We start from the raw sequence: 57,671 nt of genomic DNA, 5'->3' as shown, positions 1-57,671 counted from the left end.
TTCTGCCATTAAGTTTAAGTTCTCTGCTGATGCACCAGTTGTCTGAGTTCTGGAGTTCACACCAAACTCATTGCTGTATCCCTCTGCAAGCGTCGTCGCAATAATATTGTAAGGCCCTGAAGAACCTCCGGTCGCAATAGTAACGATATTCGTCTCAAGTGAAGCAGCATCGCCGGAACTCTCCTCACTATCTGTCGCCTCTTCCGATTCTGCTGCAGGTTCATCCGCGGAGTCATCGCCGCAGGCTGAAAGAACTAAAGTTGCACCAAGTAACATTGCTAAATACTTATTAAATTTCATAATAAACCCCCTTCTTATGTAATTAACTAGAAGTATAGCAGAGATTCCCTTTTATGAAAACGCTATCTTTTATAATTTTCTAATATTTCAGTTTATATTGTCCCAATGTAAGCGGTCAGCAGACAATGTCAATTCAACAAAGGACATACACGCCAAAACAAAGAAAGCGGAGCCCAGGCTCCGCTTTCTTAATCTTTCTGTCTAGCTATCATATTCAAGCAGTATATCTCTAATCTGCTTTCTTGCCTCGATGCCTTCTTTAATCGGGTACAGCGGAAATACATGATTCTGCATTGCATATTCGTAATATTCGTAATCCGCTCCTGCTTCTGCAAGCAGCTGAATGTACTTCCGTGCATCGGGCAGAATGATTTCTTGTCCCTACTATAAGATAGAGCTTCGGCAGCCCGCTCAAGTCACCAAACATCGGTGAGACTTTATAGTCATCCGGCTCTGTATCTCCGGACCATATTTTACCGATAATTTTCAGGTTATCGGGTTTCAGCATCGGTTCGACCGTTTCATACGCTTCAATATCAGGATTGGAAAGTGTAATATCGAGCCATGGTGAAATGACAATTTGTGCTTTCGGCATTGGCAGCTGCTCTTTTTTCATCCACTGTACAAGACCTAGTGTCAGACCGCCGCCTGCGGAGTCGCCCATGATGACAATATTGTTGTCGTCCCGGATAAGACCCTTATATAATTCCTGCACCGCTTCATATGCTTCATTATACGTATATTCCGGTGCTTTAGGATAGATCGGCACGATAAATTCCATCTCTGTTTCTTTAACGAGTTTACTTAAAAATCTCCAGTGGAATACCGACGGCTGGTGAATGTATCCGCCGCCGTGCAGGTACAGTACACGCTGCTTGCGTTTTTCTGTTTTCGGAGACATCCTGAATACTTTCATGCCTGATACTTTATAACTTTCGATTTCTGACGTAACGATGCTTCGGGGAATTTCATACTCCTCCCGGTTTTCTTCGGCATTACGTTCCAGCATTTCATCATTTACATCCTGAATATCAAAGTTCGCCACCCTGATTAAATCTTCAGCTAGCTCGCTCCCGATACTTCTTTTATGTACAAACAGTGCACGGTAGACATACATAATGACACCGGAGACTGCAGTAAAAAGCGCCATACCTCTAAATAATATTTTCATCTCATCCGTCCCTCTTATCATTTACTTATATTAAAAATGAAATCTTCTGCCGAGCTGTGTCATAAATGATTCGTTCGCAATAAGCAGCATTGCAATGAATGTTGCCGCACCGAATGATGCTGCCGAAACGCTTGGCCACAAGACATCTGCAACGCCTGACAGATACAGTATAAGCGGCAGAAATCCAAATCCAATCATCATCAAAAGAAAACTGATGTAGCCGGTCCAATTCATGCGGACTTTCAGCATAATGATTGAAATCAGCATAATCCCCGCAATAATAACGAACGGTACGACATAGTTAACCGACCACTTCACTGAACCGGACATACCGTCGATAACGAGCAGCAGTATCGTCAGACTGATGACCTGGGCGGTTATTTTACCGCCGAGATGCGATGCTGACAGTATCGTATGGTTCAGCGATACAAGCAGATAAAATATTGCCACTGCCACGTAGAACACCCACAGAAAATGCGGCATAACGATAACATTGATTAAAAAGCAGATCAGCGTTGCGAGAATGCCCCCGATAATTGCGAGTTTCGATATACGCGCACGTGTTTTATATTCCTGCTGGTCGTAGACGGGATAGGCCTTGTCGTCCTCAGCCTGTTCAACTTCCGATAATACTTTATGGCACAGCGGGCATGTCTGTTCTTCCGTGACTATTTCACACTCCCCGCATCTGTTCATCATTACTCCCCCCATCCATTAGAAGATACCTTCACTTCAAGCCCTGTTAACCTTGTGATTTCTTTAAAAAATGTCCTTATGATTTCATTTTCTTCTATTGAACGTGAAAATGTAATCGTTAATTTATTGTTTACCGTGGCAGTTCCGCAGTTAACCGGACTTTTATTCGTCGGATAAAGAACGACATCCATCGAATCGGCATACGGTCTCATGGAATCAGGCAGCTGAATATTGCCAAGATTCGACACCGTGATTGTCTTCGCCCGTTCTCCAAACTGATTAAACGCGAAGCGCATCACCGGATATTTAATGAACACCGGGACGATTCTAAGCAGCAGATTGCTTTGAAATGCGACGAAACGGTTAATGCTTTCTTGTAAAAAACTTTTATCCGTTTTTTCAATAAGCTGTTTCGTTACTTCTGTTATTACATCTTCGAACAAGACATCGTCACTCATTCTGACACCGATATTCGACACCGAGAAAAAGTTCCGGATTGAAACCGACGGGAAATGTCTTCTGAGGCTGACCGGCATCGCTACAGTAATCAGCGATGCTTTTGATTTCTCACGGTTTTTTTCCATATGAATGACCTTTATCAGCAGACTCGTTAAAAATCCTGTCAGTGATGTGCCCTGTGCTTTTGCGTAAGTATTCAATGCGCCTGCATCGACCACACCTTGAATTACATTAATGCCGGGCGGGTTAAGCTGCGTTCCTTTTAGCTGATATGCCTTTTTGTCGCTCGACGCCGGGTTTTTAACTTCCCGCGACGTTGCATACTTTTCAAAACTGTCTTCAACTTCTTCACGCTTCGGCGCCTCGTCAGGCAGCATAATTTTCTCGTCAGCTTCCACCGGTTCACCTTTCAGCGTTAAATATTGGTACGCGAGCGTTTTTAAAAACTCAGCCGCACCGCCGCCGTCCGTCAGCGAGTGAAACACTTCCACCGAGATACGCTTGCCGAAATACAGCACACGGATTAAAAATGCATTATTTTCTTTTCTATCTATCGGTGCACATGGATAATCCGCTTCTTTTTTCACCTGCAGCACCTGATCGTTCTGCTCTAAGAAATCCCAGAACAGTCCTTTACGTACTCTGACTGTCAGTGTCGGGAATCTCATTACAACGATATCGAGCGCCTCCTGCAGAATTTTCGGATCAATCGTTTCGTGCAGCGTCATCGATACACGGAATACTGCAGAGTTCGATGCATTCGATACTGCATGAAAAATTTTCCCTGTATTATCTATTTTATACCACTGATCCATTTTACTACCTCCGCCGTGCAATTTTCATATTATTTAAATTGTATATGCTGGAGAAAAAAAACAGAAAAAACCTACTATTAATAGCTAGCAGTTTTTGCTTCTGTTTAAATTTTTATTACTCTGGCTGTTCTTCCAGTGTTACCGTTCTGAAATCAGGTTTCCCAAGAGCTCCTGGATCAAAGTTTTTAACTTCTGTACGGTGAGCTTGCGGTCCCTGAGCTTGTCTGATGAATATAGAAGGCTGTTCTTCGACGAGAATTTCATCGACCTGCTTATAAATTTCTGCACGTTTTTCTGTATCTGACTCCTTGCGCCCGGCTTCAAGCAGTTTATCGACTTCTTCGTTATCAAAGAATGCACGGTTTCCGCCCGAACCTTTCATCGAGGAGTGGAACAGCGGCCATAAGCCCTGATCCGGGTCTCCTACTGCGTTCGGCCAGCCGAGAATAAATAAATCATGCTCGCCGTTCGATATTGCTTCGAGATACGTCCCCCACTCAAGCTGTTCTACTTCCAGGTTAATGCCGATGTCTTTCAGCTCTTCCTGCATCAGTATCGCGATATCGACACGTTCCGGGACGTCGTTCGTCATTATTTTTAAATCGAGACCGTCTTCATATCCCGCTTCCTTCATTAACTCTTTTGCACGCTCAGGATTATGTTCAAGGTCTTCCAAGTCCTCGTTATAGCCGAGTACTTCTTCCTGCAGCGCACCTTTCATCGTGCGCCCCTGCCCGTAATAGACACCTTCCATAATCGCTTCTTTATCGACCATATGACCAATTGCCTGACGCACTCTTTTATCTTTAAGTGCACCTTTTTCTGTATTCATGCCGATGTATTCATTTGAAATGTTATAAATGCCTTCTTCAGTTATTAATTCCGGATTGCTTGCCAATCTGTCCCACTGCGAGTTTTCAATACCGTAAATAAAGTGAGACTGTCCTGTTTCAAGCTCCGCAATACGCGCGGTCGCTTCTGTGACTACTTTAAATGTCAGCGTATCGATTTTTGCCGGTTCCTGCCAGTAGTCATCATATCGTTCAACGACAACTGATTCACCCGGTGTTCTCGACTGGAACTTCATGTAGCCCGTTTCCAACGGTTTCTGTTCGATTACTGCCCCTGTATCCGCGCCGATTGCATTGGCAGTCTCCTCAAATTCTTCGCCGCCTGCAGCGCGGAGTTCGTAATATTCATCTACAGTCATATCAAGTCCTGCCTGGTCGATAGCATTTTGATAGTCTTCGTCAATTACCGCTTTAGAGACAATACCGCCGGCATCATGCGCCAGATAGTTCGGCAGCGCTGCGAACGGATACTCAGTCACAATCTCTACTGTGTAGTCGTCAATCACATTAATTTCAGCAATCATTTCAAAAATATTCGCGCGCGATGACGCAACAGCGGGGTCAACGATACGTTCGATGCTCGCCTTAAATGCTTCTCCATTAAAATCCGTGCCATCATGGAACTTTACGTCATCTCTCAGACTGAATTCCCAGGTTGTGTCATTGACCTGCTCAAAGTCTGTTGCCAGTGTCATTTCCGGCTCCATATTTTCGTCTATATCAAATAACCCTTCATATAATACGTCTCTGCGCTGATCTGACGGCAGATCATTTTGTCCTGCCGGATCAAGCGAGGAGGTATCACTCGCATATGATGCAATGAAATCTCCCCCTGAAGTATTCGTTTCGCCGTCTTCACCTGCAACTTCCACATTTGCATCACTCGTACATGCCGCAAGCCCCAGTGCCATTGCAGCGATTGTTAAACGTTTGAAATACTTCATATTATATATCCCCCTGGATTATCTCTATTTTTTTATGAAAAACCCCTACTGCTCATTAATAGTGACATTTCTAAAATCAGGTTTATTGAAGTGGCTGATGTAGAGCCCTTCGACTTCAGTACGTGCAGCATTCGCACTTTGTGACTGTCTGATAAAGACTGCCGGCTGTTCTTCTACGAGAATTTTATCGATTTCCTGATAAATTTCTTCCCGTTTAGCGTCGTCCAATTCTCTGCGTCCCTGTTCAAGCAGTTCATCGACTTCAGCATTATCAAAGAACGAACGGTTGCCTGCCGTGCCCTGCATGGATGAATGGAACAGCGGCCAAATGCCCTGATCCGGATCACCGACAGGATTCGGCCATCCTAAGATGAAGAGATCGTGTTCACCGTTTGAGACTGCTTCTAAGTACGCGCCCCACTCAAGCTGTTCGATATTTAAATTAATACCGACTGTCTTCAGTTCTTCCTGCAGAAAAATTGCAAGATCGACACGTTCAGGTGTGTCATTTGTCATAATCGTCAAGTCAAAGCCGTCGTCGTAGCCTGCTTCTTCAAGCAGTTCTTTCGCACGTTCCGGGTTGTACTCCAGATCTTCAAGATCTTCGTTATAGCCTAAAATTTCTTCCTGCAGTGCGCCTTTCATCGTCCGGCCGACACCGTAATAGATACCTTCCATAATCGTATCTTTGTCGACCATATGGCCGATTGCCTGACGCACTCTCTTATCTTCCAGCGGTCCTTTTTGTGTATTCATACCGACGTATTCATTAGACAGGTTATACACCGGATGTGTTTCCATCTCCGGATGGTTTTCTATCCGTTCCCACTGCGCATTATCAAACCCTTGTATGAAGTGAGACTGTCCGCTTTCAAGCTCAGCGATTCTTGAGGCATCTTCTGCAACGACTTTAAAAGTAATCGTGTCGAGTTTCGCAGGCTCATCCCAGTAGTCGTCAAATCGTTCAACGACTACATTTTCTCCCGGTGAGCGTGACTGGAATTGCATATAGCCTGTACCGACAGGTTTCTGTTCAACAATCGTTCCTGTCGCTCTTCCGACCTCGTTAGCTGTTTCTTCATATTCTGCGCCGCCAGCTGCACGCTGTTCGTAGAACTCATCGAGTGTCATATCGAGCGCCGCTTCGTCGAGTGCATTCTGGTAGTCTTCATCGATTACCGCTTTGGAGACCATGCCGCCGGCATCATGTGCCAGATAGTTCGGCAGTGCCGCAAATGGATATTCAGTAATAATTTCAACTGTATAATCATCAACGACATTAATTTCTTCAATCATTTCAAAAATATTCGCCCGTGATGATGCTACTGCCGGGTCAACAATTCTTTCGATGTTCGCTTTGACCGCTTCTGCATTAAATTCAGTTCCGTCATGGAACTGAACACCTTCACGCAGATTAAAGACCCACGTTGTCTCATTCGTCTGCTCGTAATCTGTCGCAAGACGGGGTTCCGGCTCCAGTCATCATTTAAATAAAGCAGTCCTTCATAAATGACGTTTCTGCGCTGATCGGACGGCAAATCATTTGCCCTGCCGGATCAAGTGATGAAACATCTGCGTATGAAGCAACCAGATCTCCGCGGGTTCGTTTCTTCTGTATTTCCTTCTTCATCAGTGACCTCGACATCCGAGTCACTCGTACAAGCTGCCATTATTATCATAAGTACAGCCATCAATAGGTATAATAGTAATTTTTCTTCAATTTGCATCCTCCATAATTGTGATACACTCAATTCATAGGAATCTTGTATGTATATAATCCAGATTATAGCACTAGGAATTAAAAAGATGCAACCGTTAATTTTTACTCAAACCCTTGATATATAAGGAAACGCTTTCAATATGTTGAGTTTTGCGAATATTGGCAGTAAAAAGTATAGACGAATGGGATTCATTCTTGTTATAGTCTATACATCGATGTATTATCAATAAATATGTCTGAAATTTTTAGATTTATCTTAATATTCAGTTTCAAGAGGGGGTTAAGTTGTATGTCCAATATACAACCAAGTCAGGTTCCAGTAACAAAACCTGCCAATCGTAGACTCGACAATTTCAAAGACTTCTATAAGAAGCTTCGAAAGAACAAAGCAGCACTCGTCGGTCTTTACGTATTGGTATTTTTATTTTTCGTTTCAATCTTTGGTGCGCTGGACGCCAACTATAATATACTAGGCGTCAATTCAAACGCGACCAACCTTACCGATAAACTGCTGGGTCCTTCAGCGCAATACTGGTTTGGTACAGATCACCTGGGCCGCGATATCTTTTATCGTATTCTTCACGGAATGTACATAACACTGGGTGTAGGTTTTGCAGCAACCTTTATGGCTGCTATAGTCGGGGTGCCAATCGGTCTCCTCGCAGGATACTTCGGCGGATGGCTTGATACAGTCATCATGCGCCTGATGGACGTTCTTCTTGCGTTCCCCGGTATCTTACTTGCACTTGCAATTGTAAGTGTACTTGGCGGAAGCACATTCAACGTAACTGTGGCCATCGCAATCGGGGCGCTGCCGCAGTTCGCACGTATCGTCCGCGGTTCAACGCTGACAACGCGCAAACTCGAATACATTGATGCAATCAGAGCACTTGGTGCACGTGACGGAAAAATTATATTCCAGCATATTCTGCCGAATATAATGTCTCCGATTATCGTTAACACAACTTTATTTGTCGCAACAGCGATTCTTTCAGCAGCTGGTCTGTCGTTCCTAGGATTAGGAGTACAGCCGCCGACGCCTGAGTGGGGAGCTATGCTTAACGACGGACGTAACTACATGTATCAGGCAGCACACATTACGTTCTTCCCTGGTATGATGATCGTTATCGTAGTACTCGCATTTAACTTGTTTGGGGACGGTTTGAGAGACGCTCTCGATCCGAAGGCCAAAAAATAGGAGGAGGATATCATGACTAAATTTATAGTTCGCAGATTATTTCAGCTTATTCCCGTGCTCCTTGGAGTTACGGTACTCGTGTTCAGTCTGATGCACCTCACTCCAGGTAACCCAGCTGTTATTATGGCAGGGGAAAGTGCGCCGGAAGCTACTGTAAAAGCGATTGAGGCAAGACTCGGGTTAAATGACCCGCTTTACGAGCAATATTTCAGATTCTTAGGGAATGCGGCACAGCTGGACTTCGGTTCATCTATCCGTGACAACATTCCCGTCTTTGACCATATAAGTGCACGTTTTGCTATTACTCTTGAATTATCTGTAATGGCTATGATCTTCAGTGTTTTCTGGGGACTGTTAGCTGGGATTATTTCTGCAGTAAGAAGATATACTTTTGAAGACGTTGCAATGATGGTTGTTGCACTGTTCGGTCTGTCAATGCCAAACTTCTGGCTCGGACTCATGTTAATTCAATGGTTTGCAATTGAATTCCAGATCTTTAAACCTACGGGCTGGGGCAGTCTTGAACAAAACGTCCTGCCGGTTATTACGCTCGGTACAGCCGGTGCCGCTATAATCGCACGTATGACACGAAGCAGCATGCTCGATGTAATTGATCAGGATTACATACGTACTGCACGCGCCAAAGGTGTAAAAGAAGGTACAGTTATTTTACGCCACGCACTTAAAAATGCGATGATTCCTGTAATTACTGTAATCGGTATTCAATTCGGTTCATTCTTAGCAGGTTCTGTACTGACGGAAAGTGTATTCGCAATTAACGGTCTCGGAAGATTGATCATCGATTCAATCCTTCAGCGTGACTTCCCTGTCGTCCAGGGCGCAATACTGGTTATTGCGGTAGTATTCGTTATTGTTAACCTGGTCGTTGATATAACCTACAGACTGCTTAACAAACGAGTGGACTTAAACTAAGAAGGAGTGAAAATCATGTCAGAAGAAATGATTCTCGATATACAAGATCTCCGTACTTCCTTCTTCGTTGATTCCAACGAAGTAAAGGCTGTCGATGGAGTGACATTCCAGGTACCTAAAGGTAAAACTTTAGGTATCGTTGGAGAGAGTGGTTCAGGAAAAAGTATTTCTGCCCTCTCAGTACTAAGACTAATTGAAAGCCCCGGCGAAATTATCGGAGGCAGTATTAAATATAAAGGTGAAGATTTAACGAAAGTTAAAAACTCACGCATGCGCCAAATTCGCGGTAATGAAATCTCAATGATTTTCCAGGAACCGATGACATCGCTTAACCCGACATTTACAATCGGTCAGCAGCTCCGTGAGTCTTATAAAATTCACGAAGGTCTTGGTAAGAAAGCCGGTACAAAACGCGCGATTGAAATGCTTGAACTCGTTGGTATTCCTTCACCGGAAAAACGCGTTGATCAGTACCCGTTCGAACTGTCAGGCGGTATGAGACAGCGTGTCATGATCGCAATGGCTTTAGCATGTAAGCCTGAGCTTTTAATCGCTGATGAGCCGACTACAGCACTTGACGTAACAATACAGGCACAGATTCTTGAACTGATTAAAGAACTTCAGGAAGAAATCGGCATGAGTGTTGTAATGATCACACATGACCTTGGTGTCGTTGCTGAAACTTGTGACTACGTTGCTGTAATGTACGCTGGTAAAGTTGTTGAATTCGCTGACGTTTATACATTATTTGAAAATCCGAAACACCCTTATACAGTTGGATATTAAATTCACTGCCTCGTCACGATAAAGCGCAGGATGAGCTTATTCCAATCAAAGGTAACGTACCTGCACCAAATGAAATGCCGTCAGGCTGCCGTTTTGCACCCCGCTGTCCTTTCGCATCGGATATTTGCAACACGCTGCCTGAGCTCGAAGTTCAGGAAGACGGCAACGAAGTCAGATGCTGGATTCATACTGAGCAGTGGGACGGAGATAAGGAGGTACAATTAAATGCCAAGTAAACCATTATTAAATGTTGAAAACCTGGAGCAGCACTTCCCGATTAAAGGTGGATTTTTAGGACGTACAGTCAATCACGTCAAAGCTGTTGACGGAATTACTTTCTCAATCGATAAAGGTGAAACTGTTGCAGTTGTTGGTGAGTCAGGCTGCGGTAAATCAACTACAGGACGTGCCATTCTTCGTCTTGATGAGCCGACTGCCGGTAAAGTTGAATTCGAAGGACAGGACGTTCTTGCAATGTCGAAAGACGAAATGCGCAAGATGAGAAAAGATATGCAGATTATTTTCCAGGATCCTTACGCATCATTAAACCCTCGTAAAACTGTCAGACAGACGTTATGGGAAGCGATGGATATTCAAAAAGTTGTGCCTCGTAAAGAGCGTAATAACCGTATTATTGAATTAATGGAAACTGTAGGACTGCAGAAGCACCAGATCGACCGCTATCCTCATGAATTCTCAGGCGGACAGCGTCAGCGTATCGGTATTGCACGTGCACTGTCAGTTAACCCTAAGCTCATCATTTGTGATGAAGCAGTATCTGCTCTGGACGTATCAATCCAGGCTCAGGTCCTTAACCTGCTAAAGAGATTACAGCGCGAGCTCGGTTTAACTTATCTCTTTATCTCGCATGACCTTGGTGTTGTCCGCCATATCGCTGACCGCATCATCGTTATGTACTTAGGTAAAATTGTTGAGGTTGGAGATACAGAATCGATCTTCGAAAACCCTCAGCACCCGTACACGAAAGCATTATTATCAGCAATACCTGTACCGGATCCACGTAAAAAAGCGCAGCGTATTTTCCTGCGCGGCGACGTTCCGTCACCAATTGATCCGCCGACAGGCTGCCGCTTCCATACAAGATGTCCATTCGCGACAGATTACTGCCGTACGGAACAACCTGTACTGGAGCAAAAAGATACAGAAACTGAAGGCTTCCACAATGTTGCATGTCATTACGCATTAGACATTCAAAGAGGAAAACACGATCCGCAGTACGAAATGTACAACGTTCGTGAAATACTCGATGAAGAAGGCGAAGACGCAGCAACAGAAGACAAAGCTGAATATACAAAAACTGAGAAGTAATCGAAGAGAACCCCGCTTGTGCGGGGTTCTTTTTTTGATTGGAAATGCATGCAGTATAGCATCCGAAGCCCGTCTCCAGTCCCGTGAAGGGTTCCGGCAGTATCCGAAGCCCGTCTCCAATCCCGTGAAGGGTTCCGGCAGTATCCGAAGCCCGTCTCCAGTCCCGTGAAGGGTTCCGGCAACATCCGAAGCCCGTCTCCAGTCCCGTGAAGGGTTCCGGCACTCATAAAACACAAAAACACCCGCACCTCAACCGAGGTACGGGTGTAATCATTTAATATAAAAATACATCCAGCAGGAAGAAGATAATCAGGAAGATGTAAATAATTACATCGAAGATTGCACTCGAGATAAATGCCAGAAACGAGCCTATTGATGCTTTCAGTGCTTTGTTCATATCTTTTATCTGCACAAATTCGACTGCGAATACGAAGTAAATGGTACGAAGAGGACACCGAACGGCGGGTAGACAAACATCCCGATAATGGCACCGATTATCGCTGCCCATTCGCCTCTTTTGCTGCCTCCGAATTTTTTCACGAAGTAGCTGTTTGCTGCAACGTCACTGATGAGTGCTACGAGAGTCAGCGCTGCTGCGATGACCCAGAACATCCATGACAGTTCGTCGCCGATGAAAAAGTTATATACTAAAAATCCGACCCAGAACATGAGTACTGAAGGGACTACCGGATATATTATTCCGGCGAAACCCAGTATAAATGTAACAAAAACAATGAGCCATAAAATAATGTCCATCAAATTTCTCCTTTTGTAACTTCTTAGTAAAGAAGAACAGTATAAATGCTATAAATAAAAATGCGCCGCTGATATAGAATGAGTTCTCTACACCCAGTGTATCATTTGCGATACCGCCGAGCAGGTTACCGACCAGCTGGCCGACGATCATTGCGTTCGCAAATAGTGTCGAAGCGTATCCCGGGAACTGCGGCAGCAGGTCCTGGAAATAACTGATTCCGAGGCCGAGCAGTATTGCCAGGAATAGTGCCAATGGCAGCTGGCCAATCAGCAGCATCGTGTAGCTTTCAAATATTCCAATCGATAAAAAGTACATGCTGCCGATAAATCCGGCAATAATTAAGAGTGTCTTCGATGAAACGCGTGATGCGACATAGCCCATAAAAATCATGAGCGGCACTTCGAGTCCTGCACACAGACTGGCGAGTATTCCGACAGCACTGTCCGCTTCTCCGAGATAGCCTGTGACAAACAACGGCATATTCAATAGATACATCCATTGTCCCACGTGAAGAAAGACAAAAGCAACGAATGGCAGTAATAACGTCATATTGGTTAACAGATTCGGACTTTTAGGTTCTTCGTAGTTCGTAATTTCTACCGTATTTTCAACTGCCGGTGCACTTGAATTTTTAATTAGAAAACTCGACATAAAGACGACAGCGAACATAATTACGGTACCAAAAAATAAACCGGTAAAATCGTAGCGTGCAAGCAGAATTGAGCCGACAAGAGGACCGAACAGAAAGCCGAAGCTGAACATCGAACGCAGTATCATGTTTGCCATAACTGCGATACCGGAACGATACTGGTTAATCGATTCGCGGGCAGATGCGTAGAGGCGGCATAGCCGGAGCACCAAGTGAAAAGAATATAATGTAAGAAATGATAAGTATCCATGTGTTTGGAATGATTAAAAAACTTAAAAATGCCATAATCTGCATAAATAATGCAGCGATAATTAAATATTTCCGGTCGAACTTTAGCCTGTCACTGTAGCGTCCCATAATCGTATTGACAAAGAAACTGCCGACAGCGGCCGAAGCCATGAATATTCCGTAGCCTGTAGAGGATAACCCGTGGGTTTCAGTCATAAAAATAACGAGGAACGGCGCTGTAATTGCTACCGCCATTCCAAGCATAGTCATATTCGTTAAAAATAATTTGTAGTTTTGTATTTGGAACAGGTCTTTTATCATCTTCGTCCCCCGATTTTAGTTTCCGCCGGAAACTGAATCTTTTTTAATTAAATCAATAAAAGATTCCACCTGCGGCAGCATGAGTACGCTCTGTCATATGAAATACGTATCACGTGTCAGCGGCTTGTCGCCTACTAAAACTTCTTCAATATGATAGTTATCGAGGTCGAGTCCCTCGAGCACCAGTTCAGGCAGTACCGTAATACCGACTTTTTTGCGCAGCAGCTCGCGGCACGTCGTAATCTGATCCACGAAAATCTGTGGTTCATACTTAATATTGAAGCGGCCTTCAAAGTAATTTTTAATATGCGTAATATAATCGGGATCCGCCTGGAATTCTATAACGGCGAGATCTTCGAGTTCGACATCTTTCGGAGTAACGAGGTAGTGTTTATCGCTGTAGAGAAGTTCATTCTCCTTATTTAATACACGGGAACCGCGTATGATTGATAGGTGATAATCTCCCTGGTTCGCAATAATTTCTTTCGTCGAACCTACGTCAATTTTAACGTTTACATTCGGGAAATCACTTAAATATTTAGCGAGAATATCCGGCAGAATCGTATAGCCGATTAACGACGATACCCCGATTGAAATCTTACCTTCAACCGCACCTTCATTTGCCGCAATATAATCTTTTACAAGCCTTTCCTCATCAACAACCTTCTTAGCATGTGCAATGATTCTCTCTCCGACGCCTGTCGTATAGAGCGCCTTTTTCGTTCTGATAAAAATCTGCACGCCCCACTCGTCTTCAATTGACTTCAGACGCTGACTGACTGCCGGCTGTGATATGTACAGCTTTTCAGCAGCTTTACGCAATGTTTTAGCTTCGCTTAATGTTGCAAGTAAACGATAGTCATCTACTTTCACGACAATACCTCCAGTGAATAAGCCATCCTGATAAACCGGATGGCTCTACATTAATTTTTTAAGTTCTTTTAAGCATGCTGCCGCGAGTGTTTTAAACTGGTCAAAATCTCTGTCGATTTCGTTCATTAACTCAGCCGCGGTATTATAAGCAAATTCTTTTTCTTTCGAACTGATAATTCCTTTTTGAAGGCGCGTTTTATGTCCTCCTCATCTACGAGCTCATAACGGCCGTCCGGTAATACCAAAACGTCGAGATACAAATCCTGCCGGCGGGCTTTACCAAGCTCTAAAGTATGAGAATAGTTAATATCAAAATAATATTGAATTTCCTGCCATCTTTCATCGTACATAACAGTAATGCTGTAATTACGTTTTTCTGGCAGGAGCTGCATCCATTTAAAATTGTTAGCCACGACTAACGTATCTTCCCCGACCACGGGAACGCTTAACGGTTCACGGACTTTATGCATATGAATCATACCGGCCAAAATTTTCTCGCCCTGGAAGGTAATGATTGTTTCATCATATTTTGAGCGCACCAGCCGCCGCCATTTTTTCTTATCCAGATACTTAGTTTTCATGGCATTCATCTCCTAAAGATAATTATACAAAAAAAGAAAACAAAAGTATAGAGATAGGCATTAATTTTACCTATCTCTATAACTTTTACTTATATTTTTTGTATTGCCAAAATGCTGAAGTCTGTTTCAGCAGGATAATCTTCTTCTGATTCCGTATATTCAGGGTAGCTGTAAAGCAGCAGCTTAGTGCCTTCAGGTGCGAATTCACCATTGTTTAACTGCCCGAGCACGTCTGTTTTACTGTCTCCTGATAAACTTTTAAGTTCGTATTTATCCGACAGTTCTTTAATATCGAGTCCTTTATAATCATCAACGAATACATTAAACTCATCCTCTGAGAGTTCAGCGATATACATCTCACTCAACTGATTGATGTACATTACTTCTTCTACTGACACATCAGATTCTGCAAGCTGCTCGAGAATTGCTTCGTTATAAATCGAGCTCATGCCTGATTCATAATTATTTTCGTAGTTTGCACTCGCCTCGATACGGCCAGTGTTATTTATTATATAAGGATTATACTGCATTAGTTCATCGGTATTGTCTTTATAATCTTCGATCAGTGAACTGTCTGCTTTCAGCATATTGTTAAACAACCATAATTCGGTCATTTCCGGATGCTGTTTAATGTTTGCAAGAAAATCTGAATTGATATCGTATTTGTCAGCAGTCATCTGATTGACTATCTGAACCGCTTCAGAATCATTTTCCAGTGTTTTGAACGTACGTTTCATCACACTGCCATCCTTCATTCTATATTGTATTTCCAGATAGACAGTTTCAGCACCAGTGTATATACTCGGGAAAGTTTTATCTTCGATAGCAGTATTATGCGCTGTAACTGCGTCGTCAATTATCCGCTTGTTATCGTTGAATAAAAATCCTTCTTCGAAATATTCATCGATGGATTCATCCGTATAATAATTATAATCTGTCGAGATATAACACTTTCAACCTCTTCTTTGGATGGTACATTATTCACATACGCCGTCCAGCCGATAATAAATGCAAGCCAGAAGAGAATGATAACGATCAATGTGAAAACTGCCGATTTCCAGCTGAACTGTATTTTCACGCTGTTCTGGAAGAACATCTCCACTACTAAATAAGCTACAATCGCTCCAACAACAAAGCCGAAAATAGAAACCGCAGCCGAAATAGGTATGAACAGTCCCACTACCGTACCCATTGCCAGCATACCAACGACTGTTGTCACCGCTGTAAGAATTTCTTTCAGCCACTTAAAATTAAAGTTCGACGTCACATATTCGTTGCGGCGATACTTATAGAGCACGAAGGATAACACAATGAGCAGTATTGCTGCAGCCCCCCAGATTAGGCTGTGCGTAAAATTAATACCCTCGTAAAGCTGCATAATTGCAAGGTAGGGAAAAGTTGCATTAAGCACAGGTTTCGAGTGTTCAATGAATGATGATGAAATTCCGTCGTACAGTACATTTGCCGAAGCAAATGTCAGTCCCCATACAGCAAGCGGCAGAAACAGCGCCAGTATAATCATCTGCATATGAAGAAATTCCATTCACTAAAAATCCTGCAAATATTGCGATTGCAAAGATGACAGAGTGGACGAATACTGCATATAAGAACCACTTTCCAATATCAATTAATGCAATTTCAGGAATAAAAATCATGCGTTCTAAAAGCAGTATTACCCCGGTAACCATAAGCGGTACAACAATTGCAGCGACACCTGCAGCTAATGCATGAATCAGTATTGCCGGGCGTTTAACCGGAAGACCATGCATAAAGTCCGAGGAACCTTCATCGTTTAAGTAATTGAGTAAAAACATCGCTAAAAATGCTGAGAATATCATGCCGATTACCATCTGTCCCGCAGACATCTGAAAAAGGAAGTTTTCCGCAATTTCGTAACCCGGATACATTTCCCGGTCGAATGTCGCAATCCATATTGCTACCGGCAGTGCGATAATGTTCAATGCCATAAAGACAATTGTGAGCCAGAATATTGTACCGCTGAAATGGGACAGTAATGTTTTATTCAACAATGATGTTTGAGATTTCATAACCGAGTTCCCCCATTTCATAAGTAAATATTTCTTCCAGCGTCAGTGGCAGTATGTCGTACATCAGCGGGTTATATTTCGTCACTTTTTCTTCCAGGTTCGAAATATCGCCTTTGACGATACATGTAATAATTCTTCCTTTAACTGTCTGGTGAACAACATTTAAATCAGTAAAGAACTTATCATCAGGCAGTTCTTTAAAGGCAATCTGAAGTTTGCAGTGCGTCCCCCTGATATCAGTCAATTCTTTATGAAACAGTATTTTTCCGTCATGCATAATCGACACCGAGTCGCATAAGTCTTCCATTTCTCTTAAGTTATGACTGGAAGCTACGACTGTCATGCCGTGGTTTGCGATGTCCTGCATGAGAATGTTTTTAACCTGTTTGCGCATAATCGGATCGAGGCCGTCAAACGGTTCATCCAGGAGCATGACTTTCGGTCTGGCTGAGAACGCAAGTATAAATGCTGCCTGCCGCTTCATTCCTTTAGACAGCTGGTTCAGCTGCTTGTCCGGTGCAATACCAAAATGAGCTGACAGTTTCAAGAAACGTTCATCCGACCAGTTCACATACATCGCTTTATAAAATGATGCCATTTTTTTAATGTCGCACCTTTAAAAAAGAATGGAATGTCATGCATAAAAATTACATTGTTCTTAACATCCGGATTTTCATAAATACTGTTACCGTCGTAGCTTACCGTACCGCTGTCTGCTTTATAAATACCCGACAGCACTTTCATCAGCGTCGTTTTACCCGCTCCGTTCGACCCGAGCAGACCGTGTATCGTACCTTCTGTAATCGTTAAATCAATTTGCTGTACTGCAATATTTTTCCCAAAACTCTTATCCACACCATTCACTGCCAGCTTCATTCGTGTCCCTCCTTCTCCTGTTCCGCTTTATCTATCATTGCTTTTAACGATATTCCCGGCACGTCCAGAAATACCAGCTCCTTAATCAGCTTTTCTACTTCATCAGTTAACGTTTTAATATGCTCTCTGTTCATCGTTTCCGTCATATCATTCACAAAGCTCCCTTTTCCGGGACGGGAAATGACATACCCTTCCCTTTCCAATTCTCTGTAAGCTTTTTGGATCGTGTTGGGATTAATCGTAAGTTCCTGTGCAAGACTTCTGACTGACGGCAGTTTTTCTTCCGGCAGCAGCACCCCCTGAATGATCAGACGTTTTACATTTTCAATGATCTGTTCATATATAGGAACGCGGCTTTTCACATCGATATCAAACACGTATCCACCTCCTGTCGGTTTGCTGTACTAACTGTATTAATTAATATAGTACAGATAACACAGTTATCCGTCAAGATATTTATTTTTAAGTTTATAACTTAAATTTATACAGGTATATGAGAATACATACGATAAAAAGCTTGATTTATGAATTTACTTTGTATATTATAAACAACAACCATTAATTATATTTATACACTATAACGAATATTAATAAGATAAATAGACTAAAAGGAGTGTTTCCATGCATTTTCAAGGTAAAAGTTTTTTAACAATCAGTGATTTCAATAAGAAGGAAGTCGAGTATCTGATTGATTTCGCAATTCATTTAAAACAATTGAAGAAAAATAATATTCCCCATCAGTATTTAAAGGGACAGAATATCGCATTGCTGTTTGAAAAATCTTCTACCCGCACTCGTGCTGCTTTTACAGTCGCAGCGAATGACCTCGGGGCAGCACCTGAATTTCTCGGCTCAGGCGATATCCAGCTTGGTAAAAAAGAATCCGTCGCTGATACAGCTAAAATTTTAGGCAGCATGTTCGACGGCCTTGAATTTAGAGGCGCGAGCCAGGCAGTTGTTGAAGAACTTGCTGAACACTCCGGCGTGCCTGTCTGGAACGGTCTGACTGATGACTGGCATCCAACACAAATGATCGGTGACTTTATGACGATTAAAGAAGAATTTGGTACCTTCGCCGGTATTAAACTCGTGTATGCCGGTGACGGCCGCAACAATGTAGCTAATTCACTCCTTGTTACAGCGGCCCTGCTTGGCGCTGATGTCACAATCGCAGCACCTGAATCTCTCTTCCCTGAACAGTCATACGTAGATATCGCCAAAGGATATGCGAAAGCCTCAGGTTCAACAGTAGAAATCACAGCAGACATTAAAGCTGCAGTGATTAATGCCAATGTCATTTATACAGATGTCTGGGTGTCGATGGGTGAAGAGGAACATTTCGAAGAACGTGTTAAAACACTGCTGCCTTATCAGATTAATAAACCACTCCTTTCCAATGTGAACGAGAACTTTATCTTCATGCACTGCCTGCCGGCCTTCCACGATACACATACGGAGTATGGAAAAAATGTTGCAGAAGAGTTTGGCATTGAAGAGATGGAAGTAACGTCCGACGTGTTTAACGCAAATTACGCGAAACAGTTTGAGCAGGGTGAAAATCGTATGCATTCTATTAAAGCAATTATGGCAGCAACAAACGGCAACTTATTTATCCGGATTTAAAATGATAATTAATCAGGAGGTCATAATATGATCAAAGTCAGTATTATCGGTGCAACAGGTTACACAGGAAGCGAGCTATTACGTTATTTAATTCCGCATCAGGAAGTTGAACTGGCCCACTTAACATCACGCAGCCATGTTAATACAGAAGTTGATGTCTACTACCCGTTCCTAAAAGGCAGCATTGATAAGCAGTTTACAGAACTCGAGCCAGAGAAGTTATTTAACGACAGCGACGTGGTGTTTATCTGTCTGCCTCACGGTCATTCTATGGAGCTCGCAGCAGCCGCTTCAGCATACGATGTTAAAGTCATCGATTTAGGTGCAGATTTCCGCCTGAAGAATATCGATGTCTATGAACAGACTTACAAGGTTGAACAGGCTGCACCGAATTTACTGAAAGACTTTGTCTACGGCCTGCCTGAAAAATACAGAGCTGATATTAAAACTGCCAAGTACATAGCCAATCCGGGATGTTTCGTAACGAGCGCGCTCCTCGGTCTGCTTCCTGCAGTGAATAATGCACTCGTTGACGAACAGTCGATTATTATCGACAGTAAAACAGGGGTCAGCGGAGCCGGGCGCAGTGCTTCAGTCGATAAACTGCTGACAGAACTTATGAGCAACTTCAAAGCATACAATCCCCTCGGCCACCGTCATATTCCTGAAATCGAGCAGGAATTGAACAGCTCGTCAGAAAATGCAGTGCAAGTACAGTTTACGCCTCACTTAATTCCGACAGAGCGCGGTATCTTCTCAACGATTTACGCAACGGTAAAAGATGGTGTTACTGAAACTGATATTATTGAAAGCTATCAGCAAGCCTATCAGGACGAACCGTTTGTGCAGATCCTTAATGAGGGCGAATTGCCGCAGATGAAACACGTTGCAGGAACGAATAATTGTCAGATTGCAGTACAGCTCGATGAACGTACAAATCGACTCATCGTTTTATCGATTATTGATAACTTAGGAAAAGGCGCAGCGGGACAGGCGGTACAAAATATGAACATCATGTTTGGATTACCTGAGAAATCAGGCCTCAATACCATTGCAATGATGCCTTAGAGAGGGTTTTTGATATGCAGATTACAGAGAGAAAAGTATCAGTGCTTAAAGGACTTTGTGCAGTTGAAGGTGTCGAAACGAACGGTATACATACCGGTTTTAAAGCGCAGGACAAGGATCTTGCGCTCATCTATTTTCCGGACGGTGCAACCGTCACAGGTGTATTTACAAGAAATAAAGTAAAGGCGCACAGCGTCCTTTACGATATGGAAATGCTCAAAAACTTCACAATTTTTAAAGCGATACTCGTAAACAGCGGCAATGCGAATGCATGTAACGGGCTGACGGGTGAACAAGATGTTCATACGATGACGGATTCACTTGCCGGGAAACTTAATATCGATGCTCACGAAGTACTCGTCAGCTCGACCGGTGTCATTGGTGAACCGTTGAATTTACAGCCGTTTACTCAGGCCTTGATACGCTCGTTTCAGGACTCAAAACTGACGATTCAACATCAGCTGCAGAAGCAATTATGACGACGGACACCGTTCCTAAACAGCTGTCATTTGAAGCTGACATCGGCGGTGAGACAGTACATTTCGGCGCAATGATTAAAGGTGCCGGCATGATTCATCCAAATAGGGCACGATGCTCGGCTATATTGTTACCGATGCCGGCCTCTCTCAGGACGCTTTAAATACTGCGTTGAAATCGGCAACCGATGATAGCTTTAACGTTATGACTGTCGACGGTGATACGAGTACAAACGATACTGTACTCCTCGCTTCGACTAACAAAGTGATGCTGGATGAAAGTCACCTCGATGAATTTACTGCAGTACTGACTGCGATGTGCCAGAAGTTATCACAGATGATTGCAAGGGACGCTGAAGGTGCGACAAAGTTTGTTACCGTTAATGTCGTGAATGCAGCCAGTAAACATGATGCGGTCAGTGTGGCGAAAACAGTCGCAACTTCAAGCCTCGTAAAAACTGCCATTTACGGGCAGGATGCCAACTGGGGCCGTGTCATTATGGCAATCGGCAACAGCGATGCTGAAACACTCAGTCCAGATGCGATAACGATTAAGTTCGCCGCCGGCAATGATGACGTTTTAGTTTGTCATGAAGGACTTGCAGTTCCCTTTGATGAGGGACACGCTTACAATATTTTAAGTAATACGGATGTTGAGATCTTTATCGATTTAAATGCAGGAGAACATTCCTCACAGGTATGGACGTGCGATATGTCGGTCGATTACGTGAAAATCAATGCGGATTACAGAAGTTAGGATGATAATCATGAATGATACACAAAGAATAGATACACTCATCGAAGCACTTCCCTACATTAACGTGTTCCAAAATAATATTATCGTGTTAAAATACGGCGGCAACGCGATGGTCAACGATCGTCTAAAAGAGTCCGTTATGCAGGATGTCCTCCTGATGAAATCAGTCGGTATTAAACCGATTATTGTCCACGGCGGCGGACCGTTTATTAATGATATGCTCGCCAGCCTCGGCATCGAGTCGGAGTTTAAAAAGGGGCTCCGTGTAACTGATGATGCCGTGATGGATGTTGCTGAAATGGTCTTGTCCGGCCAGGTGAATAAGGATATTGTAAAACATTACAATAAACTCGGCGGCAACGCTGTTGGTATTTCTGGTAAAGACGGCAATATGATTAAAGTGAAGAAGAAGTTTATCGAAGAAGTGAATGATAAAGGTGAAATCGAACTGGTAGATATCGGCCTTGTCGGGGAAATTGAAACGATCGACACTGCCTTACTGACGTTATTAATTAACAATGACTTCGTACCGGTCATTTCACCGGTCGGAGTGGATATGAACGGCGACACGCATAACATTAATGCAGATTATGTTGCAGGTGAAATTGCCGGCGCGATTCATGCCGATAAATTTATTCTTTTAACGGATACAAAAGGGGTATATGAAGATAAGGACGATGAATCGACACTCCTGTCAGAACTGACTTTGGAACAAGTCGAACAGCATATTGAGTCCGGCGTAATTTCAGACGGCATGATCCCGAAAGTGGAATGCTGTGCACACGCACTAAAAAAAGGCGTGAAACAGGCGCATATCGTCGACGGCCGCATTAAGCATTCACTGCTTTTAGAACTGTTTTTCGATGCAGGAATCGGCACGATGATTATGCCGCATGAAGGAGGAAGAGTTTTATGAAGACAGAAGATTTGATTGAACTCGGAAACTCGGCATTGTTTAATACTTATAACCGAGGCGATAAAATACTCGTCTCCGGCAAAGGAACATATGTGAAAAATAACGACGGCGAGGAATATTTAGATTTCGTGTCCGGTATCGCAACGAATATTTTAGGCCATGCCAATGAGAAAATCGTCAAGGCCATTACGGAGCAGGCATCGACGTTAATGCATACTTCTAATGTGTACTGGAACAAGCCATCGATTGAGCTGGCGCATAAGCTGGTTACTGATAAAAGCGCAGCTTCTCTCGCGAAAGTTTTCTTTTCTAACTCTGGTGCCGAAGCGAATGAAGGTGCTTTAAAACTTGCACGCAAGTATGGCAAGGAAGTTAACGGCGAAAACTGTACGGAAATTATTACTCTGACGGATTCATTCCACGGTCGTACGATGGCGACGTTATCTGCCACAGGCCAGCCTGATATGCATAAAGATTTCCAGCCATTATTGCCAGGCTCTAAGTACGTTCCCTTAAATGAGTCCCAGGCTTTGAAAGATGCTGTATCTGAAAATACATGTGCGGTATTAGTTGAGACGATTCAGGGAGAAGGCGGAATTAATTCGCTGTGACTGATGATTTTGTTGAGACGCTGAAAGAGCTGCAGAATAATGGTCTGCTGCTGATTGTCGATGAAGTACAGACCGGCATGGGCCGTACGGGAACTCTTTACTCATTTGAACAATTCGGACTCGAGCCGGATATCGTCACGCTCGCAAAAGGACTCGGCGGCGGCTATCCGATGGGCGCTTTTATGGCGACCGATAAAGTTGCAGGTCATTTTACCCGCGGCGACCACGGGACGACGCTCGGCGGGAACCCGCTGGCAGCGGCAGTCGGCAATGCAATCTACGATGAAATTATGGAAGCCGGGCTGCTGGATAATGTTGCGGCACGTTCCAGTCAGCTGGTTAAAGGACTTGAAAAGATTTCTGCTGATACCGGTGGTATCGCTGAAATTAAAGGCCTTGGCTTATTGATCGGTGTGCAGTTTAAAGATTCTGTGGAGGCAGCAGATATATTGTCAGCATGCTACGATGAGAAAATGCTGGTGGTCACGGCGAAACACAACGTCGTGCGTTTACTGCCCCCGCTTAATGTAACTGCCGCGGAAATTGATGAGGCTCTGGAGAAATTCGGGGCGGCAGTTAAGCAGCTTGCTCAGTAATGTGAAAAAAGCATCAAATCCGTTGGGATTTGATGCTTTTTTGAGTTTGTACGATGTTGAGTGACACTGTCACTTCCACACTGTCCGATAAACGGATTTGTCAGACACTGTCACTTCTACACTGTCCGATAAACGGATTTGTCAGACACTGTCACTTCCACACTGTCCGATAAACGGATTTGTCAGACACTGTCACTTCCACACTGTCCGATAAACGGATTTGTCAGACACTGTCACTTCCACACTGTCCGATAAACGGATTTGTCAGACACTGTCACTTCCACACTGTCCGATAAACGGATTTGTCAGACACTGTCACTTCCACACTGTCCGATAAACGGATTTGTCAGACACTGTCAGCGTCATCACACCCGAAAAAAATCCTTACCAGGCATGGCCGCTGCCGCCGTCTATATTAACTGCGGTACCGCTCACGTATGATGCTAAATCAGAACATAAGAATGTAATAACGTTCGCGGCTTCAGCAGTATCACCGATACGCCCGAGCGGAATGTTACCCGCACTCTTAACAGAGAATTCTTCCCATGATAATTCAGGTGCTTGCTGCTGCCAGCGTTTTTCTATCTGGTCACTGCGGATTAAACCGATGCATACCGCGTTAACTCGAATACCGTGCTGTCCTAAGTCTTTACTCATCGCTTTCGTCAAAGCAAGACCGGCACTTCGTGATACTGTCGTCGGTAATGAGTTCGGCTGCGGTGTTTTACCCATTACAGCTGTTAAGTTTAAAATCGCACCGCCTTGTTTTTTCAAATGAGGGAGTGCTGCTTTTGACAATTTCACTGCAGCCATGACTTTCAGATCAATGTCTTCTTCCCAGCCCGATAGTTCAACGTCTTCAAAGTTTTTGGCAAATGAACTTCCTGCGTTATTCACGAGCACGTCCAGACGGCCGAATTTCTCCACAGCCGCTTCAACGATTTTTTCACCCGCGTCCTTATCGGTAATATCCTGTGCAATGTAATCTACGTCTCCGAATTCATCAATTTGTGCCACTGCTTCTTTTAACGCTTCTTCACCACGTGCAACGAGCATTACTTTCGCACCGAGCTTCACCATCTGTTCTGCTGTTTCCCGGCCGATCCCTTTACTCGAACCGGTAATGACTGCAACTTTGCCTTTGTAGCCGAAATCCATTAATTCTGACACAGTACCACTCCTTCATATGTTTACTCACTCAAGTTTACATTATGAAACACGTTCGATACATCTTCTAAGTCTTCTAATACGTCAATCAGCTTCTCAAACTGCTCGAGATCTTCGTCTTGTAAAGTTACTTCATTTTGTGCGATCATCGCATGTTCTGCGACGTTGAATTCTTCAACGCCCAGTGCATCCAGCGATGTTTTAATGTCGTTAAATGCCTGCGGTTCACCGTAGACTACTGTCATGCCGTTTTCCAGCGTAACGTCTTTGACATCGACTTCATCTTCCATTAAATGCATCAGCACTGTTTCGTCGTCAAAGCCTGTAAAGACGAAGACCGACACGCTGTCGAACATATAGCTGACTGCACCGCTGACGCCCATATTCCCGCCGTTTTTGCCGAAGGCTGCACGGACGTCTGATACTGTGCGGTTCACATTGTTAGTCAGTGCGTCGACAATCAGCATGGAGCCGTTTGGTCCAAAGCCTTCATAACGGAGTTCGTCGAATGATTCATCGTCGCCGCCTTTTGCTTTTTCAATTGCTTTATCGATAATATGTTTAGGTACAGAATAAGTTTTAGCACGTTCCAGGACGATTTTAAGCGCCTGGTTAGTTTCCGGGTCCGGTTCGCCTTTTCTCGCTGCTACGTAGATTTCTCTGCCGAATTTGGCATAGATACGGCTCGTGTTCTGGTCTTTCTGTGTCTTTAATATTATTCCATTTTCTTCCCATCCGTCATCTTCCTTATTTCAGTATATTTGCTTTTATATTTTACCACTTTATTTATTGTTGTGTGGACGGCGTTCAGGCACATCCTTATTAATATCATTTCCACCTGATAAATTCTGCTGACGAGCGCTTGTATCGGCGCCTGTGTCATTTTAAACACCAGCCACGGCAGCGATGGTTCAAAGTCGTGCAGCGCCATAATGAATTCATCTCTGTCCGGCAGCTTTCTAAATTCAAAACGCTGTGCTTTATTCGTCGAACGTTTCTTCAGACTGCCGCCCGTAATTTCGAACAGGACGATGTCATCTTCTGAAAGTTCATCATTAAATTTAAGTTCGAGCACAGGTTTCGGTTATCGAGTACATATATAGAGATTGTATTGTTATCTATTTTCGTTTTGACGAAATCATAAATAATTTCATCAAGCCAGCCGAAGTAATACCAGGCGACGTTTTCAACAGTCCAGCCCGGCGGCAGCGGTGCGCGCTGCACACTGCGTACACTGTTGTAATCCTTCGTTTTATACGTCAGATTTTTACCGTAGCGGCGAATCGGCGTATCCGTTTCTTTAACGTTTGTCCCGTACGCTCCTAAAATAGAGACAATACTGCCATCTGATAATTCGTCGGCAATATAAATAATCTGTTCAACATTATTTGTAGCCGCAGCACGCGCAATATTGTCTGCAATCAGCAGATATAAATCGTAAAATTTCCCCTGCGTGAGCCTGTTCAGACGCATAATCGGGTCTTCGAAAAAGATTACTACATCAATATTCTTGAGCGCTTCTTCGACTTCCGGCAGGATGAATAAATCCTTTTTAATAAATGTAATATTCTCGTGATCGGGTTCCTGATTTGGACTTGAAAAGGCGAACAGCTTTGCTGATTCATTCAACTCTAGATATAAGTGCTCACCAATTCTCCCGTGAACACCCATAAGCAATACATTTTTCTTCTTCATAACAATCCTCCTATGGACGATTCAGTTCCAGTCTGTAACGGATAAATATTAATATTATCAGCATTAACAGCGTGACGATGCCGATACCGAGAAACGGCAGATTAAATACTGTTGCGAAGTAGCCTGCAAGGACAGAACCTGCGACGGAACCGAGTGAAAAGTACGAATAAAAAATCCCGTTTGCCTTGCCCCGCTCGTTCATTTCGGAATGTTCCGCGACGATTTTATTCATCGACGGGAAGATAAACCCGAAACCGAGACCGTAAATTACCATCACTAAAAAGATCAATCCCGGCGACGGTGCGAAATGCAGCAGAATCATACTGATACTTAAAATCAGTATGCCGATTGCAACGAGACTTTCACTTTTATAGCGGGAATAAATTCTGTTAATCGGTGATGCAAAAACGATGATTGCTGTCACACCGAAAACACTCAGCATCATCCCTGTCATGGATGCGTCAGCGCCAAGGTAAGCGGTTTTTATCGGCAGACCGAAAGCAAGTGTGCCCTGTGCGATCATTAATGTAAATGATGATATATACGCCACATTTAATGATGGACGGGTGAGCAGTTCTTTAAACGGCGTTGCCGCATGATGTGTTCTGCTTGCACCGGTCGAGCTTTCTTTAATGCCGAAAAATGTTAAAATCGTTCCGAATACATATACCCCGGATAGGATGTAGTAGACCATTTCGTAGCTGATTGTGCTCGATATAATTCCGCCTGCAGCTGGTCCGAGTATTGCCGCTGTTCCAATTGCAACACCGGTCAGGGCCATCGATTTTCCGATTGCCGACTTCCGTGAGATATCGGCGATTAAACTGAATGCTGCCGGTGTTAAAAGGCCGCTCGAGAACCCGTGGATTGCTCTGATTGCGAGCAGTATTGCAATCGACGGTGTCGTCGTATAAATCAGCACGAAAAACACCTGCATAATCATACCGAAAAGCAGCGTATTTCTGCGGCCGAATTTATCCGATAAATATCCGCCGGCGATATTGCCGACCATATTGAACAGTGAGTACATCGCAACGACGATACCCGCCATAAATTCAGAGGCGCCGAGTTCCAGCGCAAACGGCGTAATAATCGGAAGCTGTATAAATAAATCTAAAAAGCAGATAACGATAACTAAATATAATATAATTTTTGACTTCACATTATTCCCTCAATCTTAAATTCACATTTTCTATCCTTTTAATTATAACGAAAAAAAGACAGCAAGGCACGCATGCCTGACTGTCTTTTATTTCATCATATTAAATTTAAGCTTTCTTGTTCAATTTCTGTTCATAAGCATCGATAATTCCTGCGACTGCACCGTCACCGGTTACGTTAGTTGCCGTACCGAAGCTGTCCTGTGCAACGTAAAGTGCAATCATAAATGCAACTGCTGCTTCGTTGAAACCGAGGTTCGCCATCAGTACTCCGCTCGCTGCCATAATCGCACCGCCCGGGACACCCGGAGCTGCAATCATTACGACACCTAACAGCAGAATTACACCGACCATTTCCCACAGACCCGGTATGTCATAGCCCGGAAGAATTGTCATTACCGCGATTGAACAGCTGACGATTGTAATCGTACTTCCTGACAAGTGAATCGTTGCCCCAAGCGGTACGACAAAGTCTGCAATACGTGCACGAATACCATTTTCTTTCGTGCGTGCAAGTGTTACCGGAATCGTCGCCGCACTCGACATTGTACCAAGTGCTGTGAAGTATGCCGGAAGCATATTTTTAAGCATTTTAAACGGATTTTGTTTTAACAGTGAACCCGCGATTGTATATTGAAACATTAGCCATACCCAGTGCAGGATAATCGCAACAAGCAGTACGACACCGAACACCAGTAATGTATCGAATACAGTTCCTGTCGCCGCCATTCCCGCAAATACACCCGCAATGTAGAACGGTAAAATACGAATAATAACTTTTTCAATAATAAATTCCGTAATATCTTTCCCCTGGTCAAAGAACTTAATCATTACGTCCAGTTTAAGTATATTCACGATACCGACTGCGAAAGCCAGTACGAGTGCCGGTAAAATATCCATTACCGGCGGAATATCAAATTCCAGGAACGGTGCAATTGCAGCACCCTCTTCAGGTACTTGGCTGTCTCCTGTAATACGCGGCATGATAAAACTTGCTACTGCATATGCCAGCAGGCCGGCACCGAGAGTTGATAAGTATGCAACCCCTAAAGTCGCCCCGACAACTTTACCTGAACCTGTACCGATTTTCGAAATTCCCGATGCAATAAAAAATAGAATAATAAATGGAATCGTAAAGAAGATAAACGCCCCTAGAACCGATTGCATCGTCACGAATAATCTAACAATAAACTCCATAATTGAGCTCATCGTGCCGCCGTCGCCAACGAGGTAATAAATCCCCCCGACTGCGATACCGGCGATGATACCCGCAATTAATTTTGCTAATAATTTCACACTAAATCCCCCTTGATTTTTTCATCTCAACAAACATATCTTTTTACACTCCTGATTGCAACCGTTTTCTAAAATACTTTTTCGTATGCTGCGTACCAGTTATCGAGGTTGTCATCCAGGTTCAAGTGTCCCTTGTAATCAAATCCAAGCTTTTTGAATAGCTGCTGCATGGGTTTATTCTCCTGTGAAGTATCTGTATGTATGCCGAGGTACGATTTCTCTTTTCCTGTTTCAATAATCCCGCTTAAAATTTTCTGTGCGATGCCCTGTCCTTGGAACTGGGGGTCCACTGCCAGTCTGTGCAGTGCAAGACAGTCCATTCGTGCGAGTTCCCACGGAATATCATCATAGGCAAAAGCGTGATTACCATCGGCAACGATGCACCCTTTAATTACGCTGTCCTCTTCATAAACATAGAGGGTGCCGTTTTTAATATCTTTTTTAAATGTCGCATCTGTTGGATAATATTCATCCCACTGATAATTACCTGCTGCGTGCATTCTCGGAATTACCTTTCTGATAATTCCCATTATATAAGGTACATCATCGCTGACTGCTGAACGTAAAGACATTCGTTTTCCTCCGTTATAATAATAATTTTCTTAAAATACCGCCAATAAGCTATGCATTCAATTATACATTGTTGTATACTATTTAAAAGACTAAAAATGTAAGGGGTTTTATAATGTTCAAATTTGATAAAAACACTGTTCCATATCATATTTCGAATATGGTATTTTACTTAGTCACACTGGCCGCTGTCGGACTCATTTATTATTTCGCATTTTTACCGCCGCTGCTTGAAGTCACAACATCAGATTTCTTTTCATCATTCGGCTTTGGTGAATTTATCGGATCGCTGTTCTTCCTGATTTTAATGATTGTGCCAATCCTGCTTATAATCGGTGCGGTTTACCATTTAATTAAACTTGTTAAACCGTCAGGAAATGTTTCCGCAGAAAATTAAGTTCCATGGGGATGGAATTTTAAGAAGCTCCGCAGTCTTTAGGACTGCGGAGCTTCTTATGTTTTGTAATTAAGGCTTCAGTGTTTTGTTTAATGCAATGGTATAGTGACGCGGTTCACGTGCACCGCTGATTGCAAATTTATCATCGAATATGTAGTACGGTAGCGTACGGACTTTATTCACTTTCGCCATATTAAAGTCTCCGATTACATTTTCCAAAAACAGACTTGGATCGTTGATGACTTCGAGGGCTGGCACTTCAGGCATGCCGTTCGCTTTCGCTATGCCTAAGAGCACATCTTTATCGCTCACATTTTCACCGTCGATAAAGTAAGCACGATGCAGCGACTCAAGCACTTTTTCCCCGAGGCCGAATTCATACGCTAATTTTAACAATCTGTGCGCGTCTCTCGTATTCGCCGGAATGACTTTATCCATGTTGAATTCGATACCTGCAATTTTACCTTGTTCAACAATATGCTGGACCATTTCGGTAATTTCCTCCATCGGTTTATCATGCTTTTCAGCAAGGACTTCATACATATTTTTCTCCGGTACTTTCGGAGCCTGGTTATCCAGTTCGTAGCTTGCATACTCTATATTAATTTTTTCATCAGTTTCATATTCAGCCAGTGCTTTTTCAAAATTCTTCTTGCCGATATAGCAAAACGGACATGCGATATCAGTATATATTTTAACGTCCATAAGACCACTCCTTATCTTTATTAAATTTTAACACATTTACTGCCTAAATTAGATAAACTGTCATCATATTGTGTATTTTTAATACTAAATAGTGTCAAAATCTGATACAATAATTCATGTAAAACTATCAGGATTTATCCTGCAAATAAATTTGATAGGTGGAAAAATAATGAAATATCGAGTTTTACTTTACTATTACTATGCGGATGTAGAAGATCCGGAAACATTTGCCGCAGAACATTTAAGATTCTGTAAGGACCTAGGTCTGAGAGGCCGCATTCTCGTTGCCGGTGAAGGTATTAACGGGACGGTTTCAGGTGATTACGAGCAGACTGAGCGCTATATGGAATACATGAAAGCACATCCTCTATTTAAAGATATCGTCTTTAAAATTGATGAAGCAGAAGAACATACATTTAGAAAAATGTTCGTTCGTCCGCGTCCTGAGCTTGTTAACTTAAGCCTGGATGCTGATATAGATCCTCGTGAACAGACAGGTGAATATTTATCGCCTGCAGAATTCTATGAACAGATGCAGCAGGAAGATACTGTTGTTCTCGATGTCCGCAACATTTACGAATACGATGTCGGCCATTTCCGCGGTGCGATTAAACCTGACGTTGAAACGTTCAGAGACACACCCCAATGGGTACGCGACAACAAACACTTATTTGAAGGTAAAAAGATACTCACATACTGCACTGGCGGAATCCGCTGTGAGAAATTCTCAGGATGGCTGAAAAACGAAGGCTTTGATAATGTAGCACAGCTGCACGGCGGCGTTGCAACGTACTCCAAAGACCCTGTCGCTAAAGGTCAGCTGTGGGACGGCCAGATGTATGTCTTTGATGAAAGACTGACAGTGCCGATTAACCAGGTTGAACACGTCGTCGTCGGGCGCGATCACTTTGACGGCGAGCCTTGCGAACGCTACATCAACTGTGCGAACCCTGAATGTAATGCGCAGGTTTTAGCATCCGAAGAAAACCAGCACTACCACCTCGGCGGATGTTCCATCGAATGTGCAGAACACTCACGCAACAGGTATATTGTTGAGCACAACATGACGAGCGAATTCGTTAAAGACCGCATTGAAGAATTAAAACAGACAGATTTTGCTGATTCAGAACCTGTGCTAAGCCATAAAGGCTAATATATTTATATTTAAAGCCAGTCCGAGAATTCCGGGCTGGTTTTTTTGCGCTTGCAGGTCGATGAACACCACTCCTTTGCCCGCAAAACGCCTCTTCAATCCCCGCCAATCTTCAATTCCTAGTAGAATAGTAAGTTTTCTATCTTAAATTATCAGTAAATTATTGAATTATTCTAAATAAGTGATATCATTAATTTTAATTCATAGTTATTAAGTAGGAAAATACGATATTACATATTCAGGAAGCATATGCATTGAAAGGAGAATTTCATGGAGTTTAATATTTTAAATCAAAGTCCCATTCTTGACGGCCATTCTGTTGTAGAATCTCTCGGCCATACGGTAGAACTTGCGCAGCTTGCAGATACTCTCGGTTACAAGCGTTACTTCGTGTCGGAGCATCACAATATGGAAAATCTTATCGGTACGGCACCTGAGGTATTAGTGGCTCACCTTATTAATCATACGAAAAATATAAATATCGGTGCCGGCGGTGTCATGCTGTCGCATCACAATCCATTTCACGTTGCCGAACAGTTCCAGCTGATCAGCCATCTTGCACCTAATCGCGTGGATCTTGGTGTTGGTAAAGCTCCTGGCGGCACACCGCTTTCAACAGCTGCCCTGCAGCATGAACTCCGTACCAATATCGATTCTTTCAATGACAGATTCCTGAGTCTGAAATCATATGTAGAAGGTACGCACGAGAATAATAGAACGCTTAAAATATCTGCAGACACTGAATCTTCGAAGCCTGATTTGTTCCTGCTCGGCGGAAGTTCATCATCCGCGCAATTTGCTGCTGAAAATAAAGTGAATTTCATCTTCGCTCATTTTATAAAAAATGATGAAACACTGCTGAAAGAAGTTTCAGCAGTTTACAAAAAGTCTTATCCGGACGGCAAGTTCATTGCTGCCCTGTCGGTGCTCGCAGCCGAAACTGAAGAGGAAAAGAAAGCTGCAGCAGAAGAGAATCAAGTTTACTCTCTTAAATTTAAAGACGGCAAAACATTGCGTGTCACTACTGAAAATCAGGTTAATGATTATATTAGAAATACCGAAGAAAAAATTGAAGTAGAGAAAAGCAGCTGGATATGATTATTGGTAATAAAGAAGAAATTTTATCGAAATTAGACGAACTCAGCAAATTAAATCTAATCGATGAATTCATGTTTCACATACCGTCAACAGATGCTGAGGTTCGAAATCAGACGGTTAAAATACTCGCACCGATTCACACCATACACAAAGAAAAGGCTGGGATATTATGAGTAAGAAAGTACAATTCGGAGTAATGCTACACGGGCCGGGCGGCCATATGAATGCGTGGAGAAGTGCTGATGTACCAAGTGACGCCAGCGTTAATTTCGACCATTATAAAAACATCACTTTAAAAGCTGAAGATGCAGGATTTTCATTTATTTTCGTTGCTGACGGTCTTTTTATCAATGATAAATCGATTCCGCACTTCTTAAGCCGTTTTGAACCATTGACACTCCTCGGTGCACTTGCCCCAATTACATCTCATATTGGTCTCGTTGCGACAGTCTCAACATCGTACAGTGAGCCGTTTACCATTGCACGCCAGCTTGCTTCAGTTGATATAATGAGCGGCGGACGTGCCGGCTGGAACGTGGTGACTTCTCCTTTAGAAGGCAGTGCCAAAAACTTCAGCAAGGATAAACACCCGGAACACAGTCTCCGCTACGATATTGCAGATGAACATCTGGCAGTCGTTCAGGGACTCTGGGATTCATGGGAAGATGACGCATTTGTGCGCAATAAGGAAAGCGGACAGTATTTCGATAAAGAAAAAATGCATGAGCTGAATTACGAAGGTGATTTCTTCAAAATTCAGGGTCCTCTTAATATTGAACGTTCCCCTCAGGGACAGCCGATTATTTTCCAGGCAGGTGCTTCGCCGAAAGGTTCAGCATTCGCAGCACGTAACGCTGACGCGGTATTTACAAATGCCAGCACTTTAGAGAAAGCTCAGAAATCCTATGCAGATTTGCGTCAGCAGGCAGCTGATAACGGACGGAACCCTGACGAAATTAAAGTATTCCCAACGCTGCAGCCGATTGTCGGGAAAAACCATGATGAGGTCCGGGAACGCTACGAATATATTAAGAACCTGGTTACTATAGAAGAAGCACTCGCGTACCTCGGCCGTTACTTTGATCACCACGACTTCAGTCAATACGATGTCGATGCACAGTTCCCTGAACTTGGTGATATAGGGAAGAACAGCTTCCAGTCGACAACTGATGAAATTAAAAAACGCGCGAAAGATAACAACTTAACGCTGCGGCAGGTTGCGATGGAAGAAACCACACGTGAAAGTCCATTTATGGGCACGTACGAAGAAGTCGCTGAGCAGGTTATTGAATGGATTGATAACGACGGTGCCGACGGATTTGTTCTAACACCACACGTACTTGGTGATTTCTTCCATGACTTCATCGACAAAGTGATTCCGATTTTAGTCGATAAAGGCTATTATGACTTCTTATGAAGGTAAAACTTTACGCGACGAACTTGGTTTGCCGTTTAAAGAAAACCGCTACACAAAATAGAATACAAAAATCAGCAGCTGACCTTTTAGGAATCAGCTGTTTTTTTATGTCTGAATTCCTTTATCTTCCTATATTCACGTCCAGTTTTTTCCTCATTTCACAATGTAAACGCTTTAATATTCTTTTTAATTTAAATTATCAGAAAATTTATTGACTCAACTGTAACTCCTTGCTACACTTAGCAACTAATTCACTTATCCCACTTTTTAGGAGGGCCGCTATGTTAACGTTATTAATTTCTTTATTTTTACTGGTGACAGGTTATTTGTTTACGGAAAGATTGTAGAACGTATTTTTGTTATTGATGAAAAAACCCAACACCGGCATATAAAACAAATGATGGTGTTGATTATATGCCAATGCATCCATTTAAAGGATGGCTGATTCAGCTGTTAAATATTGCAGGTCTTGGTCCTGTATTTGGTGCTGTAGCCGGTGCTGTTTACGGTCCTCCAGCTTTAATCTGGATCGTTGTCGGCTGTATTTTTGCCGGTGCCGTGCACGATTACTTTGCAGGCATGCTCAGTTTGAGACATAATGGTTCACAATTCCCGGCTCTTGTAGAAAGATATCTTGGCAAAGGTGTTAAAGTTTTCATTTATATCGTTTCACTGGCTCTGATGATTCTTGTGACTGCTGCCTTTACTGCCGGTCCCGCAGAATTAATTGAATTGAAATCTGGCGGTGCGATTCCATTCTTTGTTGCTTTAATTATTATTTTCACATACTTTGTTATCGCTGCTATATTACCGATTGATAAAATCATCGGACGGATTTATCCGTTTTTCGGTGCGGTACTGATTATTATGGCAGTAGCAGTGTTATTCGGTTTAATTTTTTCAGACACGCCGATTCCAAACCTGACATTTGAAAACCAGCATCCTGCAGGACTTCCTGTATGGCCGCTTATAATGGTTACCATTTCATGCGGTGCAATCAGCGGATTCCATTCAACTCAAAGTCCTATTATAGCTCGTACAGTTAAGAAAGAATCAGACGGACGCAGAGTCTTTTTGGTGCAATGATTGCAGAAGGCGTTATTGCATTAATCTGGGCAACAGCTGGTATGACTTTCTTCCATGGAACAGGCGGACTGGCTGACGCGCTTGCTGCAGGCGGACCTGCTGGTGTAATCGATACAATTTCAATTGAAATGCTCGGTTCTGCCGGTGCGATATTAGCGTTCCTTGGTGCGATTATTTTACCAATCACGACTGGAGATACAGCACTTCGTTCTTCCCGCATGATGCTTACTGAAGCAGTAGCAGGCATAAGAAAGAGCAAGAAAGCTCCGAAGATGTTCTGGATGACACTTTGCGTCGGTATTCCGGCATTCCTGCTGTCAACGATTGATTATATGTTCTTATGGCGTTATCTAGGTTTCACTAACCAGACCGTTGCAGCGACAATGTTGTGGGTTGCTACTGTTTATCTATTAAAAGAAGGTAAATTCCATTATATTGCCGGAATTCCTGCATTATTCATGACGGGAGTCGTCGGAACGTACTTCCTCTACGCACCGGAGACATTGAATTTGGATTACAATATTTCAATCATCGGCGGATTGATTCCGGTCGCTGTTACAGGTTATCTGTATGTCAGAGCTATTCTGAAACAGCGTACTGCGGAAGCTAACGATCCGGCGTATGAACATTAATTATTAAAGAGAACCGGTATGAGACAAACTCATACTGGTCTTTTTTATGGAATACTGTCATACCTTTTCAGTTATTATTAATGAATCGACAACTCAGCTTATTTTCAGATAAAAAAAGCGGGAAGAGAATCCAAAAAGATTCTCTTCCCGCTAGTTATATTTATTTAATATTAGTGAATGAAGTTGTGACTAGATACTTGAGAAGCACTGATTGTTCTCGAGTTCACGTCACCAAGTCCGCCGCCAAATTGCATTTCAGAAACAAGGATTGATCCGTCAGCGTTTACGCTTTCGACAATCGCAACGTGGCCAAGTCCATATGCACCATTAGTGTATGCTGGAGCTTGCATAATTGCACCTACTGAAGGTGAATTGCTTACTGAGTAACCTGCTGATTGAGCACCATTTGCCCAGTTTGAAGCGTTGCCCCAGTTGCCGCCTACGCCTAAACCGCGCTGAGAACGTTGTTCAAATACATACCATGCACATGTGCCCCAGTCGTAATAGTTAGCGCCGTTACTTGCACTAGTTACCGGTGTTGCCGCTACTGGAGTTGCTGCCTGCGGCTGTTCAACTTCTTGCACTGCAGGTGCTACTTCATCAACCGGAGCAACTTCTGCCGCTTGAACTTCTTGTACTGCAGGTGCTGGAGCTTCTGCAGCTTCAACTTCTTGAACTTCTGTTTCTTCAACAGCTGGTGCTGCAGTTTCTGCTGCAGGTGCTGCTTCTTCAACTGTTACTGCTGCAGGAGCTGCTGATTCAGCAACTACAATAGTTTTACCAGCGATGATAAGGTCTGAAGATAAGTTGTTCCACGCTTTAATTTCGTCAATTGTTACATCGAATTGATTAGAAATAGCGAATAAAGTATCGCCTGCTTCAATAGTATATGTAGTTGAAACATCTTCTACTTCTTCAGCAGGTGCTGGACTTGGTGATTCTGAGTCTACTTTAAGAACGTCGCCAGGGAAAATAAGATCTGAAGTTAAGTTGTTTAATGACTTAATCTCGTTAACTGTTTGTGATGCACCTTCAGAAACGCTCCAAAGAGTGTCGCCTGCTTCTACTGTAATTTCTGATGCTGATATATTTACTGCAGCTACTGCTGATAAAGCTGTAAGCGATGCTGCAGAGATAATTGTTTTTTTCATGTTTAAATCCTCCATAGTTTGGGAATATGTTAGTTGAACTCTGTCCGAGTCATTTCCACGAGTCTTACTATAGCATATGAGTCAACGGATTTGGCGTTTGTAATTGACTTGTAACCTAATAGAAAAATTAATGAGATTAGACTTATATAAAGTAAACGGATTCATAATTGTAAATTTCATGTAAAACACCCGTAACCCTTGATATCAAAGGTTTACGGGTGTTTTATCGTATATTTTAAATTCAAAGTTATCAAAACATTTGTAATATAAATGTAATGTTATTAGTAGAACACTAAATCGATTAAAACCATTGTTAGATAGGTTTTATCCAAATTATATTATCGTTGTATGTGATGCCAATTTCTCAAGTTCATTCTTGTCGATTAAATCATCTGTAATGATTGCATTAAAATCACTGAAATCACTGATTTTCGCAAATGAAGTGTGCTTCATCTTGCTTGAATCCACTACGAGATATGCCGCCTGACCGCACTTCATCATTAAACGTTTCACTTTGGCTTTTTCGATTGTCGGTGCAAAAATTCCATCATCAAGCGTCATAGCCTGTGTCCCGACAAATGATACGTTTACTCTAATATTGTTTAGTACATCAATCGTCTGTGCGCCATACATTGAGCCGATGTTCTGCTGAACAGTGCCTCCCAGAATAATTACTTCATGGTGACTATCTATTAACTCAGCTGCCGCTTTAATATCATTTGTTATGATACGTACAGTAAAATCTTCATTCTTTAACAGTTTGCATATTTCAAGAGTAGTTGTTCCGGCATCAAGCAAAATTGTTTCATCCGGCTTGATAAACTGCATTGCTTTTTTCGCAATCAATCGTTTCTCTTCTATATTAACGAGCTGTTTCTTCACGAACGGCACTTCATTTAAGAACGAATCCTTTAACAAAATCGAATTAGACGTTCTGATAATTTGTTCTTTTGATTCTAGTTCTTTTAAATCACGACGTACTGTCATTTCAGAAACGTTCAGCTCAGAAGCAAGAAGCTCAATCGTTACATTGCTGTCCTCAGCTACACGGTTTATAATATATTGCTGTCTTTTACTCTTCATTTGATCACCTTGAGATTCATTATATTGTTTATTTTTCACACTTTAAAGATTATTATATTATTTATTAACATTATTAATTTATTTTTGTTACTTTTTAACTTTAAGACTCCGGCCAGTGGTTGCGAGATCTATGAAATCAGTTCATAGAATTTCTAAATCACTGGGATTACTATGGAAGTAACTCATCGAACTTCTAAACCGCTGGGATTCCTATGAAATAACTCATTGAACTTCTAAACCGTTGGGATTCCTATGAAATTAACTCATAGAGCTTCTAAACCGTTGGGATTCCTATGAAATTAACTCATAGAGCTTCTAAACCGCTGGGATTCCTATGAAATTAACTCATAGAGCTTCTAAACCGCTGGGATTCCTATGAAATTAACTCATAGAGCTTCTAAACCGCTGGGATTCCTATGAAATTAACTCATAGAGCTTCTAAACCGCTGGGATTCCTATGAAATTAACTCATAGAGCTTCTAAACCGCTGGGATTCCTATGGAATTAACTCATTGAACTTCTAAATTCTCAGAACAATTTTCGGCCAGTCCGATGAACGGGTTTCATCAGACCCATAACTACTTTCCAGTCCGACGAGCCGCCCCATCATGCTCCATCAAAACAAAAAAAGTAAAATCCGCCAATCCGGATTTTACTTTCCGTTTACCACAGATTTCTTTAGAACGACGCCGTGCTCTTTTAGTCTCTCTGCTAGAACTTTCATACCTGCAGCGTCACCGGCTTCTTTCGCTTCGTGGTACGCACTCAGCAAATCGGTTACTTCGTTCTGCTTACCGCGCAGTTTTTCTTCAGTGTCTGCACCAGCTTCGTCATCGTCATATACCATTTCAACTCTAAATGTAACAAACAGCATAATAATCCCGAATATAATCGCGAGCCCGATGCTCGATACGCCGGCGATGTTTTCAAGCGTATTATTTTCAATTACATTTTCCGATAAAAACCCTGCTATTTCCGGGGTAATAAATCCGACTGCCATACCCATCAGCACTTTTGTCGGATCGAAGTGGAATTTCTTTCTGTCCGGACGTCTGTCGTCTTCTTCTGATTTTAAAAACATAGTGAAGCTCCTTATAAATCTTCTTTCCTTAATATTATACTAGAATAACCATCTAAAACGTGAAAAAGATGCCATCATTTCTACAAAATAATGGCATCTCTGTTATTCAATTATTCATTTTATACTGCATGTACACAACTTGTGTAACAAGGAAGTCTTCAACGCCGTGTTGCCGTCGGTGCCTCCAAGTCCCGATTGTCTCATGCCTGCATGGTAACCTTGTACTGCTTCAAAGTTTTCCCGGTTCACATACGTTTCACCGAACTTCATCTCATTGATGACTTTCATCGTTTCGTTCATATCATTGGAATAAAGTGACGATGACAGCCCGTAAATCGTATCGTTTGCCATCTCGATTGCTTCATCAATTGTTTCAAATGTTGTAATTGGCAGAACAGGGCCGAATATTTCATCCCGCATAATTTTCGAGTCATGTGTCACGTTAGTTAAAATGGTCGGTTCATAGAAGAAACCTTTATCCGTCTCAGCTTTTTTACCGCCCGTGACCACTTTCGCACCGTCAGTCACTGCTTCGTCGACCATCTCTGCAACTGTATTCAAACGGTCTTCGTTAATTAATGGTCCAACTTCAACATCCTTATCTTCACGGGGATCACCGAGTTTCTTCTCTTTAAAGGCTGCTGCCAGTTTATCAATCAGCTCGTCTGCTACGCTTGAATGCACATAAACACGCTCGGCATTCGTACACGCCTGTCCGTTATTTGCAAGTCTCGATGTCACAAGCGCATTCACTGTAAGATCAATATCTGCTGACTGCGACACAATCGCCGGTGCTTTCCCGCCGAGTTCCAGATTTACCTTGGTGATATTCTGCGCCGCCGCTTCCATTACTTTCGTTCCTGCTGTAATACTGCCGGTCATCGTAATCATGTCGACATTTTTATGTTTAGCTAGAGCATTACCGATTTCGGAACCCGCACCGGTCACGACATTATATACACCAGCCGGAATATCGTCCATTTCATCGACAATCTTCGTAAATTCCATCGCCGTATTCGGCGTGTGCTGGCTCGGCTTAAGCACGATTGTGCTGCCTGTGACGAGTGCAGTCGCTACTTTTCTCGCTAAAATAAACATCGGGAAGTTCCACGGGTTAATACCAGCGACAACACCGATCGGTTTTTTATACATTAAAATATTCTCATTAGGACGATCACTCGGAACGATATCGCCTTCGATGCGTCTCGCCCATTCCGACATGTAATGGAAATAATCGATAGCCAGGTCGACTTCACCGCTCGCAAGATCGTAATCTTTCCCCTGCTCTTCCTGCAGTAAATCGATAAACTTCTCGCGTCTGTCTGCGATTCTGTCTCCAAGTCTGCGGACGATTTTCCCGCGTTCTATTCGGTGTCAGCTCCCACGCTTTCTGCGCTTTCTGAGCTGCCTGCACCGCCTTATCCACATCTGCATTCGTCGCTTTCGGAGTTCGTGAAATTACTGCTTCAGTCGCTGGATTAATTACGTCAATCCAATCTTTACCTGTCGAGTCCGTATAGGCTCCGTCAATATATAACTGATGCTGAATCAAAAAATCTCCTCCTGAATTTTATTACTTATTATCTTAATTAAGAGCAACACATTAAAAACGGTCGTTTATCCTTTTTCAGCAACGACTGTAAATCGTTCGTTAACGTGTTTACTATTTTCAGCTTCGTCGATAACTGCAATCGCAAAGTCGGCATAGCTGATATAGCTCTCTTCTTTACTATTCACAAGCAGCACGTCTGTACCTGTTTCATATGTTCCAGTACGTTTTCCTTCTGCGTCAAATTCTGCAGACGGGCTTATAAATGTCCATTTTAAATTAGTTGTTTGTTCAAGCTCTTCCAGGTTTTCACTCTGTCCCCCCGCAGTTGGTTTAAACATGTCCGGGAAGTTAGGCGTATCAATGACTGTCATCGTTCTGCTGTCATCTATATATAAACTGCCGGCGCCGCCAACCACAATCAAACGGGTTCCAGTTCCTGCCAGTGTATTGATTAATGCACGTCCTGCTTCAACGTGTGCATCTTTCTCACCAAGCGGAGCACCAAAGGCGTTTACTACAACCTCCAGTCCTTTGAAATCTTCTCTCGTTATATCATGCACATCTTTCTCTATTACACTCACATCATCATTGGTTAATTTAGAAGCATTTCTGACAATCGCAGTTACTTTATGTCCTCTGTTCAACGCTTCGTCTAATATTAAACTGCCGGCTTTACCCGTCGCACCTACGATTCCTATATTCATTAAAAATCCTCCAGTTATGTTATGATTTTAACTACTATTATGTATACCCTGCACTTACTTTTTGAAACTATACTTATTTAATGATCAGGAGAGCAGATATATGAAGAAAAAGAAAATCCAAAAGACTAATGCGATGCGTACGCTTGAGAATCACAAGATAAACTACGATGTCCATGAATACGCATGGAACGAAGAACGTACAGACGCTAAAACTGCTGCAGAGAAAGTCGATATGCCGTTTGAAAAAATATATAAAACATTAGTTGCCGTCGGTAATAAGACGAGTATTATCGTTGCCTGTATTCCCGCTTCAAATGAACTCGATTTAAAAAAGTTCGCGAAAGCGAGCGGCAACAAGAAAGTCGATATGCTTCATATGAAAGATTTGGAGAAAACAACGGGATATATCCGCGGCGGCTGTTCGCCTGTCGGGATGAAGAAACTATTTCCAACGTACATCGCAGCCGAAGCCGAAACGATGGAAACAATCGTTGTTTCTGCAGGCAGACGCGGTATGCAGATGGAGCTTGCTCCCGAGGAATTAGTTGAAGTCACTGAAGGAGAATTCGCTGATATTACAGAATAATAAAAAGCTCTGATCCATTTACAGGTCAGAGCTCTTTATCTTCTAAGACAGTTTCACTGTCTGGACACGGCTTCTCTCGGCTCGTTTGTACCATTCCAGGCACAGTAGAATAATCAGTGCCAAGTCTACAATATCACCGCCGTAATACATCAGCATGGCACCGCGCTCACCATCCTGACGAGGTATGCCTGCCGGCGGTGATGCATATATCAGTTTCGATAATATTTTATGGAAACCGAGTGCCGCGATAAGTACTGCTGCGCGATAAAAAAGAATAGCGGTGCGTTACAATATCGATATAAATAATCGACATGGTAAAGAGATAACCTGCAAGGAAAACGTGCAGATGAATAAGTGCAAACAGCAATACAGATGTGTGCATTAATTCAAACAGGCCGGTTTTGTAAATCAGAAACAAACCGCCGATATTAAGTATTGAGGCGACGATTGGATTGCTTATAAATTTTACATATTTCATATTCAAAAATGTACTCAATTTTCTCGCCTGAGAAACTTTCAGCGTCCGCATTATAAGCGTCATCGGTTTGCCGTGAAGTATAAGGAGCGGTCCAAGCATGCCGAGCAGCAGGTGCAAAAACATATGGACAGTAAAGTCTGTATGAGACAGACGGGCCAGCGGTCCTGTCAGTGCAGAAGCGGCAATGATTACCCCAATTGCAAAAAAAATACCGCCCTTTTTTCCATGCTCTATGTTTTTTATTGGAATAGTACATCGCTGCGGGATAGAGTATTAAAGCGGAAATTGCGATAAACAAGACGGTGATTTCAAGTATGAAAAAGTGTGTCATATTCATGTGATGCATACTTAATGACCTGCCTTTTTATGTTTCGACCTGAGGAGCAGCACGATGCCGGTAATTAAAAGAACGGCGCCTGAAATATTCCATGCCAGATCATAGGGCAGTAGATTAACATCGTAACGCACCTGATGAATCTGCAGCAGTTTGTGGTTGATAATACCGTCAAACAGCTGGAATCCTCCTAAACCGGTAAATATTCCGCCAGCCCATTTAAGTTTATAGACTGCCCGTTTACGCTGTAAATCAGCAAACATAAATAATCCAATTACGAGGGCAAACAAGGCAAATGCATTGAGCAGTCCATCAGATAAAATACCGATAAACGTCGTTGCACGATCATAGAAATGATGCCATTGGAGCAGCTGATGGAAAATAATTTCATCGACAAGTGCCATTAAACCAATACCGAAAAGAATACCCGACCATATGTTTTTCCGACCCATAGACATTCCTCTTTCGCATGTATATTTACATATTAAAGTACCCTGAAGCTGTATGTATTAATCTGGAAAAATAAAAAACCTTAAATCCATGATGGATTTAAGGTTTTAATATTTACTAAGCTTTTACGACGACAATTTCTCCGTCTTTAATGTGTGCTTTAACATTTTTTAGATTTCTTCTTCTAAAATTAAATCTGTCAGCTGATCTTCAATTTTATCCTGGATGACTCTGCGCAGCGGTCTTGCACCGAAGCGTTTGTCATAACCAAGGCTGACAAGTTTTTTCTTAGCGCCTTCAGTAATCGAGATACTGATTTCATTTTCTTTTAACGCAGCCTGTAATTCATCGAACATTAAATCAACAATTTCCATTAAGTGTTCTTCCGACAGCTGATTAAAGTTAATAATCGCGTCGAATCTATTAAGAATTCCGGTTTGAAATAATCACTTAAGTTTTCAAGTGTCGTAACCGATTCATGCTGGTCTGCATTAAAGCCGACGCTCGTATTGTTATCACCTGTACCGGCATTGCTTGTCATAATGACAACTGTTTCTTTAAAGCTGACTGTTCTGCCGTGTGAATCCGTTAATTGCCCGTCTTCCATAATTTGCAGGAACATATTCTGCACGTCAGGGTGCGCTTTTCAATTTCATCTAAAGAATAATTGAATAAGGATTATGGCGTACTTTTTCTGTCAGCTGTCCAGCTTCTTCGTGACCGACGTAACCTGGAGGTGAACCGATAATTTTAGATACGGCATGTTTCTCCATGTACTCGCTCATGTCGAGTCTGATCATTGAATCTCTTGAACCGAATAACTCTGCAGCAAGTGCTTTGTTAATTCTGTTTTACCAACACCGTCGGTCCGACGACATAAATGACCCGATTGGACGGTATTTAGATTTAAGTCCGGCACGGCTTCTTCTGACAGCTTTCGCTACCTTGTCGACAGCTTCATTCTGTCCGATAACTTTAGCATTCAGGTTAGTACCGAGCTCTCTCATTTGCGTCTGTTCTTCAGACTGCAGTTTCGTTACAGGAATACCTGTTTTCTCTTCAACAATCAGCTGAATATCAGATATATCGACATCCATTACCTGCTTGTCATCTGCTGCAGCTTCCAGCTGTTTCTCAAGCTGCAGTTCCTGATACTTAAGACGTGCTGCAGTTTCATAGTCTTCCTGCTCTGCCGCTGCGTCTTTTTCTTCAGCTATCTTTTCTAACTTCTGCTTGATTGATTCTGTATCATTCTCAGCATTAGCAAGGTTTAATCTTGAACCGACTTCATCCATTAAATCGATTGCCTTATCCGGTAAGAAACGGTCCTGAATTATCTGTCGGATAAATTCACAAACGCTTCAACAACTTCGTCTGAATAGCTGACTTCATGGAATTTTTCATAGCGGTCTTTAATTCCGTTAAGAATTAATACAGACTCTGCCAGTGTCGGTTCTTTAACCATAATCGGTTGCAGACGGCGTTCCAGTGCAGCGTCTTTTTCAATTTGGCGATATTCTTTCAATGTTGTCGCACCGATAATCTGCAGCTCGCCGCGTGCAAGTGCGGGTTTAAGAATGTTGCCGGCGTCCATCTGTGAACTTTCCGCAGAACCTGCACCAACAATCTGGTGAATCTCATCGATAAAGATAACATCCTCACGTTCTTTAAGTTCGGCAATCAGCTGTTTCATACGCTCTTCAAACTGACCGCGCATTGAAGTGTTCGCTACTAATGATGCCACATCAAGCACGTAAATTTCTTTATCCATCAGCTTAGTTGGCACATTGCCTTCCACTATTTTTGCTAATCCTTCAGCGATTGCTGTTTTACCGACACCAGGTTCACCGATTAAGACCGGGTTGTTTTTGTTACGTCTGTTCAGCGTTTCAACAACCCCTTAACTTCTTTGTCGCGTCCGATAACCGGGTCAATATTACCCGCTCTCGCTTCGTCTGAAATATTGTTGCCGAGCTGATCTAAAAGCCCGTCACGCTTGTTTTTTTCGCGTTCTTTAGTTTTTGTGCCTGTATTTTTATTCTCTTGTCCGTTGAAATATTTATTGTTTTCGAAAGATGATCCTTTAAAGAAGTCATTTGAATTTATCATTTGACCTTGGATTTCCTGGAAACAGCTGTCACATAAATGAACCTGCATTTTTTGATTGTTAAAATTCATTGCTAGGTTTACATTCGATTCGTTAATTCCGCAATTTTGACATTTCATATGTGTTTCCTCCTATTAGTATATTCTATTCACAGTCTATTTGACTTTGACTATATTTGACTATAAATACAGTATAAAGGCCTCAAAAGATATTTTCAAATATGATGCTTACAATTATTTTTCTCACCTGACTATCTTTGACCTTATGTATTTATTATACATTGACCTTCTTTGACTTTCAAGTGTTTTAGCTTGGTTTTTAAATAGAAAAACCGGCTCTTCCTAAGTGGAAAAGCCAGTCGTAATTATTATTTCGTATTTGTGAATCCGCCGTCGATACGGATTTATCTCTATTTATAAATTCACTTAAAATAAATTAATCAGCACGACACCTGTGAGCATAATTATTAGACCGATAAACTGTACGGGTACAATAGTATGTTTTGCTGAACGGAATAAACCGAACTGCTGCACTAAAATGCTCCCTGTAATTTGTCCGAATAACACCAGTACGATCGTCGGTCCTGTACCGATTTCACCCACGAGAAATATGTTGATTAAAACATAAAATCCGCCGAATATTCCGCCGAACCAAACCCAGAGCGGCGCCTTTTCTGTAATAGGGTATTTCACCGGTCTGAATGTTTTATCTCTTATTACAACGATGATAATTAACGTTGCCGCACCGATAAAGAACGAAATAAATGCAGCTGTAAACGGCGAGTTCACCGCACTGCCAAGTTCACCGTTAATCGCTGCCTGTATAGAAAGCAGTGCACCGCCGGTAAATCCTGCAGCTCGCCACGGCCATTTATTGATATCATTATTCAGAGATTCCAGCCTATGGTGGCGATGTTTCATGACATCCTGCAGCACAACTGCAAGAAAGACACCAGCAAAAATTAAGACGACACCAAGAAATCTGCTTATGCTAAAAGGCTGTACCATCGAATTAAACCAGCCAAAGTTATCGATGACCATGCCTGTAAATAATCATCCCGATAATCGGCATAATCGCAGTTTCTACGCTGCCTATTTTAGGAAAGATAAATATCGTTGTGAGTGCAATAACACCGCACACGCCGCCGAGCCATATCCATGCCGGCTGTTCAGTAAACACTGTCAGCTTAGGTGCAAGCGGCAAACCGTTGACCAGCACGATAATACTTAAAAATACGGTACCGATGACAAATGAAATCATCGATGCAATGAACGGGGAACGTACATAACTCCGCAACCCTGAATTAATAGCAGACTGCATCGACATTCCCGTTCCAATTGCAGCACCTAGTAATGCAGTAACATCGTGCTCACTTCCTCTGTCTGTTTAAATATTATCGTATCACTTATCAATGCAAAAAGCTCTTTTGATATTTTATCAAAAGAGCTTCTTATTATTCTGCCGGTTCCATCTGTGCTTCAAATTCATCAAGCAGTCCCCGGACCTCATCTGTCGTATTTGTGCTCATCAGCTGGTGTCTTAACTCACCTGCGCCTTTGATACCTCTGACATAAATCTTAAAGAATCTGCGCAGCGGTTTAAACAGACGCGATTCTTCTTTTGAATATTTATCGAATAAATCGAGGTGCAGTCTTAATAAGCCAAGCAGTTCTTCACTCGTATGTTCTCTCGGGTCTTTTTCAAATGCAAACGGGTTAGTGAAAATCCCCCGTCCGATCATGACACCGTCGATACCGTACTTCTCTGCCAGTTCGAGTCCTGTTTTTCTATCCGGAATATCGCCGTTAATGTTAGAAGTGTATCCGGTGCGATTTCATCGCGGAGCTTTTTAATTTCTCCGATTAAATCCCAGTGTGCGTCAACCTTACTCATTTCTCTGCGCGTGCGGAGATGAATCGACAGGTTGGCAATATCCTGTTTAAACACGTGAGTCAGCCAGTCTCTCCACTCTTCAATTTCAGAGTAGCCGAGACGCGTTTTAACACTCACTGGAATGCCGCCGGCTTTTGCCGCTTGAATAATTTCAGCAGCTGTTTCAGGACGCTGGATTAAACCTGCACCTTTACCTTTTGCAGCAACGTTCGGAACCGGACAGCCCATATTTAAATCAATACCTTTAAAGCCATTTCAGCCATGCCGATACTCATTTCGCGGAAATGTTCAGGTTTGTCTCCCCATATATGAGCGACAATCGGCTGTTCATCTTCTGTAAACGTTAAGCGTCCGCGTACACTGTGTACGCCTTCCGGGTGGCAATAGCTTTCTGTATTCGTAAATTCAGTGAAAAATACGTCGGGTGTTCCTGCTTCACTGACAACGTGACGGAACACAACATCTGTAACATCTTCCATCGGAGCTAAAACAAAAATGGACGCGGTAATTCACGCCAAAAGTTTTCTTTCATATATATTTAAACCTTCTTATCTATTAGTATCTCGAATTTTTATCCATGATGATATTACCACAAAAAGTCATTTTACACAAAGTATTATGACCATTAAAAAGCCTGCAGAGACTAATCATCTGCAGGTGCATATCACTCGTTTTGCATTTTATATGGCGGTGATCCAGCCTTCCCGCTTTACGCTGAACTTAAATACATCGTTATTTTTCATAATGATTTTAACGACGTTCGGGATTACGCCAGACTGTTCTTCGTTTTGCTTTTCTTATATATTTTTAAAAGTATTATACTCCGCCTATTGCTATCACAATTGTGAATATTAGCAATCCAGCGATTACAACGATTAAGAATCCCATAAACCACTTATTCATAACTCCCGCTCCTTTGTAAATCACCACATATACATTATACACGTAAAAAAATCACTTCATTTCGAAAATGAAGTGATTTCATAAATTATTCACTAATTCTTGTATTTTTTAACCGGTGCAGTCACCAGATCTTCGAGCGGTTTCGCACGATAAACGAAGAACGACATTACTGCCGCCGCAATCAACGCAATAATAAAGATAATGAAGTAAACAAACTCCACACCCGATACCATTGCCGCTGACACAGCCGCTGGCGACTCAGGATTTGCAGCACCTTCTAAATAGCTCTGCTGACGTGAGTTAAGCAGTCCGAGAAACACCGATACACCGATTGCTCCTGCCAATGGCTGAAGCGTTGATACCACTGCGGTACCGTGTGTATATAAATGTTTCGGCAGCTGGTTTAAACCGTTCGTCTCAGCCGGCATCATCGTTGCAGACACACTGAGCATAATCAGCATAAAGCCGACAATAATGACCCACTCAGGCGTTTCAGCAGTCAGGTTACTGAACATAAACATCGTTACAGCAAGAATAATCGTTGCTGGAATCATCATCACTTTCGGGCCGACTTTATCGAATAAAGCACCCATAAACGGACTCATTATTCCATTTAACAAGCTTCCCGGCAGCAGTAAAAGACCAGCCGCCGCTGCAGTAAGTCCCATCGGCCCCTGCATAAATACCGGCAGAATAAGTTCTGATGCAAACATCACCATAATAATAATAACGAACAATACTACGGCATGCGAGAACATTGGGAATTTAAATACGCGTAAATCCATTAGCGGTTCATCGAGTTTAAGCTGGCGGAAAACAAATAGTGAAATTGCAATCACACCGATAATAATGGGAATGAATACTGAAGGTGTCATAAATCCATTCGCACTTTCACCAGCGTGACTGAACCCGTAAATTGTTGAACCTAAACCAATCGTTGAAAATACGATAGAAATCCAGTCGATTTTCGGTTTGGTCATTTCAGTTATGTTGACCAGATACTTCAAGGCAAATAAAATTGAAAAAATCGTAAACGGCATAACGAAGATAAATAAGAATCTCCAGCCGAAGTATTCTACAATAATACCTGAAAGCGTCGGACCGATGGCCGGTGCAAACATAATTACAAGACCGACAATCCCCATAATTTTTCCTCGTTTATGAGGCGGATATATTAATAGAATACATTAAACATAATCGGCATAATTAAACCTGTACCGATTGCCTGAATCATACGTCCGAGGAGCAGTACACCAAACGTCGGCGCAAGTGCCGCGACGACTGTACCGATAAAGAATGTAACCATCGTACCGATGAACAGCTGTCTGGTCGTAAACCATCCCATTAAGAGCGGTGACACAGGAATAACGATAGCCATTACAAGCATAAAGCCTGTCGCTACCCATTGAACTGTAGAGAGAGTAATATCGAACTCTGCCATCAGTGTCGTTAAAGCGATATTGAGCAATGTTTCATTTAAAATAGCGAAGAATGCACCGATAATTAACGCGACCATAATCGGCAGCGTTTTAGCATTTGGATCCTCCGATAAAAATTCGTACTTTATATTTTTTTCTGTTGTCATTCTGCACCTCTTATATTTTCTTCATCTTGAGAAGTGAGAGTTCTCAATACACATCAAAATGATGACCTAGTATAATATAAGGTATATGGTAACCATACAGTCAAGAGGTGAGCATTATGAAATCGGAAATATATTTTACGACAGGTGATTTCGCAAAAATGTGCGAAGTGACAAAGCAGACACTGTTTCATTACGATAACATCGGACTTCTTCGTCCTGCACATAAAGATAATAAAGGATACCGCTATTACTCGTATACACAATTCGACACGATGTATGTCATTGAATCATTAAAAGAAATGGAAATGCCGCTTCGTGAAATCAAAGAATTTATCAGCGTAACAACACCTGATACGATGATTAAATTGTTTAAAGAAAAGTCTCGGCAGATCTCCGAAAAGATTAATAACCTTGCAAGCATTCAGAATACGATAGAAAAGAAAATATTAATTACTGAAGAAGCGAAGAAGACCGATTTCAGTAAAATCGTGCTGACTGAAGCACAAGAGGAATACTTTTATTTAAGTTCACCGCTCTTAAATAACAGTGAGGACGAAAATAAAGCGGCCATATCCGATTTTTATAAGATATGTATGCGTGAACTTCATGAAAAATACTCTATCGGTGTAATGATGAACATAGAAGATATCGCAAACGGCGACTTTGAAAACTTTGAACACCTGTTTGCGAAAACAGATTACACTGATGCACTCCCGCTGGTAAAAAAAGATAAAACGATGCGGATTACCGGCTATCATACCGGAGAGTACGAAAACGTTGCGGTAACATTTGACGCAATCTTTGATTTTATAGAAGAAAACCATCTTATCCCTGTTGATTACTTATATGCAGAACCTATACTCGACCGCATATCTGTAAATGACAGCGATAAATACGTGACGAAGATTACGATACCGGTAACTCGGGGTTAGATTGTCCACTTCATTGCGGAGCAAGCAGCTTTACTCGGGGATGACAGCGTCTCATTGCGGAGCAAACCAGTATTTTTTTGCTATTCAGCTCACAATAGTATATATTCAAAGCAAAATAATCGATAACCACAATAAAGGAGCGATAATATGAGCAAATCCACTTCAGTCGTTAAAACCGGTGTCGGTTTCGGCACAGTTCTTGCTGTCACTATTTCATGGAGTCTCCATCAGTCCATCCTCTGGGCAATTATCCACGGAATCTTCAGCTGGCTCTATGTTATTTACTACGTCATCGTCAGATAAATAAAAGTGTCTGCCAAAAAACGGCAAACACTTTTTTCAAGTAGTTTTTCATCATCGTTTCAGTGACTTCTTTATAAAGAAGCGGCCAATATTTAATAATTTTACTGAAGTTTAATTCTTCCGGAAAACTTTAATTCAAACATCATCAAATATTTTCACTCTAAATTGTAATACTCAAAAAAATATACATTAATTGGGTATATAAAAGATAAATAATAACACGGAGTGTTTCGATGATAACTTTATTAAAGTTAATAATAATTGGATTCGTTGCCGGAGCGATACTTGCAGCAGTAGGGAAAATCATCCGGATTACTACAGGAAACAAAGCTGAAATCCTTTTATATAATATGGATTATATGCCGGTTATAAAAAGATGGAGCGATAAGTGGATTACAGGAATTATTTTTCATTACACAACCTGTATCGTCAGTGCGGTTGTTTTATTCTACATGCTTATTCCTTTTAGCTGGGAATTGAACATCTGGCCGTATGTTCTCGTTTATACTGCCGGTAGCGCCGCACTTTATTTCCTCAGTCTGCTCACGGATAAACCGCCCGCTTCCGACAGCTTTTCTTCATGGTTTTACTGGACATTCAGTCACGCGATATTCGGTTTTGCAGTAGGGTTTTTAATTAAATTATGGATATAAAAAAAGACTTATGGAATTTTTATTCCATAAGTCTTTACTCATTATTACAGATGCATTGTCACATCTGCACTTTCTTTAAGGTCTGCAACTAATGCTTGTGCTGCTTCGCCTTCTTTTTGCATTACTACTTGTTCTTTAAGCTGCGGTTCAAGTTCTTCAAATGATGGCGGCTCTTCTTCAGTTTCCATTTGTTCCATTTGAGCGACCTGGGCATCGTAAATTTCCTGCATTTCTTCTTTCGACGGTTCAATGTCGCCAGCTTCTTCTGCGATCAGTTTATCCACTTTGACCTGCATATCTACCTGTGTCATTACTTCATCTTTAGGCATTCCCTGTTCTTCAAAAGCTGCGAACAGATCCTCCTGTGATTCCATGCCATTTTGTTCCACTAAGCTGTCAAGAACACCATTAGTATCTTCTTCAGTTACTTCAAGCTCACGGTTATCCGCTTCCTGAATTAATAACTCCTGTGATACCAGTCCGTCTGCGACTTGTTTTTTAAGATCGTCCTGGTTCACTTCTTCACCGGACATCTGAGACATCATCGCCATTTGCTGGAATTGCATATTATACGCTTCTTCAAATTCCGCTTTTTCAATTTTAGTATCATTTACTTCAGCAACAACATCAGGTACACCTTCTAAATCAGGTTCAGGCATTTCCGGCTGTTCTGCCGCTGCGCCTTCTTCACCTTTTGATTGAGGTGCTTCTGCTTCCTCGGCACTACCAGTATCTTCTGCTGCTTCTTCATCGCCATTGCATGCTGTGAGCAACAGCAATGAACCAATTATTGTTAAACTCGATAACCATTTTTTCATTTTGGAATTCTCCTTTGATTACTTACTTGTCCGTCATTCTATCGCACATTCATTTCTGAGGCATGTAAAAAGCGGCTCACAAGAAAATTATTTTCACGATATATGATTAATTCGTGACATTGTGAATCGGCTCACTATAAATAAAACCCTGTACCAAATACAGTAATGTACCTGATACAGGGTCTTTAAAAGTTTTATTTTTCTTCTTTATTCCAGCGGAAAACAGGTTTACGTGAAGCTCTAGTTTCGTCTAAACGTTTAACCGGTGTTTTGTGTGGCGCTGAGTGAATAATGTCAGGGTTGTTTTCTGCTTCATCAGCAATTTGAAGCATTGTATCGATAAAGTGATCAAGAGTTTCTTTAGACTCTGTCTCAGTTGGCTCGATCATAAGTGCTTCGTCTACGATTAGCGGGAAGTAAACAGTTGGCGGGTGGATATCAAAGTCCATCAGGCGCTTAGCGATATCTGATGTTCTAACTCCCTGTGCTTTCTGTTTATTACCAGAGATAACGAATTCGTGTTTACAGTGCTGTGTGAACGGAAGTTCGTATTTCTCCTGCAGGCTGCGCATAATGTAGTTCGCATTAAGTACAGCAAGCTCACTTGCTTTCTTAAGTCCTTCAGCACCTAATGTACGGATGTACGTGTAGGCACGGACGTTAATTCCAAAGTTACCGTAGAAGTTTTTAACCATACCGATTGACTGTGGACGGTCGTAATCTAACTCGTATACACCGTTTTCTTCACGGACAACTGGTTTTGGAAGGTATGGAGCAAGCTCATCAGTTACACCGATTGGGCCTGAACCAGGTCCGCCACCGCCGTGCGGGCCAGTGAATGTTTTGTGTAAGTTAAGGTGAACTGCATCAAAGCCCATGTCTCCAGGACGTGCGTAACCCATAATAGCGTTAAGGTTTGCACGTCATAGTACATTTTACCGCCCGCTTCATGGATGATCTCTGACATTCAAGAATTTGTGTTTCATAACCTAATGTGTTCGGGTTGTCGCATAAGCGCTCCGTGTTTTCGCTAACGACTTTCTTAAGGTCTTCAACGTCAACTAACCTTTATCATTCGATTTCCTCAACGATTTTGAATCTGCAATTGCTGGCGACGCCGGGTTTCGTACCGTGTGCTGAGTCAGGAACGATAACTTCATTACGGTGTGACTCTCCGTTAGCTTCGTGGAAAGCTTTAAATACCATAAGTGCAGTCCATTCACCCTGTGAACCGGCAGCCGGCTGTAAAGTGATTTCGTCCATTCCTGTAATTTCTTCAAGGTGTACTTGAAGATCGTACATTAACTCTAAAGCACCCTGGATAGTCCTAGTATCCTGATACGGATGAATGTGGCTGAATCCCGGTAATCTAACAACATCTTCGTTAATTACAGGGTTGTATTTCATCGTACATGATCCTAAAGGATAGAATCCTGTGTGGATACCGAAGTTACGGTTCGATAAGCCAGTGTAGTGACGCATTAATTCCAGTTCATCAACTTCCGGAAGATTTGCATCTACTTTACGAACGAAATCAGAACCAATTTCTTCTTCTAAATTAACTTCTGGTACATCAAGTGCAGGGAGGTTGTAACCTACTCTGCCTTCTTTACTGCGTTCAAAAATTAATGGAAAGTTTTCATTAGCCATTGTTGATATCCCCCAATTCTTTAACAAATGCATCGATTTCTTCTTTCGAACGGATTTCTGTCGTTGCAATCAGCATGTGGTTTTCGAACTCAGGGTAAATGATGCCAAGGTCAAATCCACCGACAATCCCTTTATCGAATAACTTCTCGTTAACCTCTTTAACAGGTTGTGAAAGCTTAACTACGAATTCGTTGAAGAATGATCCTTTGAATGCTGCTGGTAAACCAGCTTCTTCAAGCTGTTTCTGAGTATATCTTGCTTTTTGCATATTCAGTTTAGACATATCTTTAACACCGTTCTTGCCAAGTGCACTCATTGCAGCTGAACTAGCTACTGCGTTTAATGCCTGGTTAGATGTAATGTTTGATGTCGCTTTTTCACGTCTGATGTGCTGTTCTCTCGTTTGAAGTGCAAGAACGTATCCGCGCTGGCCGTCTTCGTCAACTGTTTCACCAACGAAACGTCCAGGTACTTTACGCATTAACTTATCAGTTGTAGCGAAATAACCACAGTGCGGTCCGCCAAGCTGTGCAGGAATACCGAATACTTGTGTATCACCAACAACAATATCAGCGCCGAATTCTGAAGGCGGAGTTAAGTATCCTAATGCTAACGGATTACTTGAAACAACCATCATTGCTTTAGGCTGTGCTTTAATTAATTCATTTATTTTATCAAGTGGTTCAATCTGACCTAAGAAGTTAGGGTATTGAACGATAACTGAAGCTGTATCTTCATCAATTTCTTTTTCAAGTTGTGCTAAGTCAGTTTTCCCGTCAGTTAAGCCAATTTCAACAATCTCAAGGCCTTTACCTTTTGATGCAGTTTTAACTAATTGACGGTACTCAGGGTGCAATGCTTCAGATACTAAGTTTTTTTCTTCTTAGTTTGAACGTTGCTTAAGTACATTGCTTCTACAACAGCAGTTCCGCCGTCATATAATGAAGAGTTTACGATAGGCATACCGGTAATTTCAGAAACCATAGTCTGGAACTCAAACATAGCTTGAAGTTCACCCTGTGTCATTTCCGGCTGGTAAGGCGTGTAAGAAGTATAAAATTCTTGTCTTGAAATAACGTGGTCAACTACTGACGGGATAAAGTGATCGTATACCCCAGCACCTAAAAATGAACTGTAATCCTGCAGGTTGGCGTTTTTAGCAGCCAGTGCAACCATTTCTTTTTTAAGCTCGTACTCACTAGTTGGTTCTTTCAGATTTAATTTTCTGTCCAGTCTAACTTTTTCAGGAATATCTGAAAAAAGCTCGTCTGTGGATTTTGCACCGATCTTTTCTAACATCTGTGTTTTATCAGCTTCAGTAGCTGGTAAATAACGAAAATCCATTACAATTTCCTCCCTGTTCTTCACATTTATAATATAATAATTTGCTATTATTATTTTATTTCCACACTCTATACTACCATATCGAATTAAATAAATAATCAATTTAGCAGCAGAGCTTATATGGAAAACACTGAATATATACAGCGCTTCCAAAAATCATTATTGCTGTTTTCAGATTTTCTGATTATTTTTCCATACAACGTTTATTATAGTGGCTTTTTGGGTACAATGCCAGTCTGATGTTATATATAACGTTTTATTTTGTGCAAAAGTTATAAACAGTCTACATAATAATAAGGAAAAATAATGATAGTATATAAGAAGCAGTAGAAAGGACTGCTTTTATGAATATTTTACTTTTAGGAATGACAGGCAGAGTCGGCAGTGAAATTGCAAAGCTGGCTTTGGAAGATAAACACCAGGTGACAGCACTTGTGCGCACGCCTGAAAAGATATCAATTAATGATGAAAATTTATAATTAAAAAGGTGACGTTCTTAAAGAAGACGTTGAGGTACCAGAAAGGGTGCAGATGGTCATCAGCGCTTTAATACAGACGGCGCCGATACGCTGACAAAAAGCATGCCGCTGATTATTGAAGCGATGACCGATGAAAGTATTAAGCGGATTGTCACGGTTGGTACTGCAGGAATACTGAACAGCAGAGCTGAACCCGACGTGCTGCGCTATCAATCCAGCGAGTCAAAACGGAAATTAACACGCGCAGCAGAAGAACATCATAAAACATATCTGCTGCTTGAAGACTCGAACCTCGACTGGACAGTCGTCTGCCCTACTTATTTACCGGACGGTGAAGCTGTTGGTGAACACCGTGAAGAACGTGACTTCCTGCCTGAAGACGGCAAGAAGATTACAGTTGGAGATACAGCAGAGTTTGTGTATAAGCAGCTTGAGAGTGATAAATAATTAAATCCCGTGTTGGGATAGCCTATTGAGAAAACTTGGGCTGGACACATATGAGCGGGCGTCATACCAGTCCCAGGGCTTTGGAACACATATGAGCGAGTGTCATACCAGTCCGAGGATACTGGAATACATATGAAGTCAGAGATGACGAAAAGTATCTACTATAAAATCTGATTTAACAAAACATCCCTTTGAACTATAAAGTTCAAAGGGATGACGTTTTAGATTCCTAAATATTACTTTATTCCACCGTAACCGACTTCGCCAGATTACGCGGTTTATCTACATCGTTTCCTCTGTGCAGTGCTGCATAGTATGAAATCAGCTGGTAGACTACAACTGAGACAAGCGGTGTCAGCATTTCATCCACTCTTGGAATGACGTATGTGTCACCTTCCTGCTCCAATCCTTCCATTGCAACGACACATACATTCGCACCTCTGGCTGCGACTTCCTGTGCGTTGCTTCTAATATTTAAATCTACTTTTTCCTGGGTTGATAATGCGAATACCGGCGTACCTTCTTCGATCAAAGCAATCGTACCGTGCTTCAGTTCGCCGCCTGCGAATCCTTCTGCCTGGATATACGATATTTCTTTCAGCTTCAATGCGCCTTCAAGACCGACATAGTAATCCATTGCTCTGCCGATAAAGAACGCGTTTCTCGCTGTTTCCAAATAACTCTTAACAATTTTTTCAATTTTATTAGCGTCTTCAATAACCGTTGTAATTGCCGTCGTTACTTTCCCAAGTTCAGCCATTAAATTCATATCTGAAACTTTGTTCAGCTCTCTCGCTGTCACTGCTGCTGTAATCGCAAGGACTGCAATCTGCGCGACATAGGCTTTCGTCGATGCGACTGCAATTTCCGGTCCTGCATGCAGTATCAGCGTTTCATCCGCTTCACGTGACAGTGTCGATCCCGGTACATTCGTCATCGTTAATGATTTGTAGCCTTTACCTTTAATATCTACGAGGACTGCACGGCTGTCTGCAGTTTCTCCCGATTGTGATATAAGATGAATAAAGGCTTTTCTGATAATAATGGTGTGTTGTAGACAAACTCAGATGCGACGTGCACTTCTGTCGGTACACCTGCCCATTTTTCAAAATATTCTTTACCGACCAGTCCGGCGTGGTAGCTCGTACCTGCTGCGATGATATATAATCGGTCCGCTTCA

At 42.2% G+C, this 57,671-nt stretch carries 48 protein-coding genes and 15 pseudogenes (2 of these 63 only partly in view); 21 read left to right on the top strand and 42 right to left on the bottom strand.

All coding sequences use genetic code 11. The features are described from left to right. From G4D76_RS10395 to G4D76_RS15250, 7 genes are all read right to left on the bottom strand, one after another. A protein-coding gene (locus tag G4D76_RS10395; protein WP_213809824.1) for a TAXI family TRAP transporter solute-binding subunit crosses the window boundary here: on the bottom strand, positions 1 to 300 show its beginning. 705 nt of this gene lie to the left of the window's left edge; 300 of the gene's 1,005 nt are visible here — the first part of the coding sequence; the start codon lies at positions 298 to 300; its stop codon lies off the left edge, out of view. A gap of 259 nt (positions 301 to 559) precedes the next feature. Continuing rightward, on the bottom strand, positions 560 to 1,471 hold the full coding sequence (locus G4D76_RS10390) for an alpha/beta hydrolase fold domain-containing protein (RefSeq protein WP_213809823.1): 912 nt from the start codon (positions 1,469 to 1,471) through the stop codon (positions 560 to 562). Between the two features lie 30 nt (positions 1,472 to 1,501). Further along, positions 1,502 to 2,170 (bottom strand): DUF6320 domain-containing protein, encoded by a 669-nt coding sequence (locus G4D76_RS10385; RefSeq protein ID WP_213809822.1) that lies wholly within the window; start codon positions 2,168 to 2,170, stop codon positions 1,502 to 1,504. Continuing rightward, positions 2,170 to 3,441, bottom strand: coding sequence for an alcohol acetyltransferase (locus tag G4D76_RS10380; RefSeq protein ID WP_213809821.1), 1,272 nt, complete (start codon positions 3,439 to 3,441; stop codon positions 2,170 to 2,172). Before G4D76_RS10380 ends, G4D76_RS10385 begins: the two co-directional genes overlap by 1 nt. A gap of 115 nt (positions 3,442 to 3,556) precedes the next feature. After that, positions 3,557 to 5,236: an ABC transporter substrate-binding protein gene (locus tag G4D76_RS10375; protein WP_213809820.1), complete on the bottom strand. Its 1,680-nt coding sequence runs from the start codon at positions 5,234 to 5,236 to the stop codon at positions 3,557 to 3,559. A gap of 45 nt (positions 5,237 to 5,281) precedes the next feature. Next, positions 5,282 to 6,715 (bottom strand): ABC transporter substrate-binding protein, encoded by a 1,434-nt coding sequence (locus tag G4D76_RS10370; protein WP_250130320.1) that lies wholly within the window; start codon positions 6,713 to 6,715, stop codon positions 5,282 to 5,284. A 7-nt stretch (positions 6,716 to 6,722) separates the two neighbouring features. Further along, positions 6,723 to 6,866: a hypothetical protein gene (locus tag G4D76_RS15250; RefSeq protein ID WP_250129934.1), complete on the bottom strand. Its 144-nt coding sequence runs from the start codon at positions 6,864 to 6,866 to the stop codon at positions 6,723 to 6,725. A gap of 379 nt (positions 6,867 to 7,245) precedes the next feature. Between G4D76_RS15250 and G4D76_RS10365 the strand changes: the two genes are divergently transcribed. The 4 genes and pseudogenes from G4D76_RS10365 (at position 7,246) to G4D76_RS10350 (ending at position 11,202) form a co-directional block, all read left to right on the top strand. Then, the gene (locus G4D76_RS10365) at positions 7,246 to 8,154 is read left to right on the top strand and encodes an ABC transporter permease (protein ID WP_026858792.1); all 909 of its coding nucleotides are present in this window, start codon (positions 7,246 to 7,248) and stop codon (positions 8,152 to 8,154) included. A 12-nt stretch (positions 8,155 to 8,166) separates the two neighbouring features. After that, on the top strand, positions 8,167 to 9,087 hold the full coding sequence (locus G4D76_RS10360) for an ABC transporter permease (RefSeq protein WP_213809819.1): 921 nt from the start codon (positions 8,167 to 8,169) through the stop codon (positions 9,085 to 9,087). A gap of 15 nt (positions 9,088 to 9,102) precedes the next feature. Next, a pseudogene (locus G4D76_RS10355) lies at positions 9,103 to 10,109 on the top strand (ABC transporter ATP-binding protein). Continuing rightward, positions 10,099 to 11,202 carry an ABC transporter ATP-binding protein gene (locus G4D76_RS10350; RefSeq protein WP_026858795.1) on the top strand — a complete coding sequence of 368 codons (1,104 nt, stop codon included), beginning with the start codon at positions 10,099 to 10,101 and terminating at the stop codon, positions 11,200 to 11,202. Before G4D76_RS10355 ends, G4D76_RS10350 begins: the two are co-directional and overlap by 11 nt. Before the next feature lie 274 nt (positions 11,203 to 11,476). On the opposite strand, the gene G4D76_RS16990 is transcribed toward G4D76_RS10350, so the two are convergent. The 11 genes and pseudogenes from G4D76_RS16990 to G4D76_RS10305 all read right to left on the bottom strand — a co-directional run bounded on the left by G4D76_RS16990 (position 11,477) and on the right by G4D76_RS10305 (position 17,912). Further along, positions 11,477 to 11,614: a hypothetical protein gene (locus G4D76_RS16990; RefSeq protein ID WP_371814476.1), complete on the bottom strand. Its 138-nt coding sequence runs from the start codon at positions 11,612 to 11,614 to the stop codon at positions 11,477 to 11,479. Then, complete coding sequence (locus G4D76_RS16985) at positions 11,605 to 11,871, bottom strand: DUF456 domain-containing protein (RefSeq protein ID WP_371814475.1); 267 nt, start codon at positions 11,869 to 11,871, stop codon at positions 11,605 to 11,607. Before G4D76_RS16985 ends, G4D76_RS16990 begins: the two co-directional genes overlap by 10 nt. A gap of 109 nt (positions 11,872 to 11,980) precedes the next feature. After that, positions 11,981 to 13,157 (bottom strand): annotated as a pseudogene (locus tag G4D76_RS10340) (MFS transporter); the annotation flags it as partial. Positions 13,158 to 13,250: 93 nt separating this feature from the next. Next, entirely contained in the window at positions 13,251 to 14,030 is a 780-nt protein-coding gene (locus G4D76_RS10335) for a LysR family transcriptional regulator (RefSeq protein WP_213809818.1), read from the bottom strand. A 125-nt stretch (positions 14,031 to 14,155) separates the two neighbouring features. Then, positions 14,156 to 14,611, bottom strand: a complete 456-nt coding sequence (locus G4D76_RS10330) for a DUF402 domain-containing protein (RefSeq protein WP_250129933.1) — start codon at positions 14,609 to 14,611, stop codon at positions 14,156 to 14,158. 89 nt (positions 14,612 to 14,700) lie between these two features. Further along, the gene (locus G4D76_RS10325; RefSeq protein WP_213809817.1) at positions 14,701 to 15,351 is read right to left on the bottom strand and encodes a hypothetical protein; all 651 of its coding nucleotides are present in this window, start codon (positions 15,349 to 15,351) and stop codon (positions 14,701 to 14,703) included. Between the two features lie 116 nt (positions 15,352 to 15,467). Beyond that, positions 15,468 to 16,154, bottom strand: a complete 687-nt coding sequence (locus G4D76_RS10320; protein ID WP_213809816.1) for a hypothetical protein — start codon at positions 16,152 to 16,154, stop codon at positions 15,468 to 15,470. Further along, positions 16,036 to 16,659, bottom strand: a complete 624-nt coding sequence (locus tag G4D76_RS10315) for a hypothetical protein (protein WP_213809815.1) — start codon at positions 16,657 to 16,659, stop codon at positions 16,036 to 16,038. The genes G4D76_RS10320 and G4D76_RS10315 overlap by 119 nt, the downstream gene beginning before the upstream one ends. Then, positions 16,631 to 17,257 (bottom strand): AAA family ATPase, encoded by a 627-nt coding sequence (locus G4D76_RS10310; RefSeq protein WP_371814474.1) that lies wholly within the window; start codon positions 17,255 to 17,257, stop codon positions 16,631 to 16,633. The genes G4D76_RS10315 and G4D76_RS10310 overlap by 29 nt, the downstream gene beginning before the upstream one ends. Further along, a complete protein-coding gene (locus G4D76_RS16980; RefSeq protein WP_371814473.1) occupies positions 17,227 to 17,535 on the bottom strand; it encodes an ATP-binding cassette domain-containing protein in 309 nt (102 codons plus the stop codon). The genes G4D76_RS10310 and G4D76_RS16980 overlap by 31 nt, the downstream gene beginning before the upstream one ends. After that, positions 17,532 to 17,912: a GntR family transcriptional regulator gene (locus tag G4D76_RS10305; RefSeq protein WP_213809814.1), complete on the bottom strand. Its 381-nt coding sequence runs from the start codon at positions 17,910 to 17,912 to the stop codon at positions 17,532 to 17,534. Before G4D76_RS10305 ends, G4D76_RS16980 begins: the two co-directional genes overlap by 4 nt. Before the next feature lie 244 nt (positions 17,913 to 18,156). Between G4D76_RS10305 and argF the strand changes: the two genes are divergently transcribed. The 6 genes and pseudogenes from argF to G4D76_RS16085 all read left to right on the top strand — a co-directional run bounded on the left by argF (position 18,157) and on the right by G4D76_RS16085 (position 23,582). Further along, a complete protein-coding gene (gene argF, locus G4D76_RS10300) occupies positions 18,157 to 19,158 on the top strand; it encodes an ornithine carbamoyltransferase (protein WP_213809813.1) in 1,002 nt (333 codons plus the stop codon). Between the two features lie 27 nt (positions 19,159 to 19,185). After that, on the top strand, positions 19,186 to 20,226 hold the full coding sequence (argC, locus tag G4D76_RS10295) for an N-acetyl-gamma-glutamyl-phosphate reductase (protein ID WP_213809812.1): 1,041 nt from the start codon (positions 19,186 to 19,188) through the stop codon (positions 20,224 to 20,226). Between the two features lie 14 nt (positions 20,227 to 20,240). After that, a pseudogene (argJ, locus tag G4D76_RS16975) lies at positions 20,241 to 21,459 on the top strand (bifunctional glutamate N-acetyltransferase/amino-acid acetyltransferase ArgJ). Positions 21,460 to 21,469: 10 nt separating this feature from the next. Next, complete coding sequence (gene argB / locus G4D76_RS10275; RefSeq protein ID WP_213809809.1) at positions 21,470 to 22,375, top strand: acetylglutamate kinase; 906 nt, start codon at positions 21,470 to 21,472, stop codon at positions 22,373 to 22,375. Further along, positions 22,372 to 22,986 (top strand): aminotransferase class III-fold pyridoxal phosphate-dependent enzyme, encoded by a 615-nt coding sequence (locus tag G4D76_RS16090; protein ID WP_213809808.1) that lies wholly within the window; start codon positions 22,372 to 22,374, stop codon positions 22,984 to 22,986. Before argB ends, G4D76_RS16090 begins: the two co-directional genes overlap by 4 nt. Next, positions 22,983 to 23,582, top strand: coding sequence for an aspartate aminotransferase family protein (locus tag G4D76_RS16085; protein ID WP_213809807.1), 600 nt, complete (start codon positions 22,983 to 22,985; stop codon positions 23,580 to 23,582). Before G4D76_RS16090 ends, G4D76_RS16085 begins: the two co-directional genes overlap by 4 nt. A gap of 384 nt (positions 23,583 to 23,966) precedes the next feature. Here the strand turns inward: G4D76_RS16085 and G4D76_RS10260 are convergent, their stop codons facing one another. From G4D76_RS10260 to G4D76_RS10235, 7 genes and pseudogenes are all read right to left on the bottom strand, one after another. Beyond that, the gene (locus tag G4D76_RS10260; protein WP_213811028.1) at positions 23,967 to 24,740 is read right to left on the bottom strand and encodes an SDR family NAD(P)-dependent oxidoreductase; all 774 of its coding nucleotides are present in this window, start codon (positions 24,738 to 24,740) and stop codon (positions 23,967 to 23,969) included. A gap of 32 nt (positions 24,741 to 24,772) precedes the next feature. Further along, positions 24,773 to 25,484, bottom strand: a pseudogene (locus G4D76_RS10255) (YebC/PmpR family DNA-binding transcriptional regulator). Then, entirely contained in the window at positions 25,465 to 25,824 is a 360-nt protein-coding gene (locus tag G4D76_RS15240) for a hypothetical protein (protein WP_250129931.1), read from the bottom strand. Before G4D76_RS15240 ends, G4D76_RS10255 begins: the two are co-directional and overlap by 20 nt. Beyond that, positions 25,749 to 26,444, bottom strand: a complete 696-nt coding sequence (locus G4D76_RS10250; RefSeq protein ID WP_250129930.1) for an NAD-dependent epimerase/dehydratase family protein — start codon at positions 26,442 to 26,444, stop codon at positions 25,749 to 25,751. Before G4D76_RS10250 ends, G4D76_RS15240 begins: the two co-directional genes overlap by 76 nt. A 10-nt stretch (positions 26,445 to 26,454) precedes the next feature. After that, entirely contained in the window at positions 26,455 to 27,606 is a 1,152-nt protein-coding gene (locus G4D76_RS10245) for an MFS transporter (protein ID WP_250129929.1), read from the bottom strand. A gap of 106 nt (positions 27,607 to 27,712) precedes the next feature. Further along, the gene (locus G4D76_RS10240; RefSeq protein WP_213809806.1) at positions 27,713 to 28,900 is read right to left on the bottom strand and encodes a dicarboxylate/amino acid:cation symporter; all 1,188 of its coding nucleotides are present in this window, start codon (positions 28,898 to 28,900) and stop codon (positions 27,713 to 27,715) included. A 68-nt stretch (positions 28,901 to 28,968) separates the two neighbouring features. Continuing rightward, a complete protein-coding gene (locus tag G4D76_RS10235) occupies positions 28,969 to 29,472 on the bottom strand; it encodes a GNAT family N-acetyltransferase (protein WP_026858813.1) in 504 nt (167 codons plus the stop codon). Positions 29,473 to 29,585: 113 nt separating this feature from the next. On the opposite strand from G4D76_RS10235, the gene G4D76_RS10230 reads away from it, so the two are divergent. Then, positions 29,586 to 29,867, top strand: a complete 282-nt coding sequence (locus tag G4D76_RS10230) for a hypothetical protein (protein WP_213809805.1) — start codon at positions 29,586 to 29,588, stop codon at positions 29,865 to 29,867. Positions 29,868 to 29,936: 69 nt separating this feature from the next. Here the strand turns inward: G4D76_RS10230 and G4D76_RS10225 are convergent, their stop codons facing one another. Beyond that, positions 29,937 to 30,572 carry a DsbA family oxidoreductase gene (locus G4D76_RS10225; protein WP_035785154.1) on the bottom strand — a complete coding sequence of 212 codons (636 nt, stop codon included), beginning with the start codon at positions 30,570 to 30,572 and terminating at the stop codon, positions 29,937 to 29,939. Positions 30,573 to 30,741: 169 nt separating this feature from the next. Here G4D76_RS10225 and G4D76_RS10220 point away from each other — a divergent pair, with 169 nt between their 5' ends. From G4D76_RS10220 to G4D76_RS10200, 5 genes and pseudogenes are all read left to right on the top strand, one after another. Continuing rightward, positions 30,742 to 31,725, top strand: a complete 984-nt coding sequence (locus tag G4D76_RS10220) for an oxygen-dependent tRNA uridine(34) hydroxylase TrhO (RefSeq protein WP_213809804.1) — start codon at positions 30,742 to 30,744, stop codon at positions 31,723 to 31,725. A gap of 270 nt (positions 31,726 to 31,995) precedes the next feature. Continuing rightward, positions 31,996 to 32,823 carry an MsnO8 family LLM class oxidoreductase gene (locus G4D76_RS10215; protein ID WP_213809803.1) on the top strand — a complete coding sequence of 276 codons (828 nt, stop codon included), beginning with the start codon at positions 31,996 to 31,998 and terminating at the stop codon, positions 32,821 to 32,823. Continuing rightward, positions 32,820 to 32,996 carry a hypothetical protein gene (locus tag G4D76_RS10210; protein WP_213809802.1) on the top strand — a complete coding sequence of 59 codons (177 nt, stop codon included), beginning with the start codon at positions 32,820 to 32,822 and terminating at the stop codon, positions 32,994 to 32,996. Before G4D76_RS10215 ends, G4D76_RS10210 begins: the two co-directional genes overlap by 4 nt. Continuing rightward, positions 32,993 to 34,301: pseudogene (locus G4D76_RS10205) on the top strand (LLM class flavin-dependent oxidoreductase). The gene G4D76_RS10210 and the pseudogene G4D76_RS10205 overlap by 4 nt, the downstream one beginning before the upstream one ends. Positions 34,302 to 34,521: 220 nt before the next feature. After that, a pseudogene (locus G4D76_RS10200) lies at positions 34,522 to 35,958 on the top strand (carbon starvation protein A). A 170-nt stretch (positions 35,959 to 36,128) separates the two neighbouring features. Here the strand turns inward: G4D76_RS10200 and G4D76_RS10195 are convergent. The 5 genes and pseudogenes from G4D76_RS10195 to G4D76_RS10175 form a co-directional block, all read right to left on the bottom strand. After that, the gene (locus G4D76_RS10195; protein WP_213809801.1) at positions 36,129 to 37,109 is read right to left on the bottom strand and encodes a CHAP domain-containing protein; all 981 of its coding nucleotides are present in this window, start codon (positions 37,107 to 37,109) and stop codon (positions 36,129 to 36,131) included. A 333-nt stretch (positions 37,110 to 37,442) separates the two neighbouring features. Next, positions 37,443 to 38,192 (bottom strand): DeoR/GlpR family DNA-binding transcription regulator, encoded by a 750-nt coding sequence (locus G4D76_RS10190; protein WP_213809800.1) that lies wholly within the window; start codon positions 38,190 to 38,192, stop codon positions 37,443 to 37,445. A gap of 652 nt (positions 38,193 to 38,844) precedes the next feature. Next, the gene (locus G4D76_RS10185; protein WP_213809799.1) at positions 38,845 to 39,273 is read right to left on the bottom strand and encodes a hypothetical protein; all 429 of its coding nucleotides are present in this window, start codon (positions 39,271 to 39,273) and stop codon (positions 38,845 to 38,847) included. A 106-nt stretch (positions 39,274 to 39,379) separates the two neighbouring features. After that, positions 39,380 to 40,825, bottom strand: a pseudogene (gene aldA / locus G4D76_RS10180) (aldehyde dehydrogenase). A gap of 65 nt (positions 40,826 to 40,890) precedes the next feature. Next, positions 40,891 to 41,529, bottom strand: coding sequence for an NAD(P)-dependent oxidoreductase (locus G4D76_RS10175; protein ID WP_026858823.1), 639 nt, complete (start codon positions 41,527 to 41,529; stop codon positions 40,891 to 40,893). Between the two features lie 100 nt (positions 41,530 to 41,629). On the opposite strand from G4D76_RS10175, the gene ybaK reads away from it, so the two are divergent. Continuing rightward, on the top strand, positions 41,630 to 42,115 hold the full coding sequence (gene ybaK / locus G4D76_RS10170) for a Cys-tRNA(Pro) deacylase (RefSeq protein ID WP_213809798.1): 486 nt from the start codon (positions 41,630 to 41,632) through the stop codon (positions 42,113 to 42,115). 42 nt (positions 42,116 to 42,157) lie between these two features. On the opposite strand, the pseudogene G4D76_RS10165 reads toward ybaK, so the two are convergent. The 7 genes and pseudogenes from G4D76_RS10165 to G4D76_RS10140 form a co-directional block, all read right to left on the bottom strand. Continuing rightward, a pseudogene (locus G4D76_RS10165) lies at positions 42,158 to 42,743 on the bottom strand (cytochrome c oxidase assembly protein). A 198-nt stretch (positions 42,744 to 42,941) separates the two neighbouring features. Beyond that, positions 42,942 to 43,379, bottom strand: a complete 438-nt coding sequence (locus G4D76_RS10160; RefSeq protein ID WP_371814472.1) for a DUF2243 domain-containing protein — start codon at positions 43,377 to 43,379, stop codon at positions 42,942 to 42,944. Between the two features lie 115 nt (positions 43,380 to 43,494). Continuing rightward, positions 43,495 to 45,603, bottom strand: a pseudogene (locus G4D76_RS10155) (AAA family ATPase). Positions 45,604 to 45,909: 306 nt separating this feature from the next. Next, positions 45,910 to 46,491, bottom strand: coding sequence for a DMT family transporter (locus tag G4D76_RS15235; RefSeq protein ID WP_256440468.1), 582 nt, complete (start codon positions 46,489 to 46,491; stop codon positions 45,910 to 45,912). A 19-nt stretch (positions 46,492 to 46,510) separates the two neighbouring features. Next, complete coding sequence (locus G4D76_RS15230) at positions 46,511 to 46,804, bottom strand: DMT family transporter (RefSeq protein ID WP_256440467.1); 294 nt, start codon at positions 46,802 to 46,804, stop codon at positions 46,511 to 46,513. Positions 46,805 to 46,937: 133 nt separating this feature from the next. Then, positions 46,938 to 47,909 (bottom strand): annotated as a pseudogene (locus G4D76_RS10145) (tRNA dihydrouridine synthase). A gap of 463 nt (positions 47,910 to 48,372) precedes the next feature. Continuing rightward, a pseudogene (locus G4D76_RS10140) lies at positions 48,373 to 49,865 on the bottom strand (MDR family MFS transporter). A 116-nt stretch (positions 49,866 to 49,981) separates the two neighbouring features. Between G4D76_RS10140 and G4D76_RS10135 the strand changes: the two are divergent. The 3 genes from G4D76_RS10135 (at position 49,982) to G4D76_RS10125 (ending at position 51,753) form a co-directional block, all read left to right on the top strand. After that, complete coding sequence (locus G4D76_RS10135) at positions 49,982 to 50,797, top strand: MerR family transcriptional regulator (RefSeq protein ID WP_213809796.1); 816 nt, start codon at positions 49,982 to 49,984, stop codon at positions 50,795 to 50,797. A 147-nt stretch (positions 50,798 to 50,944) separates the two neighbouring features. Next, positions 50,945 to 51,100: a hypothetical protein gene (locus tag G4D76_RS10130; protein WP_169516113.1), complete on the top strand. Its 156-nt coding sequence runs from the start codon at positions 50,945 to 50,947 to the stop codon at positions 51,098 to 51,100. Between the two features lie 233 nt (positions 51,101 to 51,333). After that, on the top strand, positions 51,334 to 51,753 hold the full coding sequence (locus G4D76_RS10125) for a hypothetical protein (RefSeq protein WP_213809795.1): 420 nt from the start codon (positions 51,334 to 51,336) through the stop codon (positions 51,751 to 51,753). A 44-nt stretch (positions 51,754 to 51,797) separates the two neighbouring features. On the opposite strand, the gene G4D76_RS10120 is transcribed toward G4D76_RS10125, so the two are convergent. The 3 genes and pseudogenes from G4D76_RS10120 to gcvPA all read right to left on the bottom strand — a co-directional run bounded on the left by G4D76_RS10120 (position 51,798) and on the right by gcvPA (position 55,565). Further along, the gene (locus tag G4D76_RS10120) at positions 51,798 to 52,571 is read right to left on the bottom strand and encodes a SurA N-terminal domain-containing protein (RefSeq protein ID WP_026858833.1); all 774 of its coding nucleotides are present in this window, start codon (positions 52,569 to 52,571) and stop codon (positions 51,798 to 51,800) included. Positions 52,572 to 52,765: 194 nt separating this feature from the next. After that, positions 52,766 to 54,221 (bottom strand): annotated as a pseudogene (gene gcvPB / locus G4D76_RS10115) (aminomethyl-transferring glycine dehydrogenase subunit GcvPB). Then, positions 54,214 to 55,565 (bottom strand): annotated as a pseudogene (gene gcvPA, locus G4D76_RS10110) (aminomethyl-transferring glycine dehydrogenase subunit GcvPA). Before gcvPA ends, gcvPB begins: the two co-directional pseudogenes overlap by 8 nt. Positions 55,566 to 55,909: 344 nt before the next feature. Between gcvPA and G4D76_RS10105 the strand changes: the two are divergent. Beyond that, positions 55,910 to 56,491: pseudogene (locus G4D76_RS10105) on the top strand (NAD(P)-dependent oxidoreductase). Positions 56,492 to 56,732: 241 nt separating this feature from the next. Here G4D76_RS10105 and glmS read toward each other — a convergent pair. Continuing rightward, a pseudogene (gene glmS / locus G4D76_RS10100) lies at positions 56,733 to 57,671 on the bottom strand (glutamine--fructose-6-phosphate transaminase (isomerizing)); it runs 860 nt beyond the window's last position.

The sequence above is a fragment of the Jeotgalicoccus sp. WY2 genome (assembly GCF_018437745.1).
GTDB classification, from domain to species: Bacteria; Bacillota; Bacilli; order Staphylococcales; family Salinicoccaceae; genus Jeotgalicoccus; species Jeotgalicoccus psychrophilus.
The sequence above is the reverse complement of the archived record's forward strand: the minus strand, read 5'-3'. Positions and strand labels throughout refer to the sequence as shown.

Coding starts and splice junctions, on each gene's coding strand:
- G4D76_RS10125 (WP_213809795.1), top strand. CDS start 51,334: ATGATAACTTTATTAAAGTTAATAATAATTGGATTCGTTGCCGGAGCG.
- G4D76_RS10310 (WP_371814474.1), bottom strand. CDS start 17,257: ATGGCATCATTTTATAAAGCGATGTATGTGAACTGGTCGGATGAACGT.
- G4D76_RS10160 (WP_371814472.1), bottom strand. CDS start 43,379: ATGGGTCGGAAAAACATATGGTCGGGTATTCTTTTCGGTATTGGTTTA.
- G4D76_RS10225 (WP_035785154.1), bottom strand. CDS start 30,572: ATGGACGTTAAAATATATACTGATATCGCATGTCCGTTTTGCTATATC.
- ybaK (WP_213809798.1), top strand. CDS start 41,630: ATGAAGAAAAAGAAAATCCAAAAGACTAATGCGATGCGTACGCTTGAG.
- G4D76_RS10210 (WP_213809802.1), top strand. CDS start 32,820: ATGATTATTGGTAATAAAGAAGAAATTTTATCGAAATTAGACGAACTC.
- G4D76_RS10175 (WP_026858823.1), bottom strand. CDS start 41,529: ATGAATATAGGAATCGTAGGTGCGACGGGTAAAGCCGGCAGTTTAATA.
- G4D76_RS10130 (WP_169516113.1), top strand. CDS start 50,945: ATGAGCAAATCCACTTCAGTCGTTAAAACCGGTGTCGGTTTCGGCACA.
- G4D76_RS15250 (WP_250129934.1), bottom strand. CDS start 6,866: ATGAAGAAGGAAATACAGAAGAAACGAACCCGCGGAGATCTGGTTGCT.
- G4D76_RS15235 (WP_256440468.1), bottom strand. CDS start 46,491: ATGGTACAGCCTTTTAGCATAAGCAGATTTCTTGGTGTCGTCTTAATT.
- G4D76_RS10385 (WP_213809822.1), bottom strand. CDS start 2,170: ATGATGAACAGATGCGGGGAGTGTGAAATAGTCACGGAAGAACAGACA.
- G4D76_RS10230 (WP_213809805.1), top strand. CDS start 29,586: ATGTTCAAATTTGATAAAAACACTGTTCCATATCATATTTCGAATATG.
- G4D76_RS10185 (WP_213809799.1), bottom strand. CDS start 39,273: ATGTTTTTAAAATCAGAAGAAGACGACAGACGTCCGGACAGAAAGAAA.
- G4D76_RS10360 (WP_213809819.1), top strand. CDS start 8,167: ATGACTAAATTTATAGTTCGCAGATTATTTCAGCTTATTCCCGTGCTC.
- G4D76_RS10375 (WP_213809820.1), bottom strand. CDS start 5,236: ATGAAGTATTTCAAACGTTTAACAATCGCTGCAATGGCACTGGGGCTT.
- G4D76_RS10120 (WP_026858833.1), bottom strand. CDS start 52,571: ATGAAAAAATGGTTATCGAGTTTAACAATAATTGGTTCATTGCTGTTG.
- argC (WP_213809812.1), top strand. CDS start 19,186: ATGATCAAAGTCAGTATTATCGGTGCAACAGGTTACACAGGAAGCGAG.
- G4D76_RS10220 (WP_213809804.1), top strand. CDS start 30,742: ATGAAATATCGAGTTTTACTTTACTATTACTATGCGGATGTAGAAGAT.
- G4D76_RS16980 (WP_371814473.1), bottom strand. CDS start 17,535: ATGAAGCTGGCAGTGAATGGTGTGGATAAGAGTTTTGGGAAAAATATT.
- G4D76_RS10380 (WP_213809821.1), bottom strand. CDS start 3,441: ATGGATCAGTGGTATAAAATAGATAATACAGGGAAAATTTTTCATGCA.
- argB (WP_213809809.1), top strand. CDS start 21,470: ATGAATGATACACAAAGAATAGATACACTCATCGAAGCACTTCCCTAC.
- G4D76_RS15230 (WP_256440467.1), bottom strand. CDS start 46,804: ATGCAGTCTGCTATTAATTCAGGGTTGCGGAGTTATGTACGTTCCCCG.
- G4D76_RS10330 (WP_250129933.1), bottom strand. CDS start 14,611: ATGAAAACTAAGTATCTGGATAAGAAAAAATGGCGGCGGCTGGTGCGC.
- G4D76_RS10135 (WP_213809796.1), top strand. CDS start 49,982: ATGAAATCGGAAATATATTTTACGACAGGTGATTTCGCAAAAATGTGC.
- G4D76_RS10235 (WP_026858813.1), bottom strand. CDS start 29,472: ATGTCTTTACGTTCAGCAGTCAGCGATGATGTACCTTATATAATGGGA.
- G4D76_RS10365 (WP_026858792.1), top strand. CDS start 7,246: ATGTCCAATATACAACCAAGTCAGGTTCCAGTAACAAAACCTGCCAAT.
- G4D76_RS16090 (WP_213809808.1), top strand. CDS start 22,372: ATGAAGACAGAAGATTTGATTGAACTCGGAAACTCGGCATTGTTTAAT.
- argF (WP_213809813.1), top strand. CDS start 18,157: ATGCATTTTCAAGGTAAAAGTTTTTTAACAATCAGTGATTTCAATAAG.
- G4D76_RS10215 (WP_213809803.1), top strand. CDS start 31,996: ATGGAGTTTAATATTTTAAATCAAAGTCCCATTCTTGACGGCCATTCT.
- G4D76_RS10390 (WP_213809823.1), bottom strand. CDS start 1,471: ATGAAAATATTATTTAGAGGTATGGCGCTTTTTACTGCAGTCTCCGGT.
- G4D76_RS10260 (WP_213811028.1), bottom strand. CDS start 24,740: ATGGATTTCGGCTACAAAGGCAAAGTTGCAGTCATTACCGGTTCGAGT.
- G4D76_RS10250 (WP_250129930.1), bottom strand. CDS start 26,444: ATGAAGAAGAAAAATGTATTGCTTATGGGTGTTCACGGGAGAATTGGT.
- G4D76_RS10190 (WP_213809800.1), bottom strand. CDS start 38,192: ATGAAGAGTAAAAGACAGCAATATATTATAAACCGTGTAGCTGAGGAC.
- G4D76_RS10350 (WP_026858795.1), top strand. CDS start 10,099: ATGCCAAGTAAACCATTATTAAATGTTGAAAACCTGGAGCAGCACTTC.
- G4D76_RS10320 (WP_213809816.1), bottom strand. CDS start 16,154: ATGGAATTTCTTCATATGCAGATGATTATACTGGCGCTGTTTCTGCCG.
- G4D76_RS16985 (WP_371814475.1), bottom strand. CDS start 11,871: ATGTTCTGGGTCGGATTTTTAGTATATAACTTTTTCATCGGCGACGAA.
- G4D76_RS10315 (WP_213809815.1), bottom strand. CDS start 16,659: ATGAAATCTCAAACATCATTGTTGAATAAAACATTACTGTCCCATTTC.
- G4D76_RS10195 (WP_213809801.1), bottom strand. CDS start 37,109: ATGAAAAAAACAATTATCTCTGCAGCATCGCTTACAGCTTTATCAGCA.